The sequence below is a fragment of the Bifidobacterium sp. LH_743 genome, from assembly GCF_056355775.1.
Genome location: NZ_JBKESZ010000006.1, coordinates 57,672 through 115,342, shown reverse-complemented (window position 1 = coordinate 115,342; position 57,671 = coordinate 57,672). Strand labels below are relative to the sequence as shown.

The 57,671-nt window shown below is 59.2% G+C and carries 40 protein-coding genes, 1 tRNA gene and 1 rRNA gene (2 of these 42 cut by a window edge); 12 read left to right on the top strand and 30 right to left on the bottom strand.

Annotated features, from left to right (window positions below):
- Both AC1ATL_RS08325 and AC1ATL_RS08320 read right to left on the bottom strand, forming a co-directional pair.
- Positions 1 to 315, bottom strand: a 16S ribosomal RNA gene (locus AC1ATL_RS08325); its annotated part reaches 4 nt to the left of the window's first position; the annotation flags it as partial.
- Between the two features lie 475 nt (positions 316 to 790).
- A complete protein-coding gene (locus AC1ATL_RS08320) occupies positions 791 to 2,989 on the bottom strand; it encodes a DUF6541 family protein (protein ID WP_476569869.1) in 2,199 nt (732 codons plus the stop codon).
- Positions 2,990 to 3,251: 262 nt separating this feature from the next.
- Between AC1ATL_RS08320 and AC1ATL_RS08315 the strand changes: the two genes are divergently transcribed.
- Positions 3,252 to 4,631 (top strand): ABC transporter permease, encoded by a 1,380-nt coding sequence (locus AC1ATL_RS08315; RefSeq protein WP_476569868.1) that lies wholly within the window; start codon positions 3,252 to 3,254, stop codon positions 4,629 to 4,631.
- Positions 4,628 to 5,713, top strand: a complete 1,086-nt coding sequence (locus AC1ATL_RS08310; RefSeq protein ID WP_476569867.1) for an ATP-binding cassette domain-containing protein — start codon at positions 4,628 to 4,630, stop codon at positions 5,711 to 5,713. Before AC1ATL_RS08315 ends, AC1ATL_RS08310 begins: the two co-directional genes overlap by 4 nt.
- A gap of 227 nt (positions 5,714 to 5,940) precedes the next feature.
- Here the strand turns inward: AC1ATL_RS08310 and AC1ATL_RS08305 are convergent, their stop codons facing one another.
- The 6 genes from AC1ATL_RS08305 to AC1ATL_RS08280 all read right to left on the bottom strand — a co-directional run bounded on the left by AC1ATL_RS08305 (position 5,941) and on the right by AC1ATL_RS08280 (position 15,024).
- Positions 5,941 to 6,759, bottom strand: coding sequence for an HD domain-containing protein (locus tag AC1ATL_RS08305; RefSeq protein WP_476569875.1), 819 nt, complete (start codon positions 6,757 to 6,759; stop codon positions 5,941 to 5,943).
- 77 nt (positions 6,760 to 6,836) lie between these two features.
- A complete protein-coding gene (locus AC1ATL_RS08300) occupies positions 6,837 to 7,721 on the bottom strand; it encodes a class II glutamine amidotransferase (RefSeq protein ID WP_476569866.1) in 885 nt (294 codons plus the stop codon).
- Between the two features lie 71 nt (positions 7,722 to 7,792).
- Complete coding sequence (locus AC1ATL_RS08295) at positions 7,793 to 9,973, bottom strand: KUP/HAK/KT family potassium transporter (RefSeq protein WP_476569865.1); 2,181 nt, start codon at positions 9,971 to 9,973, stop codon at positions 7,793 to 7,795.
- Between the two features lie 169 nt (positions 9,974 to 10,142).
- Complete coding sequence (locus AC1ATL_RS08290) at positions 10,143 to 11,099, bottom strand: TatD family hydrolase (protein ID WP_476569864.1); 957 nt, start codon at positions 11,097 to 11,099, stop codon at positions 10,143 to 10,145.
- A gap of 92 nt (positions 11,100 to 11,191) precedes the next feature.
- Complete coding sequence (locus tag AC1ATL_RS08285; RefSeq protein ID WP_476569863.1) at positions 11,192 to 13,540, bottom strand: alpha-L-arabinofuranosidase C-terminal domain-containing protein; 2,349 nt, start codon at positions 13,538 to 13,540, stop codon at positions 11,192 to 11,194.
- Positions 13,541 to 13,653: 113 nt separating this feature from the next.
- Positions 13,654 to 15,024 carry a glycoside hydrolase family 27 protein gene (locus tag AC1ATL_RS08280; RefSeq protein ID WP_476569874.1) on the bottom strand — a complete coding sequence of 457 codons (1,371 nt, stop codon included), beginning with the start codon at positions 15,022 to 15,024 and terminating at the stop codon, positions 13,654 to 13,656.
- Between the two features lie 312 nt (positions 15,025 to 15,336).
- Here AC1ATL_RS08280 and AC1ATL_RS08275 point away from each other — a divergent pair, with 312 nt between their 5' ends.
- Both AC1ATL_RS08275 and AC1ATL_RS08270 read left to right on the top strand, forming a co-directional pair.
- Positions 15,337 to 16,425 carry a LacI family DNA-binding transcriptional regulator gene (locus AC1ATL_RS08275; RefSeq protein ID WP_476569862.1) on the top strand — a complete coding sequence of 363 codons (1,089 nt, stop codon included), beginning with the start codon at positions 15,337 to 15,339 and terminating at the stop codon, positions 16,423 to 16,425.
- 131 nt (positions 16,426 to 16,556) lie between these two features.
- A complete protein-coding gene (locus AC1ATL_RS08270) occupies positions 16,557 to 17,594 on the top strand; it encodes an alpha-arabinofuranosidase (RefSeq protein WP_476569861.1) in 1,038 nt (345 codons plus the stop codon).
- Between the two features lie 457 nt (positions 17,595 to 18,051).
- Here AC1ATL_RS08270 and AC1ATL_RS08265 read toward each other — a convergent pair whose 3' ends face one another.
- From AC1ATL_RS08265 to AC1ATL_RS08250, 4 genes are all read right to left on the bottom strand, one after another.
- On the bottom strand, positions 18,052 to 18,798 hold the full coding sequence (locus tag AC1ATL_RS08265; RefSeq protein WP_476569860.1) for a hypothetical protein: 747 nt from the start codon (positions 18,796 to 18,798) through the stop codon (positions 18,052 to 18,054).
- An 81-nt stretch (positions 18,799 to 18,879) separates the two neighbouring features.
- Positions 18,880 to 21,090, bottom strand: coding sequence for a glycoside hydrolase family 127 protein (locus AC1ATL_RS08260; RefSeq protein ID WP_476569859.1), 2,211 nt, complete (start codon positions 21,088 to 21,090; stop codon positions 18,880 to 18,882).
- Positions 21,091 to 21,380: 290 nt separating this feature from the next.
- Entirely contained in the window at positions 21,381 to 23,168 is a 1,788-nt protein-coding gene (locus tag AC1ATL_RS08255) for an ABC transporter ATP-binding protein (RefSeq protein ID WP_476569858.1), read from the bottom strand.
- Positions 23,169 to 23,182: 14 nt separating this feature from the next.
- Entirely contained in the window at positions 23,183 to 25,075 is a 1,893-nt protein-coding gene (locus tag AC1ATL_RS08250; protein ID WP_476569857.1) for an ABC transporter ATP-binding protein, read from the bottom strand.
- 383 nt (positions 25,076 to 25,458) lie between these two features.
- On the opposite strand from AC1ATL_RS08250, the gene AC1ATL_RS08245 reads away from it, so the two are divergent.
- The gene (locus AC1ATL_RS08245; RefSeq protein WP_476569856.1) at positions 25,459 to 26,547 is read left to right on the top strand and encodes an alpha/beta hydrolase; all 1,089 of its coding nucleotides are present in this window, start codon (positions 25,459 to 25,461) and stop codon (positions 26,545 to 26,547) included.
- Positions 26,548 to 26,647: 100 nt separating this feature from the next.
- Here the strand turns inward: AC1ATL_RS08245 and AC1ATL_RS08240 are convergent, their stop codons facing one another.
- The 3 genes from AC1ATL_RS08240 to metG all read right to left on the bottom strand — a co-directional run bounded on the left by AC1ATL_RS08240 (position 26,648) and on the right by metG (position 33,340).
- The gene (locus AC1ATL_RS08240; RefSeq protein WP_432624803.1) at positions 26,648 to 28,150 is read right to left on the bottom strand and encodes a sugar porter family MFS transporter; all 1,503 of its coding nucleotides are present in this window, start codon (positions 28,148 to 28,150) and stop codon (positions 26,648 to 26,650) included.
- 525 nt (positions 28,151 to 28,675) lie between these two features.
- Positions 28,676 to 30,892, bottom strand: a complete 2,217-nt coding sequence (locus AC1ATL_RS08235) for a glycoside hydrolase family 2 protein (protein WP_476569855.1) — start codon at positions 30,890 to 30,892, stop codon at positions 28,676 to 28,678.
- Between the two features lie 585 nt (positions 30,893 to 31,477).
- Complete coding sequence (gene metG, locus AC1ATL_RS08230; protein WP_476569854.1) at positions 31,478 to 33,340, bottom strand: methionine--tRNA ligase; 1,863 nt, start codon at positions 33,338 to 33,340, stop codon at positions 31,478 to 31,480.
- 283 nt (positions 33,341 to 33,623) lie between these two features.
- Between metG and AC1ATL_RS08225 the strand changes: the two genes are divergently transcribed.
- Together AC1ATL_RS08225 and AC1ATL_RS08220 are read left to right on the top strand one after the other, a co-directional pair.
- Positions 33,624 to 34,178, top strand: coding sequence for a hypothetical protein (locus AC1ATL_RS08225; protein WP_432624355.1), 555 nt, complete (start codon positions 33,624 to 33,626; stop codon positions 34,176 to 34,178).
- Positions 34,175 to 34,603 carry a variant leucine-rich repeat-containing protein gene (locus tag AC1ATL_RS08220; protein ID WP_476569853.1) on the top strand — a complete coding sequence of 143 codons (429 nt, stop codon included), beginning with the start codon at positions 34,175 to 34,177 and terminating at the stop codon, positions 34,601 to 34,603. The genes AC1ATL_RS08225 and AC1ATL_RS08220 overlap by 4 nt, the downstream gene beginning before the upstream one ends.
- A gap of 35 nt (positions 34,604 to 34,638) precedes the next feature.
- On the opposite strand, the gene rsmI is transcribed toward AC1ATL_RS08220, so the two are convergent.
- Complete coding sequence (gene rsmI / locus AC1ATL_RS08215) at positions 34,639 to 35,658, bottom strand: 16S rRNA (cytidine(1402)-2'-O)-methyltransferase (RefSeq protein WP_476569852.1); 1,020 nt, start codon at positions 35,656 to 35,658, stop codon at positions 34,639 to 34,641.
- 59 nt (positions 35,659 to 35,717) lie between these two features.
- Complete coding sequence (locus AC1ATL_RS08210; RefSeq protein WP_476569851.1) at positions 35,718 to 38,036, bottom strand: glycosyltransferase family 2 protein; 2,319 nt, start codon at positions 38,034 to 38,036, stop codon at positions 35,718 to 35,720.
- A gap of 250 nt (positions 38,037 to 38,286) precedes the next feature.
- On the opposite strand from AC1ATL_RS08210, the gene AC1ATL_RS08205 reads away from it, so the two are divergent.
- From AC1ATL_RS08205 to AC1ATL_RS08185, 5 genes are all read left to right on the top strand, one after another.
- Positions 38,287 to 39,582, top strand: coding sequence for a chitinase (locus tag AC1ATL_RS08205; RefSeq protein ID WP_432624359.1), 1,296 nt, complete (start codon positions 38,287 to 38,289; stop codon positions 39,580 to 39,582).
- Between the two features lie 63 nt (positions 39,583 to 39,645).
- Positions 39,646 to 42,081 (top strand): EAL domain-containing protein, encoded by a 2,436-nt coding sequence (locus AC1ATL_RS08200; protein WP_476569850.1) that lies wholly within the window; start codon positions 39,646 to 39,648, stop codon positions 42,079 to 42,081.
- Positions 42,082 to 42,305: 224 nt separating this feature from the next.
- Positions 42,306 to 42,992: a DedA family protein gene (locus AC1ATL_RS08195; protein ID WP_476569849.1), complete on the top strand. Its 687-nt coding sequence runs from the start codon at positions 42,306 to 42,308 to the stop codon at positions 42,990 to 42,992.
- A 181-nt stretch (positions 42,993 to 43,173) separates the two neighbouring features.
- Positions 43,174 to 43,246 (top strand) — tRNA-Ala (locus AC1ATL_RS08190).
- Between the two features lie 184 nt (positions 43,247 to 43,430).
- Positions 43,431 to 44,699 carry a tyrosine-type recombinase/integrase gene (locus tag AC1ATL_RS08185; protein WP_476569848.1) on the top strand — a complete coding sequence of 423 codons (1,269 nt, stop codon included), beginning with the start codon at positions 43,431 to 43,433 and terminating at the stop codon, positions 44,697 to 44,699.
- Here AC1ATL_RS08185 and AC1ATL_RS08180 read toward each other — a convergent pair.
- The 13 genes from AC1ATL_RS08180 to dnaK form a co-directional block, all read right to left on the bottom strand.
- Positions 44,687 to 44,875, bottom strand: coding sequence for a helix-turn-helix domain-containing protein (locus tag AC1ATL_RS08180; RefSeq protein WP_476569847.1), 189 nt, complete (start codon positions 44,873 to 44,875; stop codon positions 44,687 to 44,689). The genes AC1ATL_RS08185 and AC1ATL_RS08180 overlap by 13 nt on opposite strands.
- On the bottom strand, positions 44,859 to 46,157 hold the full coding sequence (locus AC1ATL_RS08175) for a hypothetical protein (protein ID WP_476569846.1): 1,299 nt from the start codon (positions 46,155 to 46,157) through the stop codon (positions 44,859 to 44,861). Before AC1ATL_RS08175 ends, AC1ATL_RS08180 begins: the two co-directional genes overlap by 17 nt.
- Before the next feature lie 746 nt (positions 46,158 to 46,903).
- Positions 46,904 to 48,301 carry a hypothetical protein gene (locus AC1ATL_RS08170; RefSeq protein ID WP_476569845.1) on the bottom strand — a complete coding sequence of 466 codons (1,398 nt, stop codon included), beginning with the start codon at positions 48,299 to 48,301 and terminating at the stop codon, positions 46,904 to 46,906.
- 59 nt (positions 48,302 to 48,360) lie between these two features.
- Positions 48,361 to 48,684 (bottom strand): hypothetical protein, encoded by a 324-nt coding sequence (locus AC1ATL_RS08165; RefSeq protein ID WP_476569844.1) that lies wholly within the window; start codon positions 48,682 to 48,684, stop codon positions 48,361 to 48,363.
- Between the two features lie 80 nt (positions 48,685 to 48,764).
- A complete protein-coding gene (locus AC1ATL_RS08160) occupies positions 48,765 to 49,616 on the bottom strand; it encodes a type II restriction endonuclease (RefSeq protein WP_476569843.1) in 852 nt (283 codons plus the stop codon).
- Positions 49,613 to 50,398 (bottom strand): DNA-methyltransferase, encoded by a 786-nt coding sequence (locus AC1ATL_RS08155; RefSeq protein WP_476569842.1) that lies wholly within the window; start codon positions 50,396 to 50,398, stop codon positions 49,613 to 49,615. The genes AC1ATL_RS08160 and AC1ATL_RS08155 overlap by 4 nt, the downstream gene beginning before the upstream one ends.
- Before the next feature lie 10 nt (positions 50,399 to 50,408).
- Positions 50,409 to 51,254: a DNA adenine methylase gene (locus AC1ATL_RS08150; protein WP_476569841.1), complete on the bottom strand. Its 846-nt coding sequence runs from the start codon at positions 51,252 to 51,254 to the stop codon at positions 50,409 to 50,411.
- Positions 51,255 to 51,844: 590 nt separating this feature from the next.
- Positions 51,845 to 52,516 (bottom strand): HAD family hydrolase, encoded by a 672-nt coding sequence (locus AC1ATL_RS08145; RefSeq protein WP_476569873.1) that lies wholly within the window; start codon positions 52,514 to 52,516, stop codon positions 51,845 to 51,847.
- Positions 52,517 to 52,913: 397 nt separating this feature from the next.
- The gene (locus AC1ATL_RS08140) at positions 52,914 to 53,204 is read right to left on the bottom strand and encodes a hypothetical protein (RefSeq protein WP_432624587.1); all 291 of its coding nucleotides are present in this window, start codon (positions 53,202 to 53,204) and stop codon (positions 52,914 to 52,916) included.
- Between the two features lie 362 nt (positions 53,205 to 53,566).
- Positions 53,567 to 54,115 carry a heat shock protein transcriptional repressor HspR gene (locus AC1ATL_RS08135; RefSeq protein ID WP_476569872.1) on the bottom strand — a complete coding sequence of 183 codons (549 nt, stop codon included), beginning with the start codon at positions 54,113 to 54,115 and terminating at the stop codon, positions 53,567 to 53,569.
- A 77-nt stretch (positions 54,116 to 54,192) separates the two neighbouring features.
- A complete protein-coding gene (locus AC1ATL_RS08130) occupies positions 54,193 to 55,218 on the bottom strand; it encodes a DnaJ C-terminal domain-containing protein (protein WP_476569840.1) in 1,026 nt (341 codons plus the stop codon).
- A 213-nt stretch (positions 55,219 to 55,431) separates the two neighbouring features.
- Positions 55,432 to 56,148 carry a nucleotide exchange factor GrpE gene (gene grpE / locus AC1ATL_RS08125; protein ID WP_476569839.1) on the bottom strand — a complete coding sequence of 239 codons (717 nt, stop codon included), beginning with the start codon at positions 56,146 to 56,148 and terminating at the stop codon, positions 55,432 to 55,434.
- Between the two features lie 2 nt (positions 56,149 to 56,150).
- On the bottom strand, positions 56,151 to 57,671 hold the 3' portion of the coding sequence (gene dnaK / locus AC1ATL_RS08120) for a molecular chaperone DnaK (protein WP_476569838.1). The gene runs 366 nt beyond the window's last position; the window shows 1,521 of its 1,887 coding nt (coding positions 367-1,887); the start codon falls outside the window, past its right edge; the stop codon is at positions 56,151 to 56,153.

Sequence of the window (57,671 nt, the reverse complement as noted above, 5' to 3'; positions counted from 1 at the left end):
ATGTGGCCGGTCGCCCTCTCAGGCCGGCTACCCGTCGTAGGCTCGGTGGGCCGTTACCCCGCCGACTACCTGATAGGACGCGACCCCATCCCATACCGATAGAATCTTTCCCAGAGGACCATGCGATCAACTGGAGCATCCGGCATTACCACCCGTTTCCAGGAGCTATTCCGGTGTATGGGGCAGGTCGGTCACGCATTACTCACCCGTTCGCCACTCTCACCACCAAGCAAAGCCTGATGGATCCCGTTCGACTTGCATGTGTTAAGCACGCCGCCAGCGTTCATCCTGAGCCAGAATCGAACCCTCCACAAAAAACCTTTTCATGAAGAGACATCGACATGATGACTCTCAAAATAAGAAAATTGACGATCGCCTTATAAGGAAAGGCGCATCGCACAAAAACCTCACCGTCGTTTGACCGATCCCTCGGCACCACACGCGAACGCGTGGCCGACGATGAACTGGCAATCATTGACTATAAAGAAGTAGTACAAATACGCTCTTGAGTTCTCAAACCACCACCACTCACCCACCTCGCGACCCGGAACCTTCCGGGCCACTCGCTGAGCGGCAGCAAGAGATAAACTTACAGCACCGGGGCGATCCACGCAAATCGACGTCCGCCGGCATGGCGTGAAACGTTGCAAAAACGCGCATCTGTCGGCGTGTCGAAAATGGGCCGGACACGACCCGGAACCCATCATGGGACGCCAAAACCACGGCCACGCGGACACGGAAACAACAACACACGGCGTGTCGGGAACGACGGAACCGGGATTTCCCGCACTCATCGGCAGTTGAATTGATACAGCGCCCAGCCTTTGGCATTGGAAGACAAGTTGGAGTAATCCTGAATCTTTGTCATCGTGCCGTCGTTCGCATACTTGTCGATCAGCTGCTGGTCGTGGAACGTGTCGTACTGCTGCTTGAACGTGAACATCTGAAGACTCGGTGCCTGGGCGCCCATGCTGAGGAAGTATGCATCGCCATCTTCGCTCAACGGACATACGGTGTTCGTCAATTCCTTGCCGTTGCCCGAAGCGAACGCGCGTTCCGTCTGCCCATAAATCGCACCGTTCTTCTCGGCCTTCGGATTGTAAATGGGGAACAGCATATCCGCGCCATACATCGCGGTGGCATACATGGAGCCGTTCAACGGATCGGAAACCACGATCGAATCGGTGCCGGTCTCCCCCACCATCTTCTTGAGAATCCGCTCCTTCGTGGAAGTGAGCTGCTCATCCGGCTGCGAATCGTCGATCGCCATATTCGAGTAAACGGCATCGGACAAGCCGGAACGGACGGTATTGCCGAATTGGCAGGAAACGACGAGCGCCGCAAGTACGATGACCGCGACGATTTTCGTCACGTTCGGCAAACGGCTGGAACGCAGCAGAACGACCGCGGCAAAGACGACCAGCGACACCACACCGAACGGAATCATGGTGAGCGGCCGGGTCTCGGCACGATACCAAGCGGCGGCAACGATATTGGGGAACCACCCGGTCAAAGCGGTCGAACAGACGTAGACCAGGCCGACCAGGAAGAAGACCAGTGCGATGGCGATCGCGTCGCGGCGAAGACGGGACACCTCGGAACGAGGGGTATGACGGGCAGCGGAAATCCGGCGATTCCCAGATCCGGTGGAAGCGACGGCAGTGGCCTCAGCCGAGTCACCGGCGGAAACCGTTTCGGAAACGGCGGATTGCTGCGATCGCTTCGCCGCGATATCGGAATTACGAGCGACGAATATCTGCGGACGGACGATCGCAGCGATGGTGATGACCAGCGAAATCAGAACGATTGCCGCCATGAACCAGCCCTGCACGCCGGCGATATTATCGGTGAGGTAGACGCGCAGCGCCTCGGGGACCGTGCGATTCGGCACGAAGGTATGGAACCAGCTGGCGGGGTTGAAATAGCGGTCCGATTGATAGCTGGACATCATGTACGCGAGGAACGCGCCCGCGCCGAGCACCACCACGACCGCGAGGCCCGCGATGGCTTTCCATGGCAGACGGGTCAATACGAAGGGGGCCATGAGCAGCAGCCAGGTGAAGACGATGCGCGGATGGGCGAACATGCAGATACCAGCCGTGGCAAGGAACAGCAGACTCCATTTGACGAGGTGCTCGCGAACGGCGATCGCGTCAAGCAAACGAAGCGTGGTATACAGCCAGAACGGCAGAAGCGTGGTGGCCAGACCGAAAGTGATCAACGGACCGGAAGCCAGCATTTGGAAGGGATGGCATGCGGAAGCGACAGCCAAAGAGGGGATGATGAGCGCAAGTACGGCGGGAAGCAGCGCTGTTGCGATCGCGCGGACGGAAACATTGGAATGCGGGGAATGCTGCGATGCCGTCGACCGGCATGTAGATGCGGAACGTGCGGATCGCACGGCATCGTCCGGACCCGACAGACGCCTCGTGAAATAGGAGGCGTACAGCTGAATCGAAATCGGCCATACCAGACCGGAAGTGGCCAGCCAAACCGTGTTGAACGCCGCGTAGATCGACAGGTTGATGCCGAACAGGCCGGCAAGTTTGATCAGACCGGCCGCAAGCAGATGGAACAACGGCGGATAGTATTCGTCGTTCGGCCACAGATGGGTGGCGGCGCCGATGCCCTCGTCAAGAATCTTGCGAATGAAGTAGTAATGTGCGGGCGCGTCGATCTCATGCAACGGATTCGTCCAAGCGGCGGCACCACGCGGAAACCAGGCCCATACAATCGCGGCGGCGAGCGCGACGCCGATGACGGAGCAGACAAGCCGTGCGATGCGCGGCAGACGGGGAAAAACGGAATCGTTGGAATCGACGGAATTTTCGGCGATGCCGGAACCGGCGGAATCGATCATGACGTCGTCGCCCTTGTCCGTGGAGGCCGCTTCCCCAGCTGCGTCGGGAATCGGCATGCCCGCGACGTGTTTCTTCTGCTCCGCGTCGTAATTTTTCCTGTCGTGCTGCTTCGTGCTGTGCTGCTTCATCGCAATCCATCGTAGCCGAAACCGCGATTCCGGCCATGTTGTGGCCCGTATCCAGCCTTCGATTTTCAGGAAGTATTCAGACTTCACACAGGGGTATAACAGTGTTGCGCAAGAAAACAATCACGTTGGATGGGCAGGATGATTGCACGGGGCGCATTGCGCTGTAAGCGTACCTCGCTGTCGTTGCTTGACGGTGCGCCCCGGCCAACGCTGGCGTCGGCATGCGCCGTCGCATAACTACAGAGAACTGGAGAAGTACCGCATGTTCGTTCTCAAGAACGCATGGGCCGCGCTCGGTCGCGTCAAATGGCGCACCGCGTTAACGGCCTTGCTCGCACTGCTGGTGTCGTTCTCGGCCGCCGTGGATCTGGCGGTCCTGAGGGCAGACGATACCGCGAATAACGAAACATACCAATCGCAGAAGGCGTCGGCGACGATCCGACCAAGTGCGAAGACCTCAGCGAAACGTGATGGCGCGGACTCCAGCTATACCGCGAATTACATGACGTGGGAACTGTACAGCAAGTACGCGGAGGCCGTGCAGAAGAACAATGTGACGTTCGAATACACTCTGGCCACGTCGGTGCCGGTGCGTGCCAGCAAGTCGTTGCAGGCGATCGCCGCGAAAAGCGACACCAGTGAGGATAAAACCGGTGGCGATCTGACGCTGCAGGCCTTCTATACGGCCGAAGCCGTGAAAGTCAACGACTATGGCACGTTCAAGGTGGTCAAAGGCAAGAACCTGAGCTACAAGACGGAAAACGATGGGGTGCTGGTCTCGCAGGCGCTGGCCAAGAAGAACAACCTCAAGGTGGGAAGCAAGGTGACCGTCGGCAATCCGACGAAGCCTTCCACGACCTACAAGGCCACCGTGCGCGGCATCTATGAATACACCGGTGACGCGCCCGCCGGATATGGTTCCGACGCGAAGTACGCGAAGGACAACCGCGAGAACGTGGTGTACACGACGTACATCAATTTCGCGAAGGACGGATTGGATACGACCGATGCCAAGGGCTGGGCCGTTCCTGATCTCAATATCATCTTCTCGCTGACCAATCCGGCCACGTACAACAAGTTCGTGCGCCTGGTGAAGAAGGCCAAGCTGGACACGTCGAAGTACACGATCTCCTCGCCGTCGCTCGACGCGTACAAGAAGCGTATCGCGCCGTTGGATTCCGCCGCCGCCTCGGCACGTGTGATCCTGTTGGCGTCCGTGATTGTCGGCGGTCTCGCACTGCTGGCGCTGGTGCTGTGGGCCGCGATCGCCGGCCGCCGCGACGAAATCGGCATGGCGATGATTTCAGGCGTCACCAAGGGCCGTCTGGGATGGCAGTTCATGCTGGAGACGTTCATGATGACCGTTCCGGGCTGGATCATCGGTCTGGTGGCCGGCGCGCTGCTGGCCAAGCCGATCGGCACCGCGTGGGCCGGAGGACAGGCCGTGGCCATCACGTCCGCGTCTGTTTGGAACGTGATCTGGTACGGTCTGGGCGCGTGCCTGGTATTGGGCATCATCGCGTTCATGCGCGTGGGATTCTTCGATTTGAGCCAATTGTTCGCAAGCCGTTCCGACAAGCCGGTTGATACGACCGAAACGGATGCGGCCGAAACGACGAACCGTACGGAGGTGGACGCATGAGCGACAAGGACGTGAAGGATACCGAGAACGAAGCGCTGACGTCGGCTGACGGCGTTGACGGAAACGACGCTTCCGTATCGATCGATTCGATCGAAGCGGTCGATTTCGCGGTGGTATACGACGATACGGACGATGCCGGCGATACGGCGAATGGCGATACGGCGGACCATGCTACGTCCGGCACCGCGGAATCGCAGGAAGCCACGGCGGACAAGGACGATGCGGAAGGCATCGCCACGGAAGACAGCGTGGCCAGCGACAACGCGAACCGTGTGAACGAGACGCTCGCGCTGGGCGCGGCCGACGATCAGACGCCGCTCGCCGGCCGCGAAAGCGTGAAGGCGGATTCCGCGACGAGCGTGTCATCCCAGATCGATCGGGAGATCAAGCACCGTCGCAAAAAGGATGCGTTCTTCTTCAAAGCGAATCCGACGTTCGCGCTCGACCATGTGACGGTGAGCAACCGCAAGACCGGCCGCAATGTGCTTGACGACGTCTCCTTGGCGTTCCATGCCGGCGCGACCTACGCGGTGCTGGTGGACGCCGATGACGCCGAACAGCGTCAAGCATTGCTGGCCACCATGGTCGGCATGATGCGGACAACCAGTGGCAATGTGATGCACAAAAGCACGAATATCGCGGATGTGGAGCCGGTGGATGTGCTCGGACACCGTATCGGTTTCATTCCGCAGCGGTTCGCGGTGCGAGGCGATCTCGACGCGGAAGGCAACGTGCTGTACGCGATGGACGCGTCGAACCGTAACTTCCTTCAGCCGAAGCCGGTGATCGCACGCGAGCTGCTCAAGCGCGTGGGATTCGAAGAGGTGACGTCCGGCATGCCAGTCGGCAAGCTGAGCGAATTGAACCAGCGTCGTGTGGCGATCGCCCGAGCACTGAGCTGCGAGGCCGAGGTGATCATCGCCGACGAGCCGACCGCGGGACTGAACCGTGACGATGCCGCTGTGGTGCTTGGCCTGCTGAAGAAGGCGAAACGCGACGAGGACCGCAAGCGCGCGATTATCGTGGTGACTTCCGATTCTGAAGTGGCCGATCAAATGGAGCATTGCGCGGAACTCGACTAGTTTCGTCCTTCCGCAACGTCCTTCCACAATCCGAAAAATAATCTAAAAATAATTTGAAAAAGCCTTGTCCGGCACCGTGGTTTGCGATGTCGGACAAGGCTTTTTCGTTGCTTCTGCAACTTGCCTTTGCGACTTGCTCCGATAATCGAAAGACAAGGACGCCCGTACGAATTCCGGGATGGATTTCATACGGGTCCCGTAACTGGTTCCGTATGGGTCCGTACGAATTATTCGGCGACGCGCATGTGATATTGCTCGGCGAGCGGTTTGACGTCGAGGATGCCGTAACGTTCCAGAAGCCGCAGCCATTCGCGCTTGTTGTCCTCACCGAAACGGGCGGCCTTGCGCGTATAGGCTTCGGCGGTGAGGAACTTCGGCGGAATCGACTTGCTGTTGTACTTGTCCGCCACCATGACGACCTCCTGTTCGAGGTTCACCGGCACATAATCGGCCGGAGGCAACGGAAGGCCCTGCGATTCCACCGCTTCTTTGGTGAGTCCCACGCCCGTATGGTTGCGCGCGAATTGCGCGATGGACTCGTCGACGCCCTGTTCCAGCAGGTATTCGTAGCCTTTCAATCCGTGCTGCACATAGTGCGGACCATCGAATTTGAGCGGTTTACCATCGGAACCGTCCTGCTTGAGCAGGAAGTACGTGCCGATGTCGTGCAGCAGGCCGCCGATCACCACCAGATGTTCGTCGATGAGCCGCGGCGGGACCGTGCCGCCGGTCAGGCCTTCCGTCGACGACACCGCGGGCACGTGCAGCATGCCGAGCGATTCGGAGCCGGAATCGTCCGTGCCGAGTTCCAGCCCGAAATCGCCTGTTTTCTCAGGTGCGTCCGCAGGCAGGGTGCAGCGACGGGTGAACAGCGCGTTCTGGCGGCGTGCCATGCGTCGGGCGATGTCCGCCACGACCACGCAGTGACCATGGATGAGGTCGTATGCGGCTTGCGATTGGGCGATTTTGCGGTGCAGCTCGTCCACTTGCGCGAGTGTGGGAATGTACCCGGTGGTCGGCTGCGCCGATTCGTTCGATGTGGTCATCGATGCAGTCGCCGATGTGATCGGTTCGTTCGATTCGTTCGTCATACGCCCCATATTAGGCGCGTTTCAGGCGCGCGTCAGATGGAACGGACGCGGAATTCGCCGGTGCGGTTGGAGGCCACGATCATCTGGTCGTTGTTCAGACGGGTCCAGCCGTCCTCGGCACGCTGGTCGAAGCCGGAGCTGGCCACGACCACGCCCTTGGGCTGTCCAGCGGCACGGTCGGCTTCGGATTCGCCGAGCGCACGGTAGCGCAGCACGCGGTAGTCGCGGGCCTGCTCGCCGCGGCCGTACTGGTCGTAGATTTCGACGATGCGCTTGGAAGTGACCTCACGTCCGGCCGCGCACAGGGCGATGAACTGGTCCTGGCTTTGGATCATGCAGTTGTAGCTGGACTTCGGATAGCTTTTGCGCAGTTCGCGCACGGCCTGGGCCACCGCCTCGTCGAGCGCGAAGCCGAAACCGATGTACTGCAGGATGACCGCGAAGAAGATGGCGGAATCGGAACGGCCGCCGGTGGACTGCACCAGGCTCGGGTCGACCGGGAACGAACGGTTGGTGATGATGTTGCGGCCCTGATCGTCGGAGATGTCGCCGTTGTGGATGAAGCTCAGTCCGTTGGCGAAGAACGGCTGCTGGTTCTCCAGAATCAGCGGCAGGTTCGAGCTGGCCAGACGCAGGTGCCACAGGCCACCGCGGGCCGGGGTGTTGGCGAGCTCGTCGAAGATGGGATCGTGACGGGCCGCGACCGTGTTCTTGTAGATGGCGGTGCCGGTTTCCGGAGTCGGCGCACCGCCGTCGCGACGGTATGGCGATTCCTCCGGGACCGTGACCAGCGCGGCGCCCCACCCATCATTGTGGATTTCGCTGAGATTACGGAAATCACGTACGGTCTGCATGCCGAGCACACCGTTGAGAGTGGTGTTGCTGCCTGCCGTCGCGAATCCAAGTAATCTGCACATGGTTGATTACTCTACCGGCGGCAGGTTTCGACGCGCGTACGCCGTTATCGGAGTTGCTTATAGCCCGCGATTCACACGCGTTTCAGGCGCGGCGGACGCTCCGTGGCGAGGAACAGCGGCTGGATTTCGACCAGCGGATTGTAGGGCGCGAGGCCGAACCATTTGATCGGGGATCCGGCCAGATGGCGGATGGCGTACTTGATCTGCAGGGAGATCGCGCCCTTCTGCGAGACCTTCGATTCGGGCATCAGCGCCTTGTGGATCAGCACGTAGCGAATCGGGCCGATGTTCGGATCGGCGTCCAGCTTCGGATACCGGGTGGTCTGCTTCGGCAGATCGCCGGACTTCGACAGATCGTTCATGATCTGGTGGATGTAGGCGGGCAGCGATTGGGAGACCTTGAATCCCAGACGGATGCGCACACGGAACAGGAAGTCCGTGCCGAAGTTCTCCACCGAATACTCGCGTGTGAACGGATTGTCGGACGTCTCCACCGACACGGCCCACCAGGCGCGGGCGCGCTTCGGATGGTCGGCGAAAATCGAGAAGAAGATGTCAGTGTCGACGCGCTTCATTTCCGGATCGGACGTCAGGTAGACGATGTTGTCCGCGAAATACGGAATCGAATCGTCGTCATGCAGCTGCTGCAACACCGGAATGCAATCGGCGGGCTGCATGTGCCGCCGCTGCGCACGCTCCAGCTTCGTGCCTTCGTTCCATGTGTACATGATCAGCAGAATCGCCAGAGTCAACAGCATGGTGAACCAGCCGCCATGCAGGAACTTCGCCATCGAAGCGAAGAAGAACAGGAACTGGATGGCCAGGAACACCACGGTGAACACCACCGCGCCGACGCGCTTGCCGTCATGCCAGATATAGACCGCCAACAGAATCGTGGTGGTGATCATCGTAATGGTCAACGCGAGGCCGTACGCGGCGGAAATGTGCTCCGAATCTCGGAACAGCGCCAATACGAGCAACGTGGAGACGCACAGCACGCCATTGACCACCGGAATGTACAGCTGGCCACGGGTGCGGGCCGGGTAACGGACCTGCAGATGCGGCATCCAGTTGAGTCTGGTGGCTTCGGAAACCATGGTGTAGGCACCGGTGATCAGAGCCTGGGAAGCGATGATGCCGGCGAACACCGACAGCAGCACGGCGACGTAACGCACGGACGGGGTCATCATCTCGAAGAACGGGTTCAGACCGTGCATGCGGCGGTATGCGGAATCGTCCCAATGGTTGAGCATCCACGCGCCCTGGCCGAAGTAGCACAGCACCAACGAGATTTTGATGAACGGCCAGGTGAAGTAGATGTTGCCACGGCCGACATGGCCCATGTCGGAATACAGGGCTTCGGCGCCGGTGGTGGACAGGAAGACGGTTCCCATGACGGCAAGGCCGGCCGCATTGTGATGGCTGAAAAGGAATTTCACGCCGTACACGGGGTTCAGCGCCTCGAACACGCTCCAATCGGCGCTCAGATTCACGAGGCCGACCACGGCGAGGAACGAGAACCAGACCATGACCACGGTGCCGAAGGTACGACCGATGCGTTCGGTGCCGCGCGATTGGACGGCGAACAGTCCGACGATGATCACCACGGTGATCATCAGCGTCAGCTCCTTGTTCTCGCTCATGATCGGCTCCAGCAGCGGCAATGTTTCCAAACCTTCGACCGCGGAGCTGATCGACACGGCCGGTGTGAGTACGGAATCGGCGAGGAACGCGGCGCCGCCGAGCATGGCGGGAATCGCCAGCCATGCCCCGTATTTGCGGATCAGCGAATACAACGCGAAGATGCCGCCTTCGCCGTTGTTGTCGATGCGCATGGCGATGAGCACGTATTTGACGGTGGTGATCAGCGTGATCGACCAGAATACCAGCGACAGGATGCCGAGCACGGCGGAGCGGTCGGTATTGGCCAGACCGCCCTGACCGTTGAGGAACGTCTGCATGGTGTACAGCGGCGACGTGCCGATGTCTCCGTATACCACGCCAAGCGCCACCACGGCCATGGCCGGAGTGATCTTGTCCGGTCCGGACTGCAGCCGGCTCCACCAGCGGCCAAGACGGCCCTTGCTGGCGGCCTCGTCGAGTTTCGCAGCTTCTTCCTGCTGCTGTTCGTGCTCCTTGATGAGCACTTGACGCTCTTCTTTGGTCAGGACTTTGTGCGAGACCTTTGGCGCCTGCGTGTATGTCGCCGCATGCAGCAGCGGTCGCTCCTCTTCGTCAGGCTCGTTCGCCATAACGCTTCCTCCAAGCGGCGGGCCTTCCAACCCGCTCCCCACAATAAAACGCAAAGTGCGACATTAGGAGCCTGACAAACAGTTGTCAAATCTTCACACAAATTCTGGCATGTTTTGACAGTGATTCAAATAAACTGGATTGTTTGTTTTACCTAATTTATGAAGCGCTTCAGATGCCGTACACCTCACGCGTGGTCTCGCGTGTGGCCCGGGCTATGTTCGCCAAGGGCTTATCCAGATAATCGGCGAGCGCCTGCAGGGTGTAGGGGATCATGTATGGCGCGTTGGGACGGCCACGATACGGCATCGGACTTAAGTAGGGGGCATCGGTTTCTACCATGACGTGGCTGAGACCGACCAGCTTGGCCGACTCGCGGATGCCGTCGTTGCCTTTGTAGCTGGAGGTGCCGGAGAGGCTGAGATACCAGCCGTTCTCGCGGGCGATTTCGCCCATTTCGGCGTCACCTGAGTAGCTGTGGAACACGGTGCGTTCGGGGGCTCCGTCGGCGAGCAGCGTTTCGATGACTTCCTTGTGCGAGTCGCGGTCGTGGATCTGCATGGGTAGGTTGAGTTCCTTGGCGAGCGCGATGTGGGCGCGGAAGGCCTCGCGTTGGATTTCCTTGGCGCCTTCGCCGGTGCGGAACAGGTCCATGCCGGTTTCTCCGATGGCCACGACCTGGTCCGGGTAGGTGGTGGCGAGGCGGTGCACTTCGGCCATGGCGTCGTCGAAGGGGATGTCGTGCCATGGCTGGTATTTGATGGGCAGGCCGTCCGGTCCGGGAACGCCGCGGTGGCCGTGCAGCACGGCTTCGTTGGGATGGATGGCGATCGCCGCGTGCACCGTGCCCGAATGCTCGCGGGCCATGTCGATGGCGGTCATGAGGTTCGGCAATTCGCAGCCGCAGTCGATCACGCCTTCGACGCCGACTTTCTGGGCTTGTTCCAGCAGTTCGTCGACGCTGTAGACGGGTACTTCGCCTTGGCCTTTTTCCATGGCTTCGTGACTCATGGCTTGGGAGAAGGGCACGACGGATGCGACGTGGGTGTGGCTGTCGATGACGTGCGCGTCTTCGGGCAGCGGCTGCGGGGCCGGGGCCCAATTGCGATTGCGGTGATGCTTGCTCATGTTTTCTAGATTAGTCCCGATTGGCCCTGCACTGCGGACGAACTCTCGTTCGAGGGTTCAAACGAGGGTCCGCCCGTTTCGCGGCATACACGTCACTTAATCGTGATGGTGGTGAACGACCATGCCGGTGCCGTGTAGTCGCCGTCTGTCAGATCAATCGCGGTCTGCCGCGGCCTGGTCGGTGATTCCTCACCGACCTGTCCCGCATACGGATTGTCTCCGGCTAGGACGGTGGCCGTGGCGGATGCCGCCGATGCTGTGGAAATATTCAACTCGGCAAGAATCTGACGTAGGTCGACGCTTATTGGCGCGTCCATGGCATTGACCACGCGCACGTAGGTCTCTCCGGCTTTGTCATTACGTGATACGGTGACGGTACGCCTTGGCTCGTCCTTGACCTCCGTGCCATCCGCAATCAGCGTTCCATCGATGTACAGCTTCATGGCTTGGCCGCGATCGGTGACGTCAACGTGCACCTGCCAAGTGGTGCCCGGTCGCACTTCGTTCATGGAGACTTCGGTGCCGGCAAGCGCGTAGGCGGTGCCGTCGCGGACCACGCGCACGCTGTGCCCGCGACCGAGCGAGACGATGTTGTGGTTCTTGCCGTCGATGTCGCCGCAGATGAGGTCCATGCCCCATTTGCCTTCGTAGTAGACAACGGTGGCGTCGATGCTGTAGGAATCCGCGTGCAGGGCGAGCGGGGTGTCGGTGGTCCTGCCGTCGTAGGCCACGTCGCCGAGGTCGATCGTGTCCCCGGCTGCGGTGGTGATGGTGAGGTTGTTGAGATCGGCTTTGGCATTGCCCGCGATGCGCAGTCTCACGGTGTCCGGCAGGGTGCGGCGCAGCGTGGACGGGCCTTCGACGGTGACGGGCCACGCAGTGTCGGCCGTGGTGGTGGCGTACATCTGCTGCACCCAATAGCTGTAGGGATGGTAGGCGCGTTCGTTGTCGAAGTAGATGAGGTCCGGATTCCAGCTATGGTGCCCATTCTTGGCGAACAGCGGGGCGTAGGAGGCCATGGCCACCACATCGCCGTTGAGTTCCATGCGTCCCATGAAGGCCGCTTCGGACAGGCCGTTGATCAGTTGGGTGTTCCAGGAGCCGTATTCGCCGAGGTAGACCTTCGGCCCCTTGCGGTCCGTGTGGTCGTAGTGGTCGAGGTTGTGGAACCACCAGCTGGACGACTGGTAGGAATGTTCGTCGACGATCGGCAGACCCGCTTCGCGCGCGTACTTCCAGCCTTCCTCATAATCCTGACCGCTGGGGGCGGGACCGACGGTGCCGACGACGACGATGTCCGGATATGCGGCTTTGACGGCGTCGAAAATCTGCTGGAAGCGGTTTTTGAACACGTCGTCGATGAGATCCTCGTTGCCGATGCCGAGGTATTCGAGGCCGAACGGCTCCGGGTGACCCATGGCGGCGCGCTTGGCGCCCCATTCGGTGGCGGTGCTGCCGTTGCAGAATTCGATGAGGTGGAGTACTTCATCGATGTAAGCGGGCATATCCTCCTGCGCCACCGGCACCGGGCCTTGGCTGGTGTTTTGGCAGCTCACGCCGGCGGGCAGCACCGGCAGCGGCTTGGCGCCGATAGTTTCGCACAGGCACAGGTATTCGTAGTAGCCGATGCGGAATGACTGGTGGTAGCCCCAGAGGTTGAAGTTGTGCGGACGGTGCTCGACCGGTCCGATGGTGCGGTCCCAGTGGTACATGTTGTCCATGCCGAGGCCGTGGGTGATGCAGCCGCCGGGGAATCGCATGAATCGTGGTTTGAGGTCGGCGAGCGCCTCCACCAGATCCGGGCGGAAATGCTTGAGACCGTGGTAGGTGGTGCGCGGCTCCAAGGTGACGAAGTCGAGGTCGATGACGCCTTCGCCGGCGAAGGCCAGACGCAATGTGCCCTGTGTGGCCACGCTCGAGCCGGCATCGCCGTGCTCAGGAACGGTCAGCGAGGCTTGGTATGTCGTCCATGCCGAGGCTGAGACGGTGATGGTGTTTTCGGCGATGATGCTGCCGTCGTCTCCGCGCAGCGAGACCGTCACCGGCATCGCGCTTTCCGATCGCACGCGCATCCAGGCGGTGAAATCGTAGGTTTCTCCGGCGCGGAACACCATGCCGTCCCAGCCGGTGTTGTCCAGCGCGGCAGGGGCATGTTCGACTTCCACCGTCGCGTAATGCGGGTTTTCGGTGGCAACCGGGTCATTGTCATGGATACCGAAGGCTGCGAACGAGCCTTCCGGCACGATTTTGCGCCAGAAGCTGTAGTTGCTCCAATCGATGGAGTCGGCGCGGTTGTATTCGAAGGCGCCGTTCTGCACGAGGTCGGCGTTGAGGCCGCCGTCGCCGGAGTAGCTGATGTCTTCGAAGAAGATGCCCCACAGGTCGGTGCTGATGGCGCGCACGCCCGCTTTGTCGAGTGTGGCGGTGAGTTTGTCGGTCATGGTGTGTCCTTGAATGGTGTTGGTTGTTGGGTTGGATGGTGTTGGGGTATGTGCGATTGCACGGTTTGGCGTTCGTTTCGCGGCTATTCGCCGCCGGCTGGCGTCAGACGGGCTCAGTCGAGCGCGAACCAGAGGCAGCCGTGTGCGGGGATGGTGCCGCGGATCACGCGGTCCTCGCCTTTGCCTTCGATGCGGACGTTCGACTGGATGCCGTCGGACGATTGCGGAGCGTCGGCCCACAGGTCGGTGAGCGTCCATGGCTTGTTGCGTTGGCTGATGCCGACGAAGCTCTGCAGTTGGATGTTGCCTTTAAGCTCGTACGGCTCGCCGCCGGTCCAGAAGATCGCTCCGTAATGGCCGTGCGCGTGGGCCGACGTGGTGCCGTCGGCCCAGTCCGCCGCGTTGGCGGCCCATACGATGAGCTCGCCGATGAAGGATTCATCCACGTTCCATTCGGCGAATAGCCGTTCCCGGACGATTTCGCGATTGTTGGTCGAGCCGGCGGTCACTTCGCGCAGCGCCGGGTTGGTGAGCAGTGCGACGGTGTCGGCGCTGCTGGTGGGCAGGTCGCCGCCGACCATCAGCGGGGATCGGCCCATGCTCCACAGGGTGAGCAGTGTTTTCTGCTCGTCGAGCGTCAGTTTCGATTGGCGGTCGTCGCCACGTTCGGCGCGCAATCCGATGTGGCCGAGCGGCAGCATGTCGGCGTCGGCCCAGTGGCCGGTGCGCTGCATCGGCGCCCATCGTGCGAGCCGGGGGAACTGCTGGTAGATGTCCTCCCAGCGGTCCCAGAGATCGTCGGAGATGCGCCACATCTGCGCGACGTCTCGCAGGAAATCGACGTGAGTGCTGGCCACCCAGCCGCCCGGGGACAGCGACAGCGTGATCCGCCGGCCGTATGTGGTCTCCGCGCGTTCGATGGCGTGGTGGTAGGCTTCGATCTCCTCCGGGAAGAACGGGGTCTGCATGTCATCGACTTTGAGGAAGTCGAGTCCCCAGGAGGCGAACAGGTCGACCTGTGCGTCATACCAGGCCTGTGCGCCGGAGTCGCCGCGTTTGAGGCCATAATTGTCGTGGTTCCATACGCAGGTGTGCTCGGTGTCGGCCACGTCCCGCGCGTGCAGCGCGGTGCCTTTGACCGGCAGGTTCTCGTGCACGGCCTGCCTTGGAATGCCTCGCATCACGTGCACGCCGAGTTTCAGGCCGAGCCGGTGGACCGCTTCGGCGAGCGGGCCGAATCCCTTGCCGTCGGCCGCGCTGGGGAAGCGCTTCTCGTCGGGGATTTGGCGGCCGTATGCGTCGATGCACAGCGGCGTGCCGTCGGAGTAGCCGTGCGCGTGGGCGTTGGGATCGAACCAGCCGGCATCGATGACCAAGGTGTCCCAGCCGGCTGCCTTGAGATGTTCGGCCATGAAGCGTGCGTTGGCCAGGACCTCCTCTTCGGTGATGGTGGTGCCGTAGGAGTCCCAGCTGTTCCAGCCCATCGGCGGGCGCCAGGCTTTGACCGGAGTGGCCGAATCTGATGGTTGGCCGTCGGATGGGTTGACGGAAACGGTGGTCGGGATCGTCATTGAACCTCTCTTCGTTGGGGCTGCCGTGGCGCGTCTGAAACGAATGTCGGGCGCCATCGTGCGAACCATATAACCGTATATGTATCGTTACATATCCTAACGCAAATTCAGCAAGGCGCAATCAGCGCAATATATCGGTGAGTCTTTGTATTTCCAACGATTTTGCAGAATCACATAAATGTAATATCGTTACATATCAATCGCACGTTTTTTAAGGAGCGGCATATGACCAGCAGCACACCGACGCTACGCGACGTGGCCGCGGAAGCCGGAGTCTCCCCCATGACCGCGTCGAACGCGCTGCGCGGCAAGCCGGGAGTCAAGGCATCGACCCGCGCCAAAGTGATCGCCGCGGCGAACAAACTCGACTATCGCATCAATCTGACGGCCAGCATGCTCAAATCGGGCCGCAGCAACATCATCCACGTCATCGTCAACGAATTCGATTCGCCGTTCTATTCGAAGCTCACGCAAGCACTGAGCAACGAAATCGTGTCCCGCAGGCTCATTCCGTTCATCGAGCAGACGCAGTATTCGCCGGATGCCGCCGAGCATGCGCTGAGCAGCAACCCGTTCTCCGGGCAGCTGTTCGACGGCGAGATCCTGCACGCCACGGGCTTGGGCACGAACGTGCCGTTGGCCAAGCTCAACGGCGGCAGGCCTTTCGTACTGCTGGACGCCTGTGAGGAGACGCCGACCGTGGACGCCGTGAACTTCCCCAACGAGGAGGCCGAACGCGCGGCGACGCAGCATCTGATCGACCGCGGATGCCGCAATATCGCGATCGTCGGGCACCGGTTCGCGCCACGCGCCGACCTGGCGCACGCGCAGAACGCGTTCGCGCTACGGTTGCGCGGCGCGTACGGGGCGCTGTCCGACGCCGGACTGCCCTACGACGAGTCCACGGTGTTCGAAGCCGGGGATGTGGCCAACGGCATCATCGCCGGCCACGCGATCGCGGAACGCATTCTCGCCGCGCGCAGCGGACAAGGCGGCACCGCGTTCGACGGCGCGTGCTGCGCCAACGATTTCGCGGCTTTCGGCGTGATACGCGGGCTTGCGGACCGTGGATTGCGCGTGCCGCAGGACGTGAAGGTGATCGGCTTCGACGGCGTGACCTCCGGCTCGTACACGACGCCGACGCTGAGCACCATCCAAGTCGATTTCACGCAACTGGCGAAGTTCTCGGTCGACATGCTGTCGGAGCGCATCGAACACGGCAACGGCAATAACAGCGATGACGGCAAAACACTGCCACCCAGGCGGGCCATCATCGGCTACCAGCTGGTGGAACGGGAATCAACCGCCGTCTGAGCGGGACGCGTGGTGCAGTGCGCGGCGCAGCCATCAGCCGTAGCCGACCATCGCAGCCATCGCAGCCATCGAAAATAACACCACGACCGCAATCAATTATCACCATTCATCACAAAAACCATAGGAGCATCATGAGCATCGACACCCAGGCCTATCTGTTCGTGCATTTCATCGGCGAGGAGCGCAATCCCACCGACGAGCAGCTGTATTTCGCGCTGAGCCGCGACGGCGTGCATTGGAGGGATCTACGTCCGGCCGGCAGCCCCGCATTGACGTGGCTGGGCGGCGAGAAGGGCGTGCGTGACCCGCATATCGTGCGCGACCCGCGCGGCGGGTTCCACATCGTGGCCACCGATTTGAGCATCCACTACCGCGGCGGCTGGGGACCGAACGACGGCGCCACGACGAATGGATCGACCGGCCTGGTGATTTGGGACTCCCCTGATCTGGTCCATTGGAGCGAGCCGCGTCTTGTGGACGTGGCGTCGAAGATCCCGGGCGCGGGCATGGCCTGGGCGCCCGAGGCGAATTGGGATCCGGACCGCGGGCAGTGGATCGTGTTCTGGTCCACGAAGAGCAATGCCGAAGGCTCCACGGATCCGCTGGCCAACGAGCTGGGAGATCCGACGAACGTGTATTATGCGACGACCGTTGATTTCAGGACGTTCTCCGATCCGGTCAAGTGGATTGATCGCAAGAACGTGATCATCGATTCGACCATGCTGCGCGACGATGATGGGTGGTGGTACCGCGCGTCGAAGGATTCGGAGATCACCATCGAACGCACCCGCAACCCGTATGCCGTGACCTACGAGGTGCTGCGCACCGACGACCCGAACGAGTGGTCGTACGTGGGCACGCTCACCGACATCTTCGGCAACGGCCGGTATTCCATGCACTATCTGGAAGGGCCAGAACTGTTCCGTTACAACGATGCGGACGTGACGGAGGTCAACGGCAGGCGCATGCCGTTCGGTCTCATGTGCGACCAGTACGCGGAGTCCAAGGGCTATCTGTCGTTCCGTTCCGCCTCGCTCGCCTCGCACGATCCGGCCGATTGGCAGCGCGCCGACGACATCGATTTCGGCACGCTGAAGAAGCGTCACGGCGCGATCCTGCCGATCACGACCGCCGAATACGACGCAATCGAAGCCGCTTTCGCCCTGTAAACGACGTGCGCGCGCACGGAACGCGCCGTACATACACGAGATAAAGCCGGCAATACCCTCTGCAATGTGTCACGATTCGAAATTCCGGAGCTTTTTTCGAATCGTGACACATTACACGCCATATAAATACCCCCCGAACTGCGTCTTCCGCGCTTTTTCCGCCGTAAATATCCAGTTCGGGGGTATCTATATTTCCGTACTTGTCGCACGATTCGAAATTTTCCCCGAAAATCGGAATCGTGACACATTACGCTTACGGCTGTCACGGTATCGCGCACACGGCCGCCACAGCATCCACCGCAACATCGTGCGATCTCCGCCGTTTCTCTTTCGTCCCGCTTTTGACCCGTTATACGAATTCCGCCGTTTCAACAACGTAAAACGGCGGAATTCCAACGAAATTTCTTTTGCCTGCCATGTGCTTTTCTTTTGATTCCAGAATCAAAAGAGCGCATGTTTATTCGAAGCGCAGGTAGTTGATGAACTTGATCGGCACATCCTTGTCTTTGGTGATGTTGCTGAAGCCGAGGATGACGTCCTTGTCGGGCAGGCCCTTCATCGAGGTCCAGGTGGCCGACTTCGACAGGTCGAAGCCGACGGCCTTGTCGATGTCCGACACCGGCTTTCCCTTGGCGTCGACCAAGGAATCCTTGATGCGTTCGAGCGAGGCCGCGTCCATGACTTCGGAGGGCTTAGTGATTTCCTCGCGGTGATTGACCGCAGCGAAGGTCTTGGCATCGGCCGCGATCACGTTGACCTGCCCCGCGGACACCATGGCGAGCAGCTTGGTGGAGCCGTCCTGCCCGCTTCCGCTCGCCGTGCCTGTCAGGGAGACGGACGTGTCCATGCTGATCAGACGGCTATCCTTGATGCCTTCCGACTTGGCGAAGTCGGCGCCGAGCGAATCAAGCTGGTCCGAATAGTCGCTCATATTGATGCCTTCGAAGGCCAGGACCGGATCAGGCGCCTTGGTCAAGTACGAGACGCCGAACACCGCGGCGATGCCGACGACGAGGACCACGACAATGGTGTAAGTCAGGAAATTCTCCTTGAAATACGACCATTTCTTGCCTATCGGCAACTCGCGGAACGTCTTGAACTTCGACTGCTTCGTATACACATTGGTTTCGGCCAGTTCGGCGACCGCCGCCTTCTGCTCGTCGGAAAGTGCGAAATCTTCGCTACGCTGCTTGTTGTCGGTCATAGGTTTCCGCCTCCGTCGATCTTCACGCCCGTCCATGCACGTCCGTCCGCGCACACCCATCCGTACGCGACCTGCGCATCGCTATCCGCGCAGGAACACCGTCATTTCAGTCTCGCCACGGTTGGCCCATGCGAAGTACGGAATCAGCGTGGCCTTCGTCGCCTTGCGCTCGACGGGACGCCAATCATGATACAACGCGGAGGTCGGAGCGCCGCTCTCCATTTCGCGCCAAGCGGGAATCGTCAGCGTGGTCATCGGCATATCGACGGCGTCCACTTCGCCGAGCCCCTTCTCGTCCTGTCCGGCGGCACCAGCATGGAAGACGATATGGTCGACGCTCACACAGGACGGGTCGGCCGCGATACGCGCGGTGTCGGCGTGCAGCAAATGCAGGTTTTCACCGTTGTCGACGCCTTCGGCGCAATAGGCTAACGGTCCGCGCACGAACGCCACCTTGCCGGCGTCCTCGCGCACGAGCGGATTCGCGGCGACCATGTGGACGGGCATCGGGAAATCGAAATCGATGACGTCGCCGTCATGCCATGCGCCGGTCAGATACAGATAGCCGTCTCTGACGGTGCGGGCGATGTCGAAACGGCCGCGCACGGCGATCGCATCGGAGGCGGTTTCGCCGCCGGCCCAAGCAGGCAGGCGGAGGGCGATTGTGAAGGTCGCGTCCTCGGATTTCCCGGATTCCTTGGATTTCTTGGATTCGACAGTTTCGGCGGATTCGCCGGAAACATGGACCGCACCGAAATTCACCGTGACGGACCCCTTGCCGGACCACGGCATATCGCAATCGACGTCGAGATTCACGTCGGCACCGGAAAGCCTGGCATGAACCGCGCCTCCCATGTACAGATGCACGTACAGCGTGGCCGCGTCGTCGCCGATCGTGTAGGCGTATTGCTGCACATCCTCCACGATGCGCGCGATGTTCGGCGGGCAGCAGGCGCAGCCAAACCACTTCTGGCGTACCGGCTTGACGTGCGCCTTGCGTTCGTCGCGATGGCAGGCTTCGGGCACCACTTCAAGCGGATTCACGTAGAAGAAGCTTTTGCCGTCGAGCGCCATGCCGGCGAGCGTGGTGTTATACAGCGCCGATTCCATGACGTCCGCGTATTCGGATTTCGGCTGGATCTCGAGCATGCGGCGCGCGAAGAAGGCGAGCGCGATGGCCGCGCAGCTTTCCGAGTAGGCGGTGTCGTTCGGCAAATCGTAGTCAAAGGAGAAGGACTCTCCCATGTGGGTTGCGCCGATGCCGCCGGTGATGTAGAGCTTTCGGTCGACGATGTTGCGCCACAGTCGTTCGCAGGATGCCAGCAGGTCGGGGTCGCCGGTCAGTCGTGCCACGTCGGCGGCTCCGGCGTAGAAGTAGGCGGCGCGGACGGCGTGGCCGAGCGCCTCCTTCTGTTCCATGATTGGTTTGTCGGCCTGGTAGTAGGCGTAGTTCTGTTCGCGCGGCTCGTAGTTGCGGCCGTCCTCCTGAGCACGGCGGCGGTCTTCAAGCTCGAAGTAGAGCGGTTGCTGGCCGCGTTGGCGCACGAAGTATTCGGCGAGGTCGGCGTAGCGTTGTTCGCCGGTGGTTTCGGCCAGTTTGACGAGTGCCATTTCGGCGATTTCGTGGCCGGGATAGCCATGCAGCTTGCCGGTGGCGGTGCCGAATCGGGAATCGATGTAATCGGCGAAACGGCAGGCCGCGTCGAGCAGCTTGCGTTTGCCGGTGGCCTGGTAGTAGGCGATCGCGCCTTCGGTCAGGTGGCCGAAGCAGTACAGTTCATGATGGTCCTTCAGGTTGGTGAAGTGCCGGTCCATGCCGTTGAGGATGTAGTAGGTGTCGAGGTAGCCGTTGTCGAGCTGCGCCGCGCAGACGATGTCGATGGCGGCGTCGGCGGTCGCCTCGAGTTCGGCGTCCGGATGGTGGGTCAGCGAGTAGCCGACCGCTTCGATCCATTTGGAGAAGTCGGTGTCCTGGAACACGAAGCCGTAGAACTTGTCGGGGTCGGGGTGCTTGGGATCATCCGGAAGCGCCTCAAAACCGCGGAACGTGTATTTCGGCGGCACGAAGGCCTTGCCTTCCTTGCGGTGTTCGGCGTTCTGCGCGGCGGCGGCCTTGAAGTTGTGCATGCAGTAGCTGGGAGCGGCGCCGGGAACGTTGTCGTTCAGCGCGTCCCACTGGTAGGGAATCACCTGGGTGCGCACAAGTTCCTGGCGTGACGCCCAGAATTGGTCGGTGACGGTGGCGTCTTTCAGCGCGATGGGATGGCTGGTGTGGTTGGGGATGGTGGTCATGGGTGCAACGCTCCTTGGTGCATCATGGTGTTGTTAACGCTCACAATCCATTATTTCACGCATTTCTGCGGCACGCGTTCCGCGTGGCGTCCACCAGAGGCATGTCAGCATGTTCGGCGGAAATTCCATCGCGACCGCCAGCCCAAGATGGCCGCGCATTGGCTGCGCGACCGTTGGACCGGCATTCCGGATTACGGCCATAAGGGGCTATAAGGAACTAAAAAAGCCCGGGCCGGCGTCCACCGGCTCAGGCTTTGGCATTCAGGCCTGCGATTGCCCAGCTACTGCCATCAGACCTTGATCATCGCGTACTGCGATTCGTAGAGCCGGTAGTACGCACCATGACGGGCGAGCAACTCGGCATGGTTGCCCTGCTCCACAATCTGCCCGTGGTCGATGTAGCAGATCTCGTCCGCGTTCTCGATGGTGGACAGACGGTGCGCGATGATGAAGCTCGTGCGTCCCTTGAGCAGATGGTTCAGGCCGGCCTGCAGCGCTTCCTCGGTACGCGTGTCGATGTTCGACGTGGCTTCGTCGAGGATCAGGATGCGCGGATCGGCAAGCAGCACGCGCGCGAACGCGATGAGCTGGCGCTGGCCCGCGGACAGGGTCGATCCACGCTCCTCCACCACGGTGTCGTAGCCGTCAGGCAGGTCCATGATGAACTCGTGCGCATGCACGGCCTTGGCCGCCGCTTCGATCTCCTCATCAGTGGCATCCAGCTTGCCGTAGCGGATGTTCTCACGCACGTTGCCGGAGAAGATGAACGTGTCCTGCAGCATGACGCCCATCTGCCGACGCAGGCTTTCCAATGTCACGGAACGCACGTCGTGCCCGTCGATCGTCACCGAGCCTTCGGCGACATCGTAGAAGCGCGACAGCAGGTTGATGATCGTGGTTTTGCCGGCACCCGTAGGGCCGACCAACGCGATCGTCTTGCCCGGCTCGACGTGCAGGTCGACCAGGTTGAGGATGTTGCGACCGTCCGGCTCGTAGCGGAAGACGACGTTGTTGAAGTCAACTTGCCCCTTGATCGGCGGCAGTTCGACGGCATCGGGCGCGTTGCGGATCTCCGGCTGCACGTCAAGCGTCTCGAAGATGCGTTCAAGGTATGCGGAGCAGGTGATCAGCTGGTTGTAGAAGTTGCCGATGCTGATCACCGGGTTCCAGAAGTTGTTCGCGTAGCCGACGAACGCGATGAGCACGCCCGTGCTCACCCCCACTCCGCCGAAGCCGGTGACGCCGACGAAGTAGATGAACGCGATGGTCATGACGGAAATCGTCTGGATGCCCGGCCACATGAGGAACTGGATGTGCACGGCCTTCATCCACGAGGTGCGCACATCGTTCTGCTGCTCCTGGAATGTCTTGAACTGCGCGGCCTCCTGGGCGAAGGTCTGCGTGGTCTTCACGCCGGCGATCGACTCGTGGATGTACGCGTTGAGGTTGCTCTGCTTGTTGGACAGCACCTGATAGGCGCGGCGTTGGAAATGCTGCAGCACCAGCACCCATGCGATGAGGAACGGGAACAGCGCGAGGCTGAACAGCGCAAGCCGCCAGTCGATGACGAACATCACCACCAACGTGATGACGAACGTGAACACATCGGAGATCACGCTGATCAGGCCGGAGCTCAGCGTATCCGACAGCGTGTTCACATAATTGACCACGCGGATCAGGATCTTGCCGTGCGGACGCGAATCGAAGTAGCTGAACGGCAGCGTCTGAATATGCGTGAAAATGTCGCGACGCATGTCCTTGAGCATGAGCTGGCCGACGCGCGTGATCTCCACGGTACGATAGCGCAATCCCAGTTCGAAGATCACGATCAGCACCGCGAGCAGAGCGGTCAGTTCACCCAGCAATGTGAGGTTCTTCGCCGGAATCGCACTGTCGATCATGACCTTCGTCAGATACGGCACCACGACCGAAATGCAGCTCATCATCACCACGACCGCGAGGATGCGGACCACGCGGGCCATGTACGGCTTGAGATAGACGCCGATGCGGAGGATGTCATGCAGGTTGATCTGCTCCTCGAGCTCCTCATCCTCGCGGAACGTATTGCGTTGTGCCATGATGGTCCTCCTTCCTACTCGTCGAAACCCTGCGCGCGGCCGGCCTCAAGGCCCAGCTGCTTGTGGTAGATCTCCCAATACCGTCCATGCGCGGCCACCAGGTCGTCATGGGTGCCTCGTTCGACCACGCGGCCGTGCTCGAGCACGAGAATCAGGTCGGAATCCTTGATCGACGAGATGCGATGCGCAATCGTCACAATCGTCTTCTTTTCATCCAATTCGCGCAGATGCTGCTGAATCTCCGCCTCCGTCTCCATGTCGACGGCGCTGGTCGTATCGTCCATGATGAGGATCGACGGATTGTCGGCGAGCGCGCGGGCCAGGCTCAGTCGCTGCTTCTGCCCGCCCGACAGGCCGACGCCGCGTTCGCCGACGACGGTATCGTAGCCTTCCGGCATGCTGCGGATGAAGCCGTCCGCGCCGGCGATGGTGGCCATGCGTCGGATGTACTTCTCGTCGTATTCGCGTTGTTCGCCGGCACCGAAGCCGATGTTGCCGCCGATGGTGTCGGAGAACAGGAACGTGTCCTGCGCGACGATGCATACCTGCGATCTCAAAGTGGCGAGCGGCCAGTCGCGTGCGTCGATGCCGTCGATAAGCACGCGGCCCGCGGTCGGGTCGTAGAATCGCGAGATCAGGTTGACGAGCGTGGATTTGCCGGCGCCCGTCTCGCCGAGGATGCCGAGCTTCGAGCCGGCGGGGATATGGAAGTCGATGTCTTTGAGGATCGGGGTTTCCGGATCGTCGGGGAAGGCGAAGCTGACGTGCTGGAATTCGACGTCGCCTGCGATGCGCGCGGGGCAGTTCGCGGATGCCTCGGTGGCGCCGTTAGTGCCGTGGCTTCCGTTGTTCCCGCCGTTGACCTGGCTGACGATGGCGACCGCCTGCTTGACGCTTTCCTCGGCGCCCGGCTTCTCCTGGATGCGCGACTGCGAGGTGAGCAGCTTGCGGATCTTGATGCAGGACGCGTTGAAGCGCTGCCAATCGTTGATCAGCCAGCCGGATTGGCGCACGGGTCCGTCGATCATCCACAGATAGGAGTTGAACGCCACGAGGTTACCAAGGGTCATATGGCCCGTGATGACCAGGAAACCGCCGAGTCCCAGGGTGATGAGCTGCAGGGAGAAGCCGAGGCCGTCGAGCCACGGCATGTATTTGCGGCTGTTGTAGGCCTGGTCCATGTTGCGCTGCATGTAGTCGTCGTTGCGTTCATCGAACTTCTCGGTCTCGTACGGCTCACGGACGAACGCCTTGACCACGCGGTTGCCTTCGATGTTCTCCTCGACCATCGAGTTCATTTCCGCCAGAGAATTACGGATGGCGAAGAACAGCGGACGCGCGTGCTTCGACAATCCTCTTGTCAGGATGAACAGCGGTGGCGTGACGCAGGCGAGCGCCAGCGCAAGCCGCCAGTCAATCGAGAACATCATGGCAAGCGCGCCGATGAACATGACCACGCAGTCGAGCACCTGGTAGCTGACCCAGCTCAGCGCATGGCGGATGGCGTCCGTGTCGGAGGTCATGCGGCTCATGATGTCGCCGGTGCGGGTGTGGTTGAAGTAGGTGAAGTCGAGCTCGTGCAGCTTTTCGTATTCGTCGCTCACCAGACGGAACACGGAATTCTGTCCGAAGCGTTCCATCCACATCTGGTAGCCGTAGCGCGAGGCCACGCGCACGACGGTGAAAACGATCATCATGACGCACAGTCGGGTCAATTCGTTCACATGGCCTTGGGTGATGACACGGTCCACGATCAGTCCGGACAGCAGCGGGATGATGAGGGCCATGGTGTTGTTCACGCAGAACAGTACGACCGCGCCGGCCACGCGCGGCAGATCGGGTTTGCAGTACGGCAGAATCCATTTGAGGTTGCCCGCCTGCTGGTTACGTTTCGGATCGACGTACATACGTAGCGTTCCTTCGGATTGTTTGCTTGGGTTTTGATTGGGTTGTTGTTGGGTTGTGTTGCTGCGGCCATTCGTGGCCGCCACGATTCACGTCCGTCGTGTGTCGAGCGTCCCGTCACCGGCATGCCGCCGCCGGCCGAAACCCCTGTTCGGATTCGCAAACTCGACTTATTCTAAACGAACCGTACGCCGATGCAACAGGTGCACATTCGGCGTGTCGCAAACATAGTAAAATCAACATATATACCGTTACATATCATCGCTTCGCGCAGGTATCGGAATGCACGTTGGAAGCCGGATCGCCGGAATCGAGACACCGCACGATAATGGAATCGGACCGCTGATGCGGGACGGGAACAAGCGTCAAGGAAAGGACGGCAAGGATGACGGACCTGAAGAGCATCCGCGCGAAGTTCGCCAAGGAATACGGGCTTACGGAGGACATGCTGAAGAACGCGGAGCGGTGGACGGAAACCACCGGCGATCTCGAGGGGGTGCCGGAGGAGCTGTTGCCAGGTATGTTGGGCATGCGATTCGGATCGATCGCTTCCGATACGCCTCGTTCCGAATTGTGGCACACGCCGGAAGGCATCGACGAGATCAACGACCTTGCATATCTGCCGGACGGCGGCTACGACAAGGCGGCCGGCGAATGCAGGGGGCATCTGCTCGACCTGTATCTGCCGCATGACGCGGTGCTGCGTGGCGGGCGCACGCTGCCGGTGTACATCGACATCCACGGCGGCGGTTTCACTTACGGATACAAGGAATTGAACCGTAATTTCAACGTGCATCTAGCGGAGAAGGGGTTCGCGGTGTTCTCGCTGAGCTACCGGCCGGCGCCGCAGACCAATCTGCGTGGCCAGCTTGCGGACGTGCAGGCCGCGTTGCGTTGGATCAAGGCGCATCTGGCCGATTATCCGGTCGATCCGCACGCGGTGTTTTTGACCGGCGATTCCGCGGGCGGCGCGTTGACGTTGCTGACGCTGGCGATCGAGAACAACGCGGAGGCCGCGGCCGCGTTCGGCGTCGACGAGCCGTCCGGCATTGGTTTCGCGGGCGCGGCGCCGATGTGCGGAGCGTACAGCTCGGCGTCGCTGGAGACCATGGGACGCAGGCTGACGGTCGGGTATGATCCGAACCGGCGCATCGGATTGGAGCAGATGCTGGGCGCCGGGTTCTTCGACGGGCTCGAGGCCGCGGATCCGAAGTTCCTCACCGCGGAGGGACTGGCGTTCAACGTGGATCTGCCGCCGCTGTTCATCGCCACCTGCGGCGACGATTTCCTCGAGGCGGACAATCTGGCGTTGGCCGCCGCTTTGGCCCGGCAGGGCGCCGATTTCGAACTGTTCGATCCGCACCCGCGCAGACATGAGACGCTGGGCCACGTGTACATGATCGGCATGCCATGGCTTGAGGAGAGCCAGGAATGCCTCGATCGCCTGCGCGCGTTCTCGTACGATCGCTGCTAAGCGACACCGTCAAACAACGCTGCCAAACAACGCGAATGGGGTGGATGCGTCACCAGAGCATCCACCCCATTCTTCTACCGTTGATGCAGCAACTGCCGTGTCAGCGGCGGGTCATCTCCTCCTCAATCTGTTCGAGCGACTTGCCCTTGGTCTCGGGCACGAAATGCATGACGAACGGGATGGACAGCGCGGAGAACACGCCGAAGATGGCGAACGGGCCGCCGACGTTGTTGCCGAACAGGGACAGCAGCATGAGGAAGAACTGGGAGACCACGAAATTACCCAGCCAGTTGGCCGCGGAGCCGAAGGAGCTGCCGATGCCGCGCACGCTCAGCGGGAAGATCTCACCGGTGATCACCCATGCGATCGGCCCCCACGACAGTGCGAATCCGAGGATGTAGCAGGCGATCAACACCATGGTCGGCACAGCCAACGTGGCCACATCGCCGGTGAAGTTGAGCACGGCCAACGCCGCGAGAGCGATGGTCATCGTCACCGATCCGAAGATGAGCAGCTTCTTGCGAGGGAATCTGTCCATGATGAGGGTGGCGACGATGGTGGCCACGAAATTGACCACGCCAATGCCGACCGACACCCAGATGGCGTCGTTTTCAGGGAATCCGAAGCCCTTGATGAACACCTGCGGCAGGAAATAGATCACGGAATTGATGCCGACGAGCTGCTGGAACAACATGATGCCGACCGCGGCGACGAGCGCCGGACGGGCGATGCGGAACAGTTCGCGAACGCCGCCCTTGGTGTTCTGCGCGGCGACGGCCTTGATGTCGTCGAGCTCGAGCTGCACCTGGGTCTGATCGACGTCCTTGCGGATAAGGGTGAGCACCTTGAACGCCTCGCGATCCTTGCCGCGGCTCACCAGATATCGAGGCGATTCCGGCAGCAGCAGACCGCCGACGAGCAGCAGAGCCGCCGGCACGAGCGCCGAGCCCAGCATCCACCGCCAGTCGCGGATGCCGGCGATGTTGTGGCCAAGGAAGCCGAGATTGGAAGCGTACGCCAGCAAGATGCCGAAGGTGATCATCAACTGAAACAGCGTGGACAGTGAACCGCGGCGCTCCTTTGGTGCGAGTTCGGCGAGATACGCCGGGGTCAACGAGGAGGCCGCACCAACGGCGAGGCCAAGGATGATGCGGGCCACGACCATCATCAGGAATCCCGTGGAGCTCGCGCACATGCCCGAGCCGAGCAGGAACAGGATCGCCGCCAGAATCAGCAGCCTCTTGCGTCCGAAACGATCGGACAGCGCACCAATGGACAGGGCGCCCGCGCAGGAGCCGATCAGCACGGATGACGTGATGAATCCGGTCTGGGCCACGGACAGACCGAAATCGGATTCAATCAACGGCGAGGCCCCGGAGATGATGCCCGTGTCAAAGCCGAACAGCATGCCTCCCAGCGCACCGAACGTGAAAATGAACGCGCTGTTGAGCGGAAAGCGCGTGGAAACACCACGCCCCACTTCCTGTTCGACGGCGTCGATCGTCGCGCCGACCTCATGGATGCCGGTTTCCACCGCATCCTCGGCGCTGTGCACCGGATTGGACGTCTGCACCGCAGTCATGATTCCACCTTCCATTCCCATCGATCCTCATCGATATGAGATGCAGCAGCAAACAAAAAAGACCTGGAACGACGTATAGTGACGTCGTTCCAGGTCTTGCCCCGCCTTGAGTAGCAACCCTGCCGCGCTTGTATGCTGCGTATATTGCATTCAAGTGTAGGTCATGGCAGTACACGACACTCCGATTTTCAGAAAACGTTTACCGGCAATATTTCAAACAAAGAAGAGCCAGAAGACGAATCAGTGAGTATTCTTTTGCCTCCCATGGAAAACATCCGCAGACCTCGCGGGAGCACAGGACAAACCATCCATGAAAAACCATCCACAAAAAAGAAAGCCGGCGGAAGAGAAGCCGCCGGCTGAGAGAGAAGAGAGAAGAAGGGTTCAGTTATGGGATTCCGGATGGAACCTCGCCAACAGCCGTAACCGTTGACATGTTCTATATAACCGCCCAACCCTTGGAGGAATGATGCGTGTTCCTGTCAATTCCCTGAAAATCACGTGACGGAAATGTCACGATGGCGCGAAAAACCACGCACCCGCGCCTCATCCGACGAATTTGTTGACCCGCCGGTCGTATGTCAGCAGACCGTTGAGCTCCTCCTCCACATCGGAAACCTGCGTGTACACATATCCCGCCAGCCCGCGGGCCTCCAACGCGGCCGCGGAAGCGAGCGCGGAACGCACCGCCGCACGCCAATCGTCAATCGAATCGTATTCGCCGTAACCGTAGGCGCGGGAAACCTCCGCATGTTCCGGCACAAGCTGCGCCAAGCCGCCGAATTCCGAAATCACGAACGCGCGCGCACCATGCCGCGCCACCGGCAGCACCGTGTAATTCGCGGCTCTGCGGTTGCGGCGATGCCGTTTCTCGAATTCGGCCACGTATCCGCGCAACGGACCCTTGTCCGGATAGATTTCCAGCGGACGGAAGTAGTTGTGCACGCTGTGGAAGTCGCCGCAACGCTGGTCGTACCATCCGCTGGTCGCGTCGATCGGACGCGTCGGGTCGAGGGCGTGGATGCGTTCGGCCGCGTCGCATGCGTCGAATTGGCCCCATCCTTCGTTGAACAGTGTCCACGTCACGATCGAGGGGTGCCCGCCGAGCATGTGCACCATCGCGTCGCACATACGCGACCAGTCGCGCCGGTAGATCGGATCGTCCGCGCCGAGCGCCGTGAAATGCTTGGCCGTGTCGTCGCGGAACTTGTTCCAGGTGGAGCGGACCAGCGTCGGCTTGCGATTCGTGGCCCACGCGTTGTACTCGCCGTCCACGCCGCCGCCGGACACCGCGTCCTGCCATACAAGCATGCCGAGTCGGTCGCAATGGTAGTACCAGCGCGACGATTCGACCTTGATATGCTTGCGCAGCATATTGAAACCGGCCTTTTTCATGGATTCGATGTCATAAATCAGCGCCTCGTCGTCGGGCGCGGTCATCAGTCCGTCGGGCCAGTACCCCTGGTCAAGCACGCCTTTGATGAACAGCGGCTTGCCGTTGAGATGGAATCGGGCGACGCCTTTCATATCGGGCTTCACTTCGACGGAACGGAACGCGCAGTAGGATTTCACGACATCCGCGAACGGCGGTTTCGCAAGGGTTTCGGCGACTTCCGAAGGGATTTGTGGCGATTCCGAAGGCTGTTTCACGGATTGTTCCACAGCCGATTCCGCGATCGGTTTCACAGGCGGCTTCACTGTCGGACCAGCCAGCAGCGTCGCGGTCACGTCATACAGATGCGGGTCGGCCGGCGACCACAGATGCTCCGCCGTCGTCCGGATTTCCGTCCGGAGCTTGCGGGTTCCGGCGGGCATCGTCTCATCCGCCACCACCGTGCCGTCCGCGGGATCGGTCACGACGATGTGCAGCTTCGCATTCGGCTTGTCGCCGCCGATTTCCGCGCGGATGAACAGTTTTCCGTCGGCGGCGCCCTTCAGCGTAAGCGTACGCAGGTAGGCGTCCGGCACGATCTCCATCCAGACGCTTTGCCAGATGCCGCTTTGCGCGGTGTACCAGATGCCTTCGCGTTCGATTTTCTGCTTGCCGCGCGGCTGCGTGCCGGAATCGTTGGGGTCGTACACGCACAATGCGATTTCGAAGGCATCGTCGGAATCGATGAACGCGGAAATATCGATGTCGAACGGCAGGTAACCGCCGACGTGCGTGCCGGCGAGCTGGCCGTTGATATAGCAGGCGCAGATATAATCGACCGCCTCGAAATGCAAGATCAGGCGGTTCGCGTCGCCGATCTGCCGGACCGCCTCCTCGTCACCGAGCGTGACGGGGTGCACGACGGTGCGGTACCACATGAGATTGTCCGGATAGATGGTCTGGTGCACACCGGAAAGCGCGGATTCCGGCGAGAACGGCACGAGGATCTTGCCGTCGAAGGTTTGCGGGATGGCGGCTTCCCTCACCGCCCGCACCGCTTCGTCGCGGGTGAGCATCGCCGCGGTTTTACGCCGTTTCGAAGCGTTCTCGTCTTCCGGAATGGACACGATCGCGTAATCCCACAGACCGTTGAGCATGGTGTGATTACTGCGCACCATGTCCGGCCTTGGATGCTCGTCGAGAATCGGCGTACGTCCTTCGGCCAGCTTGCGCTCCCCTTCTTCGGCTGGAGTGAATGCCTTGTTGCCGGCGCGCGCGGACAGCCACTCGTATTCTATCCGTTCACCCCACGGCGTCCATAGCTGCCGTAACGGCTCCCGGGATCGCATTTTCGTCGGAGCGGCCTTCAATACGCGTTTGATATCCAGCATGGAGCGTCCCTTCCTGCAGCCTTGCATGCTCTCGCCGTTCCATTGTAAACGGCGGCGCGCCACATGTCGGGAATTCCGCAGACGACCGCCCGCCACGCGTCGCCCGTCGTATTGGAATCACGATTCGAAGACGATTCTCAACTACCAATACGTCGCGACACACATCACGACGCATTGTCATCGCACGTCACAACACGTGTCCACACGTCGCCACGCGTCACATCGCACGTCATAACACATTGCAATGTGTCACAATCCGAAATTTTGGCGATTTTTTCGAATCGTGACACATTCACCAAGCGACAAATACCCCCTAACCGTCTTTTTTAGGTAAGAATGGAGGAAAAAAGAAGGTACGGGGGCATCTTTCGTATTCACGATGTGTCACGATTCGAAATTTCGCCCCAAAATCGAAATCGTGACACATATAAGGGGGTAAATAAACGTCGGGAACACAGGAAAGAACCCCGAAAAGCATTCTCGGCAGCGTCGGAAGCGCGGGAAAGTCCCCAAAAAATCGAAAAGGCACCTGCCCGGCGGACGGACAGGTGCCTTCACATGAACAATTAGCCTGAACGGCTCAGATCAGCCTTCCAGCTTCGCCTTTTCCGCGGCAAGGCGGGCTGCTTCGGCTTCCTTGCGGGCCTTCAGCTCGGCGTCGAAGCGGGCGAGTTCCTCCTCGACGGCCTCCGGCGGGATCTTCGCGAAGATCGGATGCGGCTTCGGCACCGGAGTTCCGGCAACGATCGGCTCAGACTGCCACGGGTGCACGGTCTTGCCGAGCTCGTAGTCGCCGGTGATGATCGGGTAGGTGAAGCCCGGCTTGTCGAGGTCCTCGACCTCCTCGATGTGAGGCAGCGGCGAGAACACGCCGGTTCCGCCAAGGGCCTCCCACACCTTCTGCGCGGAATGCGGCAAGAACGGGGCCAGCAGATGGTTGGCGTCGGACACGGCCTGTGCGGCGGTGTGCAGCACGGTGCCGAGGCGGGCCGGATTGTCCTTGATCTTCCACGGTTCGGTGGCGGAGATGTACTTGTTGATGTCACCGACCACGCGCATCGCTTCGGACAGCGCGTTCTTCTGGCGATGGTTCTCGACAAGTCCGCCGACGGTGTCGAACGCGGCCTTGGTCTCTGCCAGCAGGGCGCGGTCCTCGTCGGTGGCGGACGCCTCGTCGAACGCCGGAATCTCGCCGAAGTTCTTGTTGATGAGGTTGGCCACACGGTTGACCAGGTTGCCCCAGGACGCGGCGAGCTCCTCGTTGTTGTGGCGCACGAATTCGGCCCACGTGAAGTCGGAATCGGAGCTTTCCGGACCGGCCACGGAGATGTAGTAGCGCACGGCGTCAACCGGGTAGCGTGCCAGAATGTCCTTCACGTAGATGACGATGCCGCGGGAGGACGAGAACTTCTTGCCTTCCATGGTCATGAACTCGCTGGCCACGACCTGCTCCGGCATGTTCAGCGGGCCGAGCTTGCCGGTCTCGCCGCCCTTGGAGCCCTGGCCGTTGTAGGCCAGCATCTCAGAAGGCCAGATCTGGGAGTGGAACGTGATGTTGTCCTTGCCCATGAAGTAGTAGCCCGGGGTGGACGGATCGTTCCACCAGGCGCGCCATGCCTCCGGATCGCCCTTGCGGCGAGCCCATTCGATGGATGCGGACAGATAGCCGATCACGGCGTCGAACCACACGTACAGCTTCTTGTTCGGGTTGTCGATCCAGCCCTTGACCGGCACCGGAATGCCCCAGTCGATATCGCGCGTGATGGCACGCGGCTTGACTTCCTTGAACAGGCCGATGGAGAAGTTGATGACGTTGGTACGCCAGCCTTCGCGGGTCTTGAGCCACGCCAGATTCGCCTCAGCGAGCGCGGGCAGGTCGAGGAAGAAGTGCTCGGTCTCCTCGAAGCGCGGGGTTTCGCCGTTGATCTTGGAGACCGGATTGAGCAGCTCATCCGGGTCGAGTTCGTTGCCGCAGGCGTCGCACTGGTCGCCGCGGGCGCCGTCGGCGCCGCAGATCGGGCAGGTGCCTTCGATGTAACGGTCCGGCAGGGTGCGGCCGGTGGACGGGGAGATGGCGACCTTCTGGGTGCCCTTGTAGATATAGCCGTTCTTCAGGCACTGCGTAAACAGTTCCTGCACGACTTTCTCGTGGTTGCCGGTGGTGGTGCGCGTGAACAGGTCGTAGCTCAGACCCAAATCACACAGATCCTTGGCGATCACGCGGTTGTAGCGGTTGGCGAGCTCCTGAGCGCTCACGCCCTCCTTGTCCGCCTCCACCAGGATCGGGGTGCCGTGCTCGTCGGTACCCGAGACCATCAGCACGTCATTGCCCTTCATACGTTCGTATCGTGCGTACACGTCGGACGGAACGCCGAAACCGGCGACGTGGCCGATGTGACGCGGGCCGTTCGCGTACGGCCATGCAACATTCACCAAAATATGACTCATGGTGACCGATTATACAAAGCGCCATATCCCACGTTTTCGGCGTATTCCGATAGACGGAAGTGCCGTCGGACGCACCCCGTTCGGACGGTTGCGCGGGCGCGCGCATATGGCGGATATAGCGAATATATGGATATACGAAATACGGACGACGGCCAGCGCGGCCAACATCGGCAGCGGCCGACGGTTATCCACAATGTTGCATCACGAAACAATACTTATCCACATTTCCACCGTTTCGTACGAAGCGGTGGAACGGCGCTTTGAAATCCGTTACGGTACCGACATGGATTCATCACCACCCTTATTAGGCGGCGCCGACCTGCCCGGACCACTTTGCCTGAATGCCCTGCATTCCATGGGCGCGCTATGCAAACTGGACAACGAGAACGCCTACACGTACCACGATTCGCGCACGCTGTATGGCCGCGCCAGCATCATCGCGACGTTGCTGCCAAGCCGATCAGTGGCATGCGCGGGCACCGCGGCCTGGGTATGGTTGGGCGGACTGTTCCCCGAAACCATCGACATCATCGCGAAGGCGCATTGCCGCGCATTGCGATACGGCCGGAAGATCAGCGTGTTTAATCGCAAGGCACCCGACAGCCATGTCATCGCCGTCGGCCCGATCACCGTCACCACACCGCCGCGCACCGCCTGCGATCTGGCCATGAACTGCACTCCGGAAACGTTGCCGTCGGCCATGGAACTCGTCTGCATGCTCATGCAGGAATTCCGGTTCCGCCCCGAAGACTGTCTGCAGATCATGCGCGAGGCCACGCACATCCGCAACGCGCCTTGGGCACGTAATTTCTTCCGGACGATTGAAGGAAAGCTATGACGATTATGCGGCGGGCACGCCATTCACCGGAGAATGCGCGCAGAGAAAACACACGCAGAGAAGACACATGCGGAAAACGGAAATCACGCAAGGCGCACAAGGCTCGCAAAGCAGGGAAAGCGCGGCATGCGGCACGACGTTCGCCGCCGAAATATCAGCCGATGCCACGTCCGAAGGCGCTGGTCGAGCCACCCGCGCCGCCGATTGAACTGACGCCATTGGTGGCGTGCAGCGCCGACACCGCGCAGGACGTGCTATGGCATATCGCGGAGCACGCGCCAAAGCTGCGCAAGTGGCTGGTCGCCAATCCCTCGGCGACACCGGCGATGCTGGAATACCTGGCGCAGGTCGGCGGACCGGGCGTGCCCGAGGCGCTGCGGATACTGCTGAAATCGCTGGATGCGCTCGAATCGTGCGAAAACTAACCTTTCGTTCTAGTCTTTCGCTTTAACCCTTTGCTCTAGCCCTTCATCGCAAGCACGGCGTTGTAGACCTGCTTGCGGTTGGCAAGCGAGCCGTCGGACAGCGGGTGTTCGGCGACGATCTGCGAGATCGCGTCCTTGATGCGCAGATTGTCCTCTTGCGCGCGATCCACGGCCAGCACCGCCAAATCCTCGATGGACAGCGTTGCCGGAGCGGCCGCGTCGGCTTCCTCCTCGGAGGCGCCGGCGATGACCAGCACCATTTCGCCGCGTGGCGGATCGTCAGTGACGCTTTGGCGGATTTCGGCGATGGTTCCGCGGCGGATCTGCTCGTAGTCCTTGGTCAGTTCGCGGCACAGCGCCATTTTGCGATTCGGGCCGAGCACGTCGAGCAGGTCCGCCATGGACTCGTCGATGCGGTGCAAGGTCTCATAGAAGACGATGGTACGACGTTCCGATTTGAGCGCGCGCAGATGCTGCACACGTTCGCTGTGCTTGCGCGGCAGGAATCCTTCGTAGCAGAATCGGTCGGTCGGCAGGCCGGACAGGCAGAGCGCGTCGAGCACCGCGGACGGGCCAGGGGCGCAGGTGACCGGCAGCCCACGGTCGATGGCCCGGCGGACGATGGCCAGTCCCGGATCGTTGATGGTGGGCATGCCCGCATCGGATACGACGAGCACGGTCGCGCCTTGCTCCACTTGGTCGAGCAGACCGTCGGCCTTGTCACGCTCGTTGTGGTCGTGGTAGGCCACCACGCGTCCGGGCACGCGGATGCCAAGACGATTGGCGAGCGCGTACAGGCGGCGCGTATCCTCGGCCGCGACGATGTCGGCTCCTTCCATCAGCGCGATCAGCCGGGCGGAGGCGTCGGCCGTGTTACCGATCGGCGTGGCCGCAAGTACGACCGTTCCGCGTGGGATGTCGACGTCCGACACCAGTCCGTCAAGTCCGAATTCGGCGCGTTCCGTCGCTTTCGCGAGCCGTGCGGCGGAGTCGGCATCTTCGGCGGGCAGGGCTGGCTGCGCGCTCTCAACAATATGTTCGCTTGTGCTTTCCATATCTCCCAGTATCGCACCGCACTGCCGACGAAAGCCGGACGAAGCCTCGGAACGCATGGTCAGATCGGACGGGACTCGTGCACCATCTGGCGGTCGCCATAGTAGAGGGTGTCGCGCCAGGATTCGTGCCGGTCGGGCAAGGTTCCGGCGCGCACACCGTTCTCCCGGTCATGCGCCGCATGGCGATTCGCCCGCCACGTGGCGATTCGCTCCCATAGATGAGGCGTATCAGCCGGCACGAAGAACCAGCGCAGCCAGCCGACGAACATATCCTCCAGCGAATGCCAGAAGCCGATGTACGACAGCAGCGCCCACGTCGTGACGGTCGCGTTGAATCCGGCGAAGATGGCGTTACCCCAGTTGCCGGACAGCGTGTCCGCGTAGAACACCAGTGCGGAGAAGATGATGATGCCCCATGGCATCGCCACATACAGCGGCGGCGAGGCGGTGCGGTCGTTGACTTTCGGTGTGCGGGCGAACGGAATCTTCGTATTGGTCATGCCTTGCTGGATCGATTTCAGCGTGCCCGCCAGATTCACGGTCAGCAGCACGATGTTGAATCCGTAGATGCGCAGGATGTCCGACCGCTTGTATCCGTTGCGCTTCAAATCGGAGGACATGGTCAGGAAGTACGGCAACGACGCGGCCACCACCCATGGGCTCAGCAGCCGTTGGTCGAACGGATAGGCGAGCAGGAACATCAGACCGAAGCTCGACCATGCGATCGACGCCATGTAGTTCACGCGCAGGCACCACTCCCCCAGTTTCACCGGGTTGCCTTGCGCGCGTCTGGCTTTGACGATGCGGAAGAATTTGCCGATGATCAGCAGGCCGCCGTTCGCCCAACGCCGCCGCTGCACCACCAGCGATCCGAAGTCCGGCGGGGTCGAGCTGTAGCTCAGTCGTTCCGGATAATTCACCAGATGCCAGCCGTAGTAGCCCAGGTCCACGCTCGATTCGGTGTCCTCGATGACCGTACGGTCCTGGATGTAGGTGCGGATGGTGCGTGGACCTTCCGTGGATACCACGCAGATGTCGCCCAGCGCGGCCTTGCGGATCACGGCGTTCGCACCCACCCAGAAAGTCGCGTCGTAATACGTCATGCCCTGATGCAGCACGTGCTGGATGTCGGTGGTGGCCGCGGCGATGCGTTCGATGCGCGTCGGCGCACCTCGGTAGGACGAGTACGGCGTCTGGATGACGGCCACCCGCTCGTTGCCGGGCTGTTCAAGCTGGTAGACGAGTCGCAGGCAGTAGTCGCGCAGCAGCATGGAATCGGCGTCGAGCGTCAGCACATATTCGGAATCACGCATGACGAAGTCCGGCGACTCCCCCTCGCGCGCGTCACGCAGGAACACGCCATCGGCAGTCTCCTCGCGTTTGATGCGGTGCCCCATCAAACCGATGAAGGAATTGAGGTTCATGGCCTTGTTGCCTTCGGTGGACGTCGACGCGTACTGCTTGCGTTCGAACGACCATCCTTTGACGGTGAAGATCCATACCAGCCGGTTGTACAGTTGCACGATGCGTTCCGGCTTGATCTGCTGCTGCAGCATGGTTGCCTCGTTGAGCGCCTGCTCCGTCAATCGCAGGTCGCGTGCCAAGGCGAGCAGCACCTGGTCGCGGAAGAAATCATCGGTATGGTCCTCGATGACCCACGCGTCGGCCTTGCGTTCAAGCCAGGCGGCGGCGTACCGATAGTCCTCCGCGCATTGGGTGACGATGCTGCGCCGCACATACGTTTGGGCGGCGAGTTCGGCGCGCACGCGTTGCCGCGTCTGCTCGAAGCGATGCGATGGCTCGGACAGTTCACGCATGATTTTCGGGACGAGTCCGCGGCAAGCCTGCAGGATCGCACGGTTCTCGTCGGTTTTCGGATGCGGCGGATCGTCGATGAGCAGCACCACCGCCTCATCGGGGAATTCCTGCAGCGCGGCTGACCAAATCGTCTTCTCCACCACCTTCGGCTGCTCCACATACGAGGGAATCAGCACGGTGATGCCTTTGTCGTAATCGTGCGAGAAATGCTCGTCCAGCATCGCCCGCGGCACGCGTTCGTGTTGCAGGAAACGGTGCAACGCGCCTTGACGCGTCACCAGATAGACCATCGCGCTGAAAATCAGCGTGGTGACGATACCCAGGTACAGCACGCCTTCGATCACGAACCGCAGGGTGACGTGGTCGTTGTAGACGAACAGCGTCAGAATCATGGTGATCATGTAGACCAGCCATGCGATCACAGTGAAGACGATCGCCACGTAGCCAAGCACGATACATGACGGTTTCGGCTTCTCGTGCATGATGGCCAACGGCTGTGTGGTGGTCTCCGCGCCCCACTGGTGGTGGCGGACATTGCGCTCCTCATGCTCTTTGGCCACGTCTACCCCCTTATATCTTTCTGGAATATTCCCAAGAGGTAGTCACGCAATCACGACTACCCCGTCGATCATGGTCATCCAGTATTACACTGAGTAACTGTACTGCAAATTTTCTGCAACATATCGCACCATGTTGCAGACTGCAAATATTGCCGTATTTGTTTCATGAAAATTGCAGCAACACGGCAACGGGCATGTAGCGAGGAAGCCGCCATACGTACGGTTTCACACCCCAAGAAGGGAGGAATCGATGAAACCGCTGTTCCCAGGAAAGCGATTCTCGTTCTTCCGCCTGTTCGTGGCGTTGCTGTGCGTCACGCTGATCGTCGGCGGCACATGGATGTGGCTGACATTCACGCGCACCGCGGCGAAGAAGATGCCGGCGCCGTGGTTCGGCGGCTACGTGGACGTGACGGCCACACCGCAATACGAATTCGAATCGAACGTCGGCACCGTCTATCAGAACGAGATTCTGTCGTTCATCACCGGCGACGGATGCAAGCCGTCCTGGGGCGGCTATTATTCGCTCGATTCGGCGGCCCATGATCTCGATCTCGACAGCCGCGTGGCGCAGGTCTACAAGACCGGCCGCACGATCACCGTCAGCTTCGGCGGGCAGTCGGGCAAGGAGCTGGCCAGCACCTGCGCCGACGTGGACGCGTTGGCCAACGCATACCAGCAGGTCATCGACCGGTACCACATCACGTCCATCGATTTCGATATCGAGGAGTCGAATCTCGACGGTTACAGCGATGCCGCCACACGGCGGGCGCAGGCTGTGGCGAAGTTGGTCGAGCACGCGAAGGAGAAGAACGAGGACCTTGCCGTAAGCCTGACGATTCCCGCGGATCGTCATGGCATGACGAAGCCCGGTATGGAGACGATTTCCGCCTTCTTCGATTCCGGAGTTTCGCTGGCTTCCGTGAATCTGATGACAATGGATTTCAATGTGCCGTCCACCACGGAGGACCAGTCGTCGCTGATCAAGGAATCGTTGAACGCGGCGCACGCGCAGTACAAGACGATGCTGTACCAACGAGGCAAGCTGTTCAGCGACCATCAGATATGGGAATTGATGGGAGCCACCGTGCTTATCGGCCAGAACGACACCAAAAACGAGTTCTTCACGCTTGACGACGCGCAGCACGTCAATTCGTTCGCGTTGGAAACCAGTCTCGGACGCCTCAGTATGTGGTCGCTGAATCGAGACAAGCAATGCGGTGAGAACTATACGAACACCAATACCATCAAAACGTTCTGCAGCGGCGCGAAGCAGACCGACGGCGAATACGCCACCATGCTCGGCTCCGGACTGACCGGAACACCCGGTTCCATCGTCGACTTCGACATCTCCAAGATGGATTCCTCGAAGTCCAGCACCCAGAGCTACCCGACCTGGAGCGCTGGCACGCAATACAGGCGCGGTGACAAGGTGATCTGGAACGGCAACATCTACGAAGCCCTTGGACCCAGTGAGAACGAGCAGCCCGACAGCGCCGAGAACGGCGTGGACGCGCAATGGCGCATCATCGGACCGGTGCTGTAGCCGGACGGATGGGGCAAGACAAAAGCAAGGACCAAGCGGGAAGCGAGAGCGGAAGGATACATCATGGCAGCAATTCATTCCGGCGCCCGGAGCGCGCACGGCAGAAAGAGGTACGCCTCCGCAGACGCAGTCGATCCGAATCGTCTGGATCTGCCTGCCAATTGGAACGTCAAACGGCTCAGGCTCATCCTCGGCGTCATCTGCGCCGGAGCGCTGGCGCTCACCGTCATCGTCTACATGCATGAGAGCGTCCTCGCGATTAGGAAGGACCCGGTGACCGTCATCGTGTGGCTTGTCGGCATCGCCGTATGCCTCGTGTACAGCAAGCGACGCAGCCCGATTCCTTTGGCCGCCGGACACACTGCGCTGCCGCTGATTTTCGTCGCGCTGCTCATCACCGGCTACTACAGCGACCTGCTGGCCATGCTGGTCATCATCATCACGCTGTCGGCCTGCATCAGGGCGCGCAACGTACTCGTCGGCTTGCTGCACGCGTGCTCGGAACTGGCGTTGCTGCTATTGATCAGGCCATTGTTCCGGGACGATCCGCGCATGCTGTCCCTGATCGTCAATCCGCATACCAATTACACGTGGCTCAGCCCGTATTCGGTCAGGCATTGGATCATCCCATTCGTGATTGTGATGGTCGCCGCACCATGCATCCGCCTGGTATGCGACCTCATCATCTTCCTGTTCGCCGGACTGCCGTTGCGCAAGGCGATACGCGAATATTCGCTCTCGCGCATCCTTGGCGCAACCGTCGCCGATCTGCTGGCGATCGTCTGGGTGCCGGAACTCATCCGCTTCACCCATACGGCCGACGACCCCGCTTCCACGCTGTCGATGTTCCTGCTGGCAATCTGCCTGTACTCGCTCGTCCTATTGGCTTTCGACATTCTGTCGCGTCTGACGCGCTCCCGTATGGCATTGTCCAGTCTGGCGCTGGTCACCGATGCCTTGCCTTTGCCGAACGTGAATCCGGAGCAGACGGTGACTCGTCGCATCAACCGTGCGCAGAAGCGGCTTCGCTGCTTCATCAGCGATAGTTGCGAATTAGACAAGCCATGGCATGCGTATCGGTATTCGCAACGCATCGACAATGGTTCGCAGCATTTCTATATCGCTTTCGAACGCGGATTGTGGAACCGTCCGTTCCTGCCGGTCGATATGGAGGTATTGCAGACAGCCGGCGAAATACTCACCGAAGCGTTGCGTGTCAACAACGAAGTGTCGGTGCTTCGTACGGAATCGGAGACAGACGCGTTGACCGGAGCGTTGACGTATCAGGCGTTCCTGGCGCACTTGGAAAGCCTGCAGACGGAGAATGTGCACAACCACGTGGCCATCATCTATCTGGAGGTCGAGCATCTGCGCGGACTCAACACGCAGTATGGCCGCAGAATCGGCAATGCGGCCCTGCGTTGCGTGGCCGATCGTCTTCAGAACGTACGTCCGCCGCAATCAGCGCTCTACCGTGTCAATGGCGACGAATTCGCTTTGGTCATCGCCGACGAGCCGTCTCATGAGGATATCGAGCGGCTGGCCACGACCATGCGCGAGACAGCGAGCGAGCCGATGGTCACCACCATGGGCGAGGTGTCCCTATCCATATCGGTCAGCATGTCGTTCTCCAACGAGGTCACCGGATATGCGCCGCTTCTGTCTGATGCGCGCGCCCATGTGGCCGCGGAAATCAGCATGGACGAAGTCATCGAAACCGATACCGGCGATATCTCCAAAACGTTGCGCAGCGCCATCGAATCCGGCAATATCACGGTGCTGTATCGGCCGATCTTCGACCTCAACACCCGTTCCATCGATTCGCTCAGCACCGTGGTGCGCGTGCATGACGAACACGGCCACACCTTCAACCCGCATTTCGTGCTGGACGAGGCCCGCAAACTGGATATCAGCGCGAAGCTCACGCAGGCCGCGCTCGACATCTGCGCGGAGGATATGGAACGCTTCCGCGAGATCGCGCCGCAGCTCACCATCGTGGGACTGTGCATGAACGGCGGCGAGACCAACCGTTCCGGCTTCACGGACCATATCAAGGAACTGTGCGCGAGGTATCCGCACCTGCGTTTCTGCCTGCAGCTGGGCTCGCACGCCGTGCATAGCCCGTACGACGGCTTCGAGAACGCGGTCCGCGATCTGGCGGCGATGGACCAAGTGAGCATCGGCCTGACGCACACCGGTTCGTCGTATTCGGAAGTGAACACGTTCTCGCGACTGCCGATCACCTTCGCGCACATCGACGGACGCGTGGTCGGCGAATACAAGAATCCGACAGCGGCGCATCTGATGAGCAATCTGGTGAAATTGACGGACAACGACGGCTTCAAGCTGGTATTCGACGGCGTGGCGCTGCCCGACCAGGCCGAATTCGTGCATTCGATTGGAGGTACGCTGGCCGAGGGCGATCTGCTCAGCACCGCGATGACGGCCAACGAGCTGCTCATGCGATTGCAGACGACCGGCACCGCTTTGATCCGATAGCGGTTTGTCGGCAGCCGTACGCAGGCCATCGTCCGCCGCCTGACATGACGGAAGGATTGACGATTTGTGCAGATTTGCCACCCGTAGCCGCGTCACCCCGTCGTCTGCGCAGACCCGTTGGTAATCTGTGATTGGTTTACGTGGCACACCAATCACGAATGATGGAAAAGCGAGCCATATAAGCAGAACCGCGCGTCCGCGCGCAAAATCACACAGAGAGACCTATGAATATCATCAATTTCTTCGTCAACCTCATCAAGGACCCCCGTACCGCGATCGCCAGCTGGATCGCGATGGGTGTCGCCCCGACCCTCGGCTTCATCTTCCTCATCGTCTTCATCGAGACCGGTGTGGTCTTCTTCCCGTTCCTGCCGGGCGATTCCCTGCTGTTCGCGGCCGGCTTCTTCGCCGCTCCCGACGCGAAGACCGGCGTGTCCGCGCTGCCGCTGTTCGCTCTGCTGCCGGTGGTCTGGTGCGCGCCAATCATCGGCGACCAGTGCAATTACTGGATCGGCCATTTCTTCGGCCGTCGCATCATCGAATCCGGCAAGGTCAAGGCCATGACTCCGGAGCGCATCGAGAAGACCGAGAAGATGATTGAGAAGTGGGGCCCGCTGGCCGTGTTCCTGGGCCGTTTCTTCCCATTCATCCGCACGTTCATGCCGTTCATCTCCGGCATTTCCGGCATGCGTTGGAGCCGTTTCACGCCGTTTTCCGTGCTCGGTGGCCTGTGCTGGTCCACGCTGTTCACGCTGCTCGGCTATTTCTTCGGTGGCATTCCGGCGGTGCAGAAGCACTTCGAATTGGTGATCATCGCGATTCTGGTGCTGTCGCTGATTCCGACGATCGTCGGCCTGCTCAAGGCCAAGTTCGGTAAGAAGAAGCCGGAAAGCACCACGGAAGCCGAGTGATTTGCTTTCCGGTAATCGCAAGGTGGCTGTGCCAGACGATTACCGAGCAATCGCAAGGTGGCTGCCGGATGATTGTCGGCTAATCGCAGGCTGATTGCAACACGCGGAGTGCGGAATTGCGTTTTTCCGCACTCCGTACTAGTATTCTGAGAGTTGCCTTGCAGAGCAGGGTGACATCCAAGGGGCTGTAGCTCAGTTGGTAGAGCGCTTCGTTCGCATCGAAGAGGTCGCGGTTTCGACTACCGTCAGCTCCACTAAGCCCGCTGCATTCATTCCACCGCAGCGGGCTTTTTCTTTTGTTTTCCGCGATTTTCCAACGGTTTCCGCACCAATAACTCCATGTGCTAAGCCTGTCCCAATATCCAAAAAGCATTACAAGATATCAGAAATATACCCAAACTAATCACCACCCCCAGTTAGCCTTGAGCTATGGCAAGAATGGCAGGAACATGGGGCAGCATCGAATCACGCGGCAAAAAATATCGCGGCACCTACGCCAATCCCGTAAAGGGAGCTAGCCCCAGAAGGATCAAAGGCCCAATATTCGACACCAAGAGCGAAGCATATGCATGGCTAGAGCAGGAACATACGCTAGTCCGAGAGCACAAGCAAGGCATACGTCGTTGGACACCGCCAAAGGAGCGTCAACTCCAGCAGCAGCAGGAGCTACTGCGGCAAAACATCACATTGGCCGAATATGCCAAGAAATGGCTAGCGAACTATCATACGAAAGCCGGCACCGAACCAGCGGAAGCATATAAAAGAAAATTGCGCGAATACCAACGATGGCTAGAGAAAACATGTCCATTCTGGAATAGCCTGATCATCAACATCACAGAAGCCGAAGTCACACAGTGGAGGAACCACGCCGACATTCCAGCACACCCCAAAAACAAAGCCTGGTTCCAACTGAAACAAATCATGGAACAAGCGAAAAACGAGGGCTTCATCCAGCAGAATCCCGTTATCGGCACTGCTCCGAAAATGCCGCGTTCCAAGCAGGCAGAAATCCCAGAAGCAACAGCGGAACAGCTACGCATTATCTACGAAAACATGCCAATCCCCTACAACGAGACCGTTTGGCTAGGCGCAATCATGGGAATGCGAATAGGAGAGGTCTGCGCATTGCGTGTAGGCGATATCGATTTTGAGCGATCAGTAATACACATTCAACATTCTGTCGGGAAAGGCGCTGGCGATCGAGGTCCAAGGGTACTTAAGGACCCAAAAAATGAAGCATCCAAAGCCGATAAATACATGCCGCCACAAATAGCACAGCAGCTGAAACCAATAACCAAAGGGCGAAAACCAGAAGAACAGCTTTTCAAAGCCCCCTTAGCTGCGGACGGGATTATGCGCGATGTAACTTTGCGGCATTACTTCGATAAAGCAAAAGTAAAGGCAGGTCGTCCAGACCTAGTTTTCCACGCGCTTCGAGCAACAGCCATCGACACGGCCATAACCAGCGGAGCGAGCCTAAAAGACACAATGGCTTATGCCCGGCATAGCGACGCAAAGACAAGTATCGAACATTATCAGAAAGTACATGATTCACAACAAAAGAAAATCGCCGAAACCGTCGCGAGCAAATTACTTCATCCCAAGCGGACACGTGAAGAGATAACAGAAGAAATAACGAAAAAAGAAGCCGAGCTAGCCCAACTGAAAGCCGAGCTAGCCCGACTAGAGCAGAGTCAGGATGCGTAATCCCAATCCAGCATCCGGCGCACTGAATCAGTTCTTATGCGGATACTCCTAGAACCTTCGATGCGCCGCCAAATCAAACGCCCCGCTAAGCAATAGCGAGTAATCGTTTGTACGCTTACGTGCAGGTAGGCGGCAGCTTCTTTGCGAGTGCACCAATCGTCAGGAGAGAGAGCCATCAGCGACCCCCTTATCTGATTCATGGAACGGCGAAGGATTGCCATCCCACGTCAAGGGAATATAGCCATCATTAGCTTCGATAGCGCTAGCCGGAATTGAAACAACTGATTTTGCGTCGAAGTAGTTGGCAATTTGCTCCCAAGAAAGTGAATCGTCGGGGTCATCGACTTCCTTGTCCAAAAACTTTGACACGTGCTCTAAAGTCTTTTTTCCATCCCAGCCACCGACATGGTGAGGATCAACACGGTGCAGGATAGATTCCTTGAACGGCCCAGCAACCAATGCAACCGGTTCAGAAGAGGAAACAACAACGACGGTTTCCCAATTAGCCCAGAACGCGTCATTGTAGGTGCGATTGACTTGAATCGGATTACAGGTCAGCAAATCGTTCAAGCCAAGCGAAATGTCCTCTGGCGGAGTAATAGAGGAGACATACACCAATACCGCACGGGACTTTTCAGAAAGCTTTGGCTGGGAGAAGCGCCCAAAGTCATATTCGCCCCAATCCCATCCGAATCGTTCAGTAAGCCAAGCGCGTGCAGCTTCGAGCACATTATGCGAATCGTCGGGGCCAATGAGCCACACACCCCGTACGTCGCGTTCTTTCTTGCGCGACTTTTTATCCCGAGCTGCGATGGCGTCGATCAGCACATCCTTCCGCATTCCGGATGCGTATACGGCAAGTTCAGGGTCAGACAGAATGTCTTCGTAAGTGTAGCCGTCCTTCCAAATGGCATCCAGCACGAGCTTGCGATGCTGTTCCGTACGGGAAAGGTCGCCGCCGTCATCATCGCTTTTCTTAGCGCCGGGGTTACTTACGATTCCTTCGCCCAAATACTGGGGCTTCACAACCGTGGTATCTTCCTTGTCGGCATGGGCACCGGTTTTGGCCAAGTAGTCGCGCAGGTCTTCCACAGAGCCTTTGGCAACTTCGATGTCCGCTATCGGGAAAGCCCTAACGACGGTCTCTGCGGTGCAGCCAGTATTAACCGCGCACAGAACAATGTGAATGTGGTCGGTATGCTCCTCGAGGCCGCGTTCATAGCAGCAGCCGGATCCACGGTTCTTTTTCAGCTCGCCCTTGGAGTTCACACACCAGTGCCGGTTTGCCCAGTCCACTACTTCTTCGGGCTGCATGCCCATGCATTCGGGAATATGCTCGCAAGGGTTGTTCAGGGTAAGGAACCACGTTTTCCGCTTTGCACCGGCACGCAGTCCCTGCTTCTTTTCGATAGCGGCCGCTATCTTCTTGACATCGTACTTTGTTTCGGTATCGGCCATCAGAAGCCCTCCTTTCGGAGAGCTGCTATGCAGGCAGACGAAAGCACCAATGCAAAAAAGTGAACGCACTTTTCCACAGCACTTTCCAAGACGCCAAAGAACGGCAGAAAATAGCCGTTAGTCGACGAAAAGTAAAAAGTCATGTGTTTGCACGGGTAATATCCGGCATGCCAAAGGCATGCCGCCGTGCAAACACGTTCATGGCCCCCACGTTCGCCGGAGGCACGCGCAATAATATGTATCACGCACTGCGCTTATGCGTCCGATAGAAAAGGAAAGACGATGGCCAAAAAACAAAAACGTTGGAAATAAGCCATTTTCAGCAGACGCCCATTTCCAGAAATATCAAAAGCAATAGCTAATAAATATGTGATTTGCATCACATTATCCACTTTTGCAAACCAGCCAAATTTATTGGCAAATCAACGTTCTATACATTCCGGTCAAGTTCTACATCCAGCCAATTCACAGAAAAAAGCGCCCAAATCGTCATCGTTGACGGACTTTGGGGCGCAAAAGACATTTTTGAAGTGCGGGAAGTTTTTCAGTATACCGCTAACACATGTTTTGTAAACCATTCGGACGAACCCCTACGGGGTTCGGCGCGTCCTTTCGGCCGCGCATTTACAAAACATGCGTTAGCTGAAGCTTTTTTTCGTTCCCGCCCTCCAAAAACACTACAAAAAGGCAAGGCAATAGACGGTCACTAGGGAACCCCAAGTGGCCGCCCACGCCCAACCGCTACGCTAGGGGCGGGCCGGCACGCCGCTACGCGCCGTATCCAGCATGTCAGGTATTTCAGTTTCCAGAATATAGTCCCATTGCACGAATTCCGTACCGCCGTCAGGTTCCGTCATTACGGAAAGCCCCTTTCGGGAAAAAGGCAAATCAAGTGGATTCGGATCGCCTTCCGGAATGTCCCCCAAAGCAGCTTTCACCATTTCAGGAGTTGTGCATCGAAATGCAATGCGGCAAGCCGCATTATCGCGTATGCCACTAGGCAGAGCGTCCGTAGTCGGCTTTTGCGTGAGCATAATCACCACAATGCCGGCGGAACGTCCCTTTTTCACAAGTCCTTGCAGCAACCCGATAAATTCTTCAGCTTTTGCTTTGGTTTCTTTATCGTGCCCGATGGGACCAATCCATGTTTGCACTTCGTCCAGAACGACGCACAACATCTTCGAATCAGCATCAGGCCCCCAGTGCCAGAAGTTACTGTCGCCATGTTGTTCATAGTTTGTCGACAACCTATATTGCATAAGGTCATAAGCCGCGTGCATCATATCCAATACGCCGTCGAACCCGTCATCGTTTGTGTATCGTTCAACAAACGGCTTGCACCAGAACCAGTCGGCACCGCCTTTGCCATCAGCTACGAACACACGCGATAAATCAGGACGGGAGAGCAGCGCGGCAATCACAAGATCAGCGGCCGCTGTTTTGCCAGATCCAGGAATGCCGGCAGCAATAACGCCAGATATGCCGCTAAAATCTATCCAGCTATCCCCCTGTACCGTTTGTCCCACACGTACTGCAAAACCGCCTTTGCAGGCCTTTACGGGCGGTATGGAGCCTAGTACACGCGGTTCCAAGGAGTCGAGCCGATTAAGGTAGTACAATGTCGCGTTCCATCTGTGCGGGTGTGAAACGGGCGTAGGACGATACAGTTCGAAATCTTCGGCATTACATAGCGCCAGCGATTCATGCAGCACGGCTTTTAATCTTTCTTCGTTTAAGCCGCGCACAGGTAGATCGACAATTTCCAGCAGTCCGTCCGTCCATCGAGTCGGGCGGGTTAGGTATACGTGGTAATCGCGTTCGTCAGTTTTACCGACCAATCCGCTTTTTCGAATGAATTCATTGCCTAGCAGCCGTGAAGTACGGCGAATATAGATCAGATAGCCACCATAGAGGGGAAGGCAGTATCCTGCCGCACGTTTAAACGAAGCAGGCAACGGAGATACATGGATTGTCGTTAGGGCAACCAGTAGGACAAACAGCAGCACGATGGTATACCACGGGAGCCAATCAGCATACAAAGAAGCGGCAACAGCAACGCCCCATACAAGAGTACTGGTCAGGTACAGCAGCAACCATGCGCATTCGTGGGCGATAGCTTCGCCTTTAGTGTCGTTAGTGTTCAAGTATGTTCTTTCCCTAAAAAAGGGGTTCGGCCCCAGTGGGCCGAACCCCTTCAGTTCAGTCAGACTTCGGAAACTGCGGCGGCGGCAAAGCTCACGCCAGAACGTCCGTTGTTCTGCCAAGAGTTGGCGACAAGGCCGTCGAAGAGGATCGGCGCGGTCGGGCGAATATCCGGCATAACAGGAGCCGGAACCTTCACAGTTTCAATTTCGGCACGGCGGCCGGCACGCAGAACGAGGGTCTGCACCGCCCAAAGGGGCATACCGTCACCATTAGTGGCCTGCTGACCTTCCACGCGATGGCCGTTTTCGAAAACGGCCACAGGAGACGCCGAAAGGAACTGGAGTTCATCGGCAAAGCGGGCAACATCAACGGGGATACGCATAGTGGCGTCCTTTCGCTATTGCCACGGCATTTCCGTGGTCATAGGCGAGCTATGCGCGTAGAACACACCAAAGTTAAATGTCACCGATGGAATAGAGTATCCAATGCACCATCTTCCAAATCGGCAATATCGTACAAGGTATCCATCACAGCAAAAGTTTCCTTAAGGTTGCGTCGGGCGCTGTGCCATCCGCCGCCATCTGTGATCCAAACGAATTTGGCACCCTGCACGTCTTCAGCTTCTTCGGCGATCATCTTGTAGCTTCTAGCGACTTCGTTCAGTTTGGAACCGCCACCAGAGTAGAAATTGGTTTCAATCAGATATACCGTATCTGGCGTTTTTACCACAAAGTCCCAACGCTTGGTTGATGTTCCTCTGGCTGATATGGCCGAGAGATCCAACCCCCATTTGTCTTCAACTTCCGAAAGATACATTTCTTTGTAGTATTCGGTATGGGTCTTTTTAATAAAGTTTTCGACCAGACTTTCCATTTGATGCCCGCCACGGTTTTTGCGCGCATTGCTATCAAGGCCGGTTTCAATTCCCAGAACGTAATCGACAAGGTTGTTCACGATATGGTTCGCGATTAGGTCGAGCAGCCCAGTTTTTTTCATAAAAACAATGTATTGTTCGATGGAATAATTCATTTCATCGAACCGATAATCGAATGAACCATCTTCATCTTGGGCGTGGAGTTCCGCCGAGCGAATCGCCAGCAGGATAGGGATGCACTTCAGAGTTTCCGGATATTTTGTCAGAATTTTGCGGAAGTCTTCTTCGACGTTTTTTGAGCCGATAAGCGAATTAAGGATATTCAGTTCGACTTTAATGGAGTCGACCTTTTCATAGATTTTATCAAAGTCGACATAGAACTTGTATGTATTGATACTGCTGTGCATCGTATCGAGCCAAGCGTCAAAATTCCTTGTCATTCCGCGTCCTTTTGAAGTCGACGTTTTGATAATTCAATATACTCCGGTTCATTGTCGATGCCGATATATTTTCGGCCGAGTTTTTTTGCCGCGACACCGGTGGTAGAGCTACCGCAGAACGGGTCAAGGATAAGATCGCCCGGTTTCGTCGAAGCGAGGATGATCCGTTCAAGCAGATATAGAGGTTTCTGCGTGGGATGCTTTCCTTCAGCCTTTTCCCTTTGGGGGGTCAAAGGACCAGTCCACACGTCCTTCATTTGTTTGCCGCCGTTCATTTCCTTCATCAATGCGTAATTGAAGAAATGCTTCGAATGCTTGTCGTCCTTCTGCGCCCAAAGAACGGTTTCGGTACTGTGGGTGAAACAGCGACAGGCAAGGTTCGGCGACGGGTTTGTTTTCTGCCATGTTATGTTGTTGATGATTTTAAACCCCTCTTGTTCCAACGCGGCACCGACGCTGTAGATGTTATGAAGGGTTCCACTAATCCATATCGTTCCATTAGGCGTCAAAACCGTTTTGCAAAGCCTTATCCAATTGCGGTTGAATTCGTGTTTGGCTTCGAACGAAGTACCCTTATCCCATTTTCCTTTGTTCACGGAAACCATACGGCCAGAATGGCAGCTGACGCCATCGTTGCTTAGGAAATACGGCGGATCTGCGAAAACCATGTCCACTGATTCAGGCCGTATTTTAGATAACAGTTCGAAGGTGTCTCCAAGGAACAATTCTTCATTTTCAGTACGATAAGCGGGCACTATCGGTTCGGTAAACACTTCCTTCATGAAGTACCCACTATTCTTGGTAATTGGTGATGATGACTTCCTTACCAACACGCTTGGAGGCATCACGGTTAATCGCACGACGAACGGAAACGGGTTCTATATGGAAACCGTCGTACAGTTCATACACAAGGTCGACATTATGGTTGCTTAGCATCACCTTCGCCCCCAAGGCATCAAGCCTTCTATAGAGCCGCGCCAAACGGCAGTGGTCTTCATAGGTAAAGCCATCTTTGGTGTAGTCGGTGAAACTGGCGGTTTTGCTAACTGGCACATACGGTGAATCGAAGTACACAAAATCACCGGATTGTACATCTTTGCAGGCGGCTTCAAAATCGCCTTCCCTGATTTCCACGTCGTTGTTTCTAAGGAAATTCCCCACACCACGCAGATTGTCTTCGTCCATCGATGACCCGTCCGTTTTATTGTTGTACGGAACATTGAAAAGACCTTTTGAATTTACACGATAAAGGCCATTGAAACAGTGCTTATTAATCCAGATTGTCAATGCGGCGCATTCCACGTCAAAGGCGGAGGAAGTTATTCTGTCATTGTACTTCTGTCGCATTTCAAGATATCTATTTTTATCGCAAGGAACACCATCATATTCCCTAAGCGTGTCTATCACCGCTTCAGCGTCCGCCCGTAACTGTCGATAAACATTAAGCAACTGCGCGTTCACATCATTAATCACAGCCAGTTTCGGCTGAACATCAAGAAGCAGAGCAGCGCCCCCAATGAATGGTTCATAATAACGCCGATAGGAATGTGGCATGCGTTCTTCGAGCCTGTCGAGCAGTTGCTTCTTACCGCCAGCCCACTTCAGAACAGGCTTCAGCTGTGGTTTTGCTACAGTCATGTCGGTACACTTCCCTTTCGCCAGCGCATATGCCATCATCAGAAATGCTTTCAAACAGAAAAGCATATACCCAAGATCCACAACACGCCGATATGCCCAGCTATATCACCACAAAAATATAAAAAAGCTAGAAAATGGCGGAATATCAACGTAAATTTCGACTACCGTCAGCTCCACTAAGCCCGCTGCATTCATTCCACCGCAGCGGGCTTTTTCTTTTATCTTTTTGCTTTTTCTTTCAATTCCTTGCGATTCCGTTTTCGAACATCGCACGCAGGCCTTGCACACCCAAAACCGCGTTAAACACCAGTTAACGGGGTCATTTTCGCATTTTTGACGATTTTGACCCCGTTAAAACCTGTTTTTCTGCATTTTTACCGCCCTAAACCACCCCTAATAGGCCTTTTACGTCAAAAAATACGATAAACCACCGTTTTAACGGGGTCATTTCCGCGTTTTCGACAATTTTGGCCCCGTTACACCTTATGGAGTTTCTGCAGGGCGACGGGGATATCGAGTTCTGATGGCCGCGTCGAGTTTTCTCTATTGCGGCCATTGCGATTAGCGCGATCAGACCGCACGGGCCGCGCTCAGGCCGCGTTGCGACGGCGCACGTAGGCGTCGAGCGCGGCAGCGGTGATGCCGTCGTAGCCGTTGATCGAAGCGAACTGCGGACCGTCGGAATTGTCGATGCGCATGAAGCCAGTCTGGCCAAGCGTGGTCGCGCCGGACGCGACGGCCGAGCGCAAGCCGGACATGGAATCCTCGATCGCAATGCAATAGCGCATGTCTTCCGGCGCGATGCCGAGCTTGCGGCCGGCAGAGAGATACGGTGCTGGCGACGGCTTCTTCTCGACGTCGTCATCGCCGCACACGTAGCCGGCGAACGTGCCTGCCGGCGCCTGGGCGATCAGGTTTTCCGCCAAATGGCGGGGAGACGTGGTGACGAGCATGGACGGGATGCCGGCTTCCTTCAGCGACAGCAGCACGTCCTCGACGCCGTCGATCCACGGAATGCGCTCGAATTCCTTCCGTGCCACGTAGTCGATCATGCCTTTGCCGATTTCCTCGATCGACAGTTTGCAACCGTGCTCGACCATACGGCGAGCCACATCCGGCACCGGCGTGCCGGAGCCCTGCCAGGCGAGCTCCTCATCCCAATATCCGCCGTTTTCAGCGGCAATCCTCATCTCACCCTCGTGCCAGTACGGCTCGGAATCAATCAACGTGCCATCCATGTCCCAGAACACGGCTTTGAGCATCGGTTCCGGGGAAGTCTGTGCGTTCCGGACGTTCGGCTCGTTCATAGCGGTCTCCTTGCGATAATGTTCCAACGGCCAGCCGGGCGCAATCATCGGCCCGCAACCGTCAACTGCAACCATTCCAGCAGAGCGGCGCGACGGAAACGCCCGCAAGCCGGCTGAGGACGGACGCAGGACACAGCGGGGCGCCAGCCAAATCCCGTCCGGCGTCATCGCGCGCCCCTCACGGAACAGACCGCCACAACACAAACCGCCACAACACAAAAACGTCTGGATGAATGCTCATCCAGACGTTCACAACCAATTCAAGCTTGGAACAGCGCCGCAGCCGCGACATGCACCGCAGCCAACCCCCTTAGACTACAGTACGCGCCACACTGCGGGAATCGTCCAAAACTTATTCCTGGTTATCCTGCTGCTGCTCAGCCTGCGGGGCCTTTTCAGCTTCCTCAGCCTTCTCGGCCTTCCAGCGGGCGATGCAACGCTCGACACGCTTGTATCCGATGATCTTCGGATCCAAGCCAGCCTCACGGAAAATCGCTGCAGGCGAACCACCTTCGGCATACCTGCGCATGCAATCGTCACGGAATTCCTTGGAGTAGCAAATACGATACTGGGTGACCGATTCGACGGCATCCAGAGACCCGAGATATTTACGGGTCTTCGCGGTGAACGCAACTCTTGGCACTGTACGCTCCTAACCTTTCTGTATCCACCGCACACCTCTCCCGCTTCTCCACGAGACGGGGTAGCCATATTCCATCGAAGCCCCAATATAGACCGGAAGAAATACAGTCCTCAATGCGGATATGTAACATTATTTACTACAACTACGACATAATTGCAGTCGACAATGCTCACCATCTTCAACTATATAACAGCGGACGGCTTTTTTGCATAAAAAAGGCCATTTTCAATCATTTTTGCAACCGATTTTCAGCTTTTTCAGAAAACTAATCATCAGCTGCAGGAGCGTTTCATTCTTGAAACAGTGTTCGGCCGGCTTCGGGCCAACATCAGATTGACTTCGGACCGGTCGGAACAAGGGGGTTAGTCGACACCCCAAATCACCACGGACGTGGAATTGGAACCGCTTCCCTCCCCCGCATGCACGGGCGCATCCACGGATTGCGCCGACTCACGCGACGGAAGCTGGCGCATGCGGGTCCGGATCTGCCTGCGCCACATGCGCGCGCGACGGGACTGCTCTATCTCCACGATTCCACCATCCGCGTCCGCCGCGAACACGCTGGAACCGGCCGGCTTGCGGAGCCGTTCCACCTGCCGGCGAAGCTCACGGTTCTCCTCCTCAAGCTCGAGGATGCGCGTGATTCCGGCCAGATTGACGCCGTCCTCCTGACTGAGCTGCTGGGCCTGCGCAAGGCGGGAGATGTCACGCAGCGAATAGCGGCGGGCGCCGCCCTCCGTACGTTGCGGCACGACCAAGCCAAGCCGATCGTACTGGCGCAACGTCTGCGGATGCACGTTGGCAAGCTCGCCGGCGGCGCCGACGGAGAAAACCGGCAATTCGATGTCGAAGCCGACTTCATCGGCGCCGTCCAGGTCGGCACGGCCAACCACGATCGCCATGGCGCACATTTCGTACAGCCGCTTAGCCTGCCGTGCGGCGCGCGCCTGCGAGGCGTGCGAGGTCCGCGATGAGCGTGCCACGACTGTCAGCGCTCCCGCGCGAGCTCGTCGGCGAAGTCGCCGCAAGCCTTGTCGAATTCCTTGGCCGCATGCTTGGCGACGAGGTTGGGGCGTTCCGGAACGTGGATTTCCACACGGCCGACCAAATCGCCGTTCTCATGCGGATTGACCACGCCCTTGCCCGAAATGCGCACTTCCGTGCCGCTGGACGAGCCGGCAGGCACTTTGAAGACGATTTCGTTGCCGTCGATGTCCGTGGCGGTCACTTTCGCACCGTTCACGGCCTGGCCGACGGTAATCGGCAGAGGCATGACGATGTCACGGCCGCGCAACGTGAATTTCGGGTCTTCGGCGACGGTGATATGCAGATACAAATCACCGTTCTTGCCGCCATTGCTGCCCGGCTTGCCTTTGCCGGCGAGACGGATCTTCTGCCCGTCATGCACTCCGGCCGGAATATGCGTCTTGAACTTCTTGCCGCCCGCGGACAGCGACACGGTGGCTCCCTTGACCGCCTGGCGGAAGGTCAGACGAATCTTGGAATTCCGGTCCTCACCGTCTTCCGGACGTGGCTGCTCGTATCCGGCGCTCTGCCTCTCATACTGGCGTCCGCCGGCGCCCGGGCCTCCGGCACCGCCGCCGAACATCGAAAAGATGTCATCGAAGTTCGGATTGCCGCCGCCGCTGGTCTGGAAGCGGATGCGCGACCCGTTGCCGCCCATGCCGGCGCCGCCGCCGAACATCGAACCGAAGATGTCGGAGAACGCGCCCGCGTCGAAGCCGCCTTGGCCGGAACCTCCGGCGAAGCGCGCGCCGCCCATGCCGAACTGGCGGATAGCGTCATACTTCTGACGGTTCTCCTTGTTGCTCAGCACGTCGTACGCCTCGGAGATGTCCTTGAACTTCTCCTCGGCCTCCTTGGTCTTGTTCAGGTCGGGATGATATTTGCGAGCCAGCTTGCGGTACGCTTTGGTGATTTCGGCTTCGGTGGCGTCTTTGGAGACACCAAGGACCTTGTAGAAATCCTTGCTCAGCCATTCATTCTCAGCCATGATGTGCCTCCTTTCGTGAGGTCTTCATGAAGTCTGCAGAGTCTTTCGTAAAGTCTCTTCAATGTGTTGGATAGTGGATAGTCGTGGTAGTCGTGGATAGTCGAAGGCCCCTCGTTTCAGAGGGGCCCGGCTATGGCCACGCGGGCTTCACGTGGAAGCTCACGTGGCAGGAAGTGCGGAATTCGGTCTTTGCTTTATTCCGCGTTCAGTCGCTCAGCTTTGCGGGGAAGCCACGACCACGCGGGCCGCGCGGATCACACGGTCGCCGATGCGGTAGCCGGCTTCCACCACGGTGTCGACGGTTTCCTTCTCGGCGTTCGGATCCGGCTTGTGCAGGATCGCGTCGTGCTTGGTCGGGTCGAAGTCCTCGCCCTTTTCGCCGAACTTCTCGACGCCGAACTTCTCGAACGCCTTGTCGATCTTGTTGGCCACGGCCTTGAACGAATCGTCCATCTCGCTGTGCTCGCGGATGCGATCAATGTCGTCCAGCGCCGGAAGCAGCGCGGTCAGCACGTCGATGATGCCATGCTGGCGGAAGCGTTCCTGCTCCTTCTGCGCGCGATTACGGAAGTTGATGAACTCCGCGCGTTCGCGTTGCAGCGCCTCCAGATATTCGGCGGCTTCCTTCTTGGCTTGGCCAAGCGGGGTCAGCGTGTCACCGCCCTTGCCGTCTTTGTCCGCATTGTCGGCCTTGCCGGCTTTGTCGGCATCGCCGTTGGCAGCGGTATCACCGTTGTCCTGCGATTTCGCAGTTGCGTCGGAAGCGGAGGCTTCCTTCGCGGCGGAACCAGCAGCTGCGGGCTTGTCGGCCTTGGCGGACTGATCGGTGGAGGCGGCGGAACCGGCTCCAGCGGCCGGGGCGGCCTGCCCGGACAGGTCATCCATGTCGGGCAGGTCGTTCAGGTACTCGTCCTTGTTGAAATCGGACATGATTACTTGTTGTCCTTGTCGTCATCGTCCACGACTTCGGCGTCGACCACGTCGTCGTCGGAGCCATTGGAGGCGTTGGAGGCGGAGCCGGCAGCGCCCGCGGCGCCAGCAGCACCGGCCGCGTCGGCAGCACCCTGCTGGGCGTAAAGGGCCTGACCGATCTTCTGGGCGGAGGTCATCAGCTCGCTCTGGGCGGCCTTGATCTTCTCGATGTCCTCACCCTTCAGGGCTTCCTTCAGCGCGTTGACCTTGTCGGTGACTTCCTTGGCCACGTCGTCGGAGAGCTTGTCCTTGTTGTCGTTGACGAGCTTCTCGGTCTGGTAGGCGAAGGATTCGGCCTGGTTGCGAGTCTCGGCGTCCTCCTTGCGCTTCTTGTCCTCGGCCTCGTGGGCTTCGGCTTCCTTGACCATGCGGTCGATCTCGTCCTTCGGCAGGCCGGAACCACCGGTGATGGTCATGGACTGCTCCTTGCCGGTGCCCTTGTCCTTGGCGGACACGTGCACGATTCCGTTGGCATCGATGTCGAAGGTGACCTCGATCTGCGGGACGCCACGCGGAGCCGGAGCGATGCCGGTCAGTTCGAAGGTGCCCAGCGGCTTGTTGTCGCGAGCGAACTCACGCTCGCCCTGGTAGACCTGAATCAGCACGGACGGCTGGTTGTCCTCGGCGGTGGAGAACACTTCGGAACGCTTGGTCGGGATGGCGGTGTTGCGCTCGATGAGCTTGGTCATGATGCCACCCTTGGTTTCGATGCCGAGGGACAGCGGGGTCACGTCGATCAGCAGGACGTCCTTGCGGTCGCCCTTGATGACGCCGGACTGCACGGCTGCGCCGACGGCCACGACTTCATCCGGGTTCACGGACTGGTTGGCTTCCTTACCGCCGGTGAGCTCCTTGACGAGTTCCTTGACGGCCGGCATACGGGTGGAGCCACCGACGAGGACCACGTGGTCGATGTCGGAGACGCCGATGCCCGCGTCGCGCAGCACGTTGTTGAACGGAGTGCGGCAGCGGCCCAGCAGATCGGAGGTCATTTCCTCGAAGTGCGCACGGGTCAGGGTCTCGTCCAGATGCACCGGGGTGCCGTCAGGGGTCATGGCCAGGTACTGCATGGAGATGGAGGTGCTGGTGGAGCTGGACAGTTCCTTCTTGGCCTGCTCGGCGGCTTCCTTCAGACGCTGCAGGGCGATCTTGTCCTTGCTCAGGTCAACGCCATACTTGTTCTTGACTTCGCTGACGAGCCAATCGATGATCTTCTGATCCCAATCGTCGCCGCCCAGGTGGTTGTCGCCGTTGGTGGCCTGCACCTGAATGGTGGAGAAGCCGTCATCATCCTTGCCGATTTCCAGCAGGGACACATCGAAGGTGCCGCCGCCGAGGTCGAAGACCAGGATGCGCTCGTCTTCCTTGCCCTTCTCGAGGCCGTAGGCCAGTGCGGCTGCGGTCGGCTCGTTGATGATACGCAGGACGTTCAGGCCTGCGATGGTGCCGGCGTCCTTGGTGGCCTGGCGCTGGGCATCGTT

What these genes read in the sequence shown, in the direction of transcription:
- AC1ATL_RS08320 (WP_476569869.1), bottom strand. Translation starts at nt 2,989, where the DNA reads ATGAAGCAGCACAGCACGAAGCAGCACGACAGGAAAAATTACGACGCG.
- AC1ATL_RS08315 (WP_476569868.1), top strand. Translation starts at nt 3,252, where the DNA reads ATGTTCGTTCTCAAGAACGCATGGGCCGCGCTCGGTCGCGTCAAATGG.
- AC1ATL_RS08310 (WP_476569867.1), top strand. Translation starts at nt 4,628, where the DNA reads ATGAGCGACAAGGACGTGAAGGATACCGAGAACGAAGCGCTGACGTCG.
- AC1ATL_RS08305 (WP_476569875.1), bottom strand. Translation starts at nt 6,759, where the DNA reads ATGACCACATCGAACGAATCGGCGCAGCCGACCACCGGGTACATTCCC.
- AC1ATL_RS08300 (WP_476569866.1), bottom strand. Translation starts at nt 7,721, where the DNA reads ATGTGCAGATTACTTGGATTCGCGACGGCAGGCAGCAACACCACTCTC.
- AC1ATL_RS08295 (WP_476569865.1), bottom strand. Translation starts at nt 9,973, where the DNA reads ATGGCGAACGAGCCTGACGAAGAGGAGCGACCGCTGCTGCATGCGGCG.
- AC1ATL_RS08290 (WP_476569864.1), bottom strand. Translation starts at nt 11,099, where the DNA reads ATGAGCAAGCATCACCGCAATCGCAATTGGGCCCCGGCCCCGCAGCCG.
- AC1ATL_RS08285 (WP_476569863.1), bottom strand. Translation starts at nt 13,540, where the DNA reads ATGACCGACAAACTCACCGCCACACTCGACAAAGCGGGCGTGCGCGCC.
- AC1ATL_RS08280 (WP_476569874.1), bottom strand. Translation starts at nt 15,024, where the DNA reads ATGGGCTGGAACAGCTGGGACTCCTACGGCACCACCATCACCGAAGAG.
- AC1ATL_RS08275 (WP_476569862.1), top strand. Translation starts at nt 15,337, where the DNA reads ATGACCAGCAGCACACCGACGCTACGCGACGTGGCCGCGGAAGCCGGA.
- AC1ATL_RS08270 (WP_476569861.1), top strand. Translation starts at nt 16,557, where the DNA reads ATGAGCATCGACACCCAGGCCTATCTGTTCGTGCATTTCATCGGCGAG.
- AC1ATL_RS08265 (WP_476569860.1), bottom strand. Translation starts at nt 18,798, where the DNA reads ATGACCGACAACAAGCAGCGTAGCGAAGATTTCGCACTTTCCGACGAG.
- AC1ATL_RS08260 (WP_476569859.1), bottom strand. Translation starts at nt 21,090, where the DNA reads ATGACCACCATCCCCAACCACACCAGCCATCCCATCGCGCTGAAAGAC.
- AC1ATL_RS08255 (WP_476569858.1), bottom strand. Translation starts at nt 23,168, where the DNA reads ATGGCACAACGCAATACGTTCCGCGAGGATGAGGAGCTCGAGGAGCAG.
- AC1ATL_RS08250 (WP_476569857.1), bottom strand. Translation starts at nt 25,075, where the DNA reads ATGTACGTCGATCCGAAACGTAACCAGCAGGCGGGCAACCTCAAATGG.
- AC1ATL_RS08245 (WP_476569856.1), top strand. Translation starts at nt 25,459, where the DNA reads ATGACGGACCTGAAGAGCATCCGCGCGAAGTTCGCCAAGGAATACGGG.
- AC1ATL_RS08240 (WP_432624803.1), bottom strand. Translation starts at nt 28,150, where the DNA reads ATGGGAATGGAAGGTGGAATCATGACTGCGGTGCAGACGTCCAATCCG.
- AC1ATL_RS08235 (WP_476569855.1), bottom strand. Translation starts at nt 30,892, where the DNA reads ATGCTGGATATCAAACGCGTATTGAAGGCCGCTCCGACGAAAATGCGA.
- metG (WP_476569854.1), bottom strand. Translation starts at nt 33,340, where the DNA reads ATGAGTCATATTTTGGTGAATGTTGCATGGCCGTACGCGAACGGCCCG.
- AC1ATL_RS08225 (WP_432624355.1), top strand. Translation starts at nt 33,624, where the DNA reads ATGGATTCATCACCACCCTTATTAGGCGGCGCCGACCTGCCCGGACCA.
- AC1ATL_RS08220 (WP_476569853.1), top strand. Translation starts at nt 34,175, where the DNA reads ATGACGATTATGCGGCGGGCACGCCATTCACCGGAGAATGCGCGCAGA.
- rsmI (WP_476569852.1), bottom strand. Translation starts at nt 35,658, where the DNA reads ATGGAAAGCACAAGCGAACATATTGTTGAGAGCGCGCAGCCAGCCCTG.
- AC1ATL_RS08205 (WP_432624359.1), top strand. Translation starts at nt 38,287, where the DNA reads ATGAAACCGCTGTTCCCAGGAAAGCGATTCTCGTTCTTCCGCCTGTTC.
- AC1ATL_RS08200 (WP_476569850.1), top strand. Translation starts at nt 39,646, where the DNA reads ATGGCAGCAATTCATTCCGGCGCCCGGAGCGCGCACGGCAGAAAGAGG.
- AC1ATL_RS08195 (WP_476569849.1), top strand. Translation starts at nt 42,306, where the DNA reads ATGAATATCATCAATTTCTTCGTCAACCTCATCAAGGACCCCCGTACC.
- AC1ATL_RS08185 (WP_476569848.1), top strand. Translation starts at nt 43,431, where the DNA reads ATGGCAGGAACATGGGGCAGCATCGAATCACGCGGCAAAAAATATCGC.
- AC1ATL_RS08180 (WP_476569847.1), bottom strand. Translation starts at nt 44,875, where the DNA reads ATGGCTCTCTCTCCTGACGATTGGTGCACTCGCAAAGAAGCTGCCGCC.
- AC1ATL_RS08175 (WP_476569846.1), bottom strand. Translation starts at nt 46,157, where the DNA reads ATGGCCGATACCGAAACAAAGTACGATGTCAAGAAGATAGCGGCCGCT.
- AC1ATL_RS08165 (WP_476569844.1), bottom strand. Translation starts at nt 48,684, where the DNA reads ATGCGTATCCCCGTTGATGTTGCCCGCTTTGCCGATGAACTCCAGTTC.
- AC1ATL_RS08160 (WP_476569843.1), bottom strand. Translation starts at nt 49,616, where the DNA reads ATGACAAGGAATTTTGACGCTTGGCTCGATACGATGCACAGCAGTATC.
- AC1ATL_RS08155 (WP_476569842.1), bottom strand. Translation starts at nt 50,398, where the DNA reads ATGAAGGAAGTGTTTACCGAACCGATAGTGCCCGCTTATCGTACTGAA.
- AC1ATL_RS08150 (WP_476569841.1), bottom strand. Translation starts at nt 51,254, where the DNA reads ATGACTGTAGCAAAACCACAGCTGAAGCCTGTTCTGAAGTGGGCTGGC.
- AC1ATL_RS08145 (WP_476569873.1), bottom strand. Translation starts at nt 52,516, where the DNA reads ATGCTCAAAGCCGTGTTCTGGGACATGGATGGCACGTTGATTGATTCC.
- AC1ATL_RS08135 (WP_476569872.1), bottom strand. Translation starts at nt 54,115, where the DNA reads ATGTGCGCCATGGCGATCGTGGTTGGCCGTGCCGACCTGGACGGCGCC.
- AC1ATL_RS08130 (WP_476569840.1), bottom strand. Translation starts at nt 55,218, where the DNA reads ATGGCTGAGAATGAATGGCTGAGCAAGGATTTCTACAAGGTCCTTGGT.
- grpE (WP_476569839.1), bottom strand. Translation starts at nt 56,148, where the DNA reads ATGTCCGATTTCAACAAGGACGAGTACCTGAACGACCTGCCCGACATG.